Here is a 57,671-nt window from a genome sequence, read left to right on the forward strand (position 1 = left end):
TGGTTGCCCCTCCGATGAGGTATGGTTGCCTCAGTCTCCTTTCGGGTAAAGTTAGCTTCGCCAATGTTATCGGTCGGTAACTATCCAAAAAGCACTGTTTCAGTGACCTTAAAACTGTTTAACTTTTCGGTTCTAGAGCAGCAGACTAGCTACGCATCCACTGGTAGGTCTTAAACACTTGCCGATAACGTAGTCAATTAAGACTTAGGCTGGTAAGCACAGCTTCAACTTGCTTGGCTTTTGCTCCGCGTCTTTAGACCGGGGTTGCTTACCAGATACTCCTTAAAAAACAAAAAGACCGCAGCTTTCGCTCTGCGGTCCACCGGGGGGTTCCATGAGGAACTCTACTCACCTCCGGTGAACCTCCCTAAACCAAAAATAAAAGTAGTTGTTGTAGTTGAGCATAGCTGAGGACTTTCTATGAAACTTTAACGAGATGCCTATTACTGGACACGATAGCAAGCTGTTGTGCCTAAGTCAATACCCAATCTAAATAAAGTTTCCGTTTTCCACAGGTGTGGAGGCAAGATGTAGGTTGGGTTGAGGGACGTAGGCGAGGAGCCTTCTCGAAGAGTAACCCAACTCATATATATATCGCACTACACGGTGTACCCAAACACAATGGTAGAGGCGACCCGCCGCATTCAATTAACATCACCCAACCCTTCATTTGATCAGGGGAACCCCGTATTAGATAGCGGAAACTATCTGACACCGCATTTGGACAAGGGCGAGTCGATATACCTTAATTCTCACACCACCTACGATATGCAGCGACTCGCCCCTACAACCGCGAAAATCCCGATAATCCCAATAATCCCGATCAGGTGGGTGTCGTAGATTTTGTTGGGGTTGAGGACTTCCTTGCCAAAACCATTTGATAAATTTCTGGATGTAATGCTAATCTCCCATTTTAGCTGTGCCACGCCACTATCCTGTGGGTCACGCAGATTTATCCCACTCCAACTTTTTTAAGTGCTGCTTCGGCTGCAAGTTTTTCAGCATCTTGTTTACGGCGACCTTTTCCGACACCGTAAACTTTACCATTTACGCGCACTTCAGCCGTGAATTCCTTAGCATGATCTAGTCCCGACTCATCGATAATAAAATATTCGGGATTCTGGACGAACTTTTCTAATGCCCACTGCTGAAATCGACCTTTGGAGTCCACGAGAATACTATTATCTAGAGTTGTTTCAGTGGAACAGAAATCTCTAATTGCAGAACTCAACAAAGGTTCAATAAAAGTGATAACTGCCTCAATACCTGAATCGATAAAGTAAGCACCAACAACGGCTTCAAACGTATCACTGAGCAACGACGGATTTCTGCGTCCTCCTTCTTTTATGGCACCATTACCTAACCTCATTTCTTTATATAAATCTAGTTCTTTTGCAAATATTGCTAACTGTTGCTCTTCAACTAATTTAGCTCGCAGACGTGTAAGTTGAGATTCGCTCATCTTCATCGCTGGATCATAATTATAGAGAAACGCACCACTAATAAAATTTAGTACAGCATCACCGAGAAACTCTAAACGTTCGTTGTCTTCACCTGCACTAGGGTTTTCGTTAATGTATGAACGGTGGGTGAGGGCACGCTTGAGAAGAGAAGGGTCGCGGAAGGAAGGAAGTTTGGATATTTCATCTAATCTTTCTATGATGTGGGATTCATCAGCAATATCAATTAGACTCTGACTTACCCTACCTTGTTGAGCGAAAACTATGACTTTCTTCCCTTTGTTTTTTAAGACATGACCTAGACTGGTAAAGTCACCATCTCCTGATGCGATAATGAAGATATTAGCTGAGGCATTACTATAGGCTTCTTCAATACAATCAACTATTAGTTGGTTGTCTACGCTGTTCCTGGTCAAGGAGGGAACGTGAATTCTTTGAAAACCAATACCACTTAAAAATTTGGCATATTTTTTATTTTCTCGCTGCCAATTGGAATATGCTTTTTGACAAATTACATCACCTTGTTCGTTGGCAAATGCTTGCAAAAACTCGGCTCTCTCTTGGCTGACTTTAACATTTTGGCAATCCCAATAAAGTGATACTAGAGGAGATGAATTATTTATCGTACTGCTTTTTAAAGTGTTATTTTTTTTTGCCATACTGATACATTAAACTTTACGACAATGAAACATTAAACTAATTTACTAGATTAAGAATTATTTATTTTTAGTTTTTGAACCTTAAATCATTTAGTAATATGGCTGTTTTTAATAAATTGTGTGTGAACTTAAAAGTATTTGAAAAACTTGTCCAACCCAGGCTGCCATTTTACAAAGGCTTGAAACTAGCTATATACTCAAGATACCCCAAAAGCACTTCCTGAATTGGCAGTAAGTTTTTATAATTCTGCATCTCAAGGGGCATTTGCTGGATAGTTTCCCTTAAATTATGAGCCATCTGGGGATTATCTTCAAGCACTCCCAACGGATGTACATAAGTACGCACGGTAAAAAGAATGTCACCACTCCCGGTTAAGCGTCTTAATGTCTGACGTTCAATTCTCAAAAACAGCTTGTCCCCAGCGTTTTGGCAATTTATCGTTGTCTCCCAACCGGGTTGTGTTTTCTCTGGAGGGAAAAATAGTTCGGGGGACTCAACAATACTCCAGTTTAATCGCCAAACCGGATGACTAGATTTGAGGCGATTGAACACACTATCCACAGAATGCGCCAGTTTTTCAGAATATCCGGGAACCGGGGCGTGGATTTGAGTCAGGGGACACCCCAACTTTTCTCGCAGTCGCCAACGTAAAGGAAAACACAGAGAAGCGGCGACTAAGCGATACCCTTGACGCGATCGCTCCATCAATAATAAATCCTCCTGTACCAGACGCCCAGCTAAATCCAGAGGTGCTGACTCAAAGTCAGGAATATGCCAAACTTGATTTGTTGCGATCGCCTCAATAGTTTGACCATGGCGTCGATAATGGTGGGGAAAGCGTTTCAGCAGATGATCAATCAGTAAATCTAGAACCTCTTTCTGACTGGCTTCGGTTCCGGGGAGACTAGCAAATACTTCTGAATGTCGAGACTTGAGCAGAGTATCTTTTTGCAACAAATACTTGACAAACTGATCATCAATTTCAATCCAATCCTGGGGTTCAAGGGCTTTGAGACTCATTCTCATTTGCCATTTTCCTTCTGCAAAGGGTAGATATATCGGTTGGCGGCTCATGGGTTGTGAAGAAAGCCTCATGGGTTCAATAATGGGCGACCCGATCCAATTGAATGGACTAGAACTGTGATACCAAATCCGGGGAACGCTACCCCGGTTATAACCCAGTCCGCGCAGGCGGACGAAAGTTTGTATAGCAGCGATTTCAATCGCCTCCTCTTGCTCCCCCTGCTCCCCCTGCTGTTGGCGCTTAAGTTGACACCAATGCAAGCGGGTCGCCCCTACAGGTTCCTTCTGATAGTGGATGAGGCTTAGGTCACCGAGCGCAACTCATCCAACCGTGCCAGTACTTCTGTACTATGAATCGCCGGTCGAACGCCGAGAAATGTCTCCCGTAAGATGCCATCAGGATCAATGATATAGGTATGGCGTAGGGAGACAAACCCCATCCAAGAGCCATACGCCTTACTCACTGACCCATCTGTATCTGCCAAAAGGGGGAATTTCAACCCCTCTGAGTCACAAAAATCGGCATGGGAGTCTACATCATCTGCACTCACTCCCAAAATTTGGGCATTTCTCTCTATATATTCAGGCAAATCTTGCTGAAAGCGACGAGCCTCTAGAGTGCAACCTGAGGTAAAATCCTTGGGATAAAAGTATAGAACCACCCATTTCCCCCGGTAATCGGAGAGCGATACCTCCCCATCCCCACTATTAGTCGGTAGCGTAAACTCTGGTGCAGGCTCATTTAGTGGCGGTTGTTTACCGCCGAGAGCATAAGCGGCGGGAGTGACGTGTAACCAAGTTAAGCAAGCTAGACAACTTGCCAAGAGAATGTTCACCAGGGTGCGACGAGAAATCATGATCGATACAGCGTGTTTGTTTTACATAAGTTTACAATCCTAATTTAGATCTTGTCAGAATCTGTGATTGCGCTATCATGTCTAGCAAGGTAAGAGTCAGTCGGAGGTAAAGCTCCCTTTGTAAGTCAGCCGGAGAGGCATGTCTGGGTGCAGGGGGTGTCAGGAAAATTCATATAGACACGCTCCTGAACATATTTGCTGGTGTAAGCAACCCCGGTCTAAAGACACAGGGTTTCCCACAACGAAGGATTTTTATGAGGATGAGTCCGATGGATAGGGGAAGGGGAATTATGGATGTTCAAAAAAAGATTCGTGTCGATCGCGCTCTATTAAACGTATAAATTCTCTATCTTAATTATAATGAGTTTGTCTAAATAAACACAAAATGGATCGATAAATAGACAAGGTTTGACACATCTAGCTGGGGATCATTGAAAAATGTAAGACATCTAAACTAATGATGTATAACAACCAGAGCTATCATTCGCGTTACCAACCCAAATAAACAATATTATTGTTGCTAATATCCATATAGATAGTGGCTTTATTTTTTTAGATTAGCTGTTACGGCTTGTCTATTTTTCGATAGTCTGCTATGGTAGAAGTGTTCTGAAAGAAAGGACTGTTTCCGACTTTTCTAGTCTCCTTTAGCTAAACAATTCTTCAAGGAGAACGCTGTAACTTTTCAACGCTACAAACTCGCCCAAGCGCGACAAGGCTGGGTTTGATATATCTACTCCCTAAGTCAAAATCTAAAAAATTGATGAAGATAAACATCAATTAAATCTATCCAGACTATAGGGATAAGGAATGATAGTCTAGCTGACGGCTTAAACTCTCAAGTTGAGTTGAGGGCTAGATTAGCGATGAACAGGAATATAACCAGACTTCCCACAAGATAAATGTGTAAATTACTACTAAATGTGTAAATCACTACGAATTTGATTGTGAAGTATGGTTCTATAAAAAACAGCCGATCCTAAAGAAAAGATTACCTAAAGTAATTTTCCAGGCTGACTCTCGGTAAACTGAACCTGAAACCAAAAGTAGGAGGAAATACTGAATGGTTGCAGCTACTGAAACAACAACATCTCAATCGTCCAAAGAGCAAGCTCTTATTCTGTGGTTTGAAGAGGTAGGAATTGTCGATGTTCCCTTGGTGGGTGGTAAAAACGCCTCCCTGGGTGAAATGATCCGACAACTGACCGCTAAGGGCGTCAGAGTTCCCACCGGATTTGCCACGACGGCTTATGCATACCGTTACTTCGTTAAGGAAGCAGGTTTAGAAGAAAGGCTACGCGAACTGTTTTCTGACCTCGATGTCGAGGATATGAGTAACTTGCGAGTCCGGGGTAAGCAAGCGCGGTCTTTGATTCTCAACACACCATTCCCGGAAGATCTGCGAACCGCGATCGCAGAATCTTACCTGAAGCTGTGCGAACGGTATGGCGTCACCGCTGAGTTTTGCGATCGGTTTGAGCCGGAATACCAAGAAGAGTGCAAGGAGAAAAGCCAAGCTGTTGACGTAGCCGTCCGTTCATCCGCTACGGCTGAAGACTTACCTGATGCCAGCTTTGCAGGTCAGCAAGAAACTTACCTGAACGTCTACGGTGTCATGGACGTTTTAGACGCTTGCCATCGTTGCTTTGCCTCCATCTTCACTGACCGCGCCATCTCCTATCGCACCCTCAAAGGGTTTGATCACTTTGAAGTCGCCCTGTCAGTTGGGGTGCAGAAAATGGTGCGCTCTGACTTAGCCTCTTCCGGTGTCATGTTCTCCATTGACACAGAAACGGGCTTCAAGAATGCCGCCCTAGTCACCGCCGCCTATGGTTTGGGTGAAAACGTTGTTCAAGGTGCTGTCAACCCCGACGAATACTTTGTATTCAAACCGACGCTCAAGGACGGGTATCGCCCAATTCTCGAAAAGCGCTTGGGCAGCAAAGAAATCAAGATGATCTATGACATCGGTGGTTCGAAACTGACCAAGAACGTATCCGTGTCAGAGCCTGAGCAAGTCAAATACGCCATCAACGACGAAGAAATTCTCCAACTCGCTCGCTGGGGTTGTATTATTGAAGACCACTACTCCGAAGTCCGGGGTGTCTACACCCCTATGGACATTGAGTGGGCGAAAGACGGTGAAACGGGTGATTTGTACATCGTCCAAGCTCGTCCAGAAACCGTCCAATCCCAGAAGTCAAAGAGCGTCCTTAAGAGCTATCAGCTGAAAGGAACCTCCGAGGTGGCTGTTACCGGTCGCGCCGTTGGCGAAATGATTGGTCAGGGCAAAGCCAAAGTGATTCTGGATGTCCACAAGATTGATGAGTTTGAACCCGGTGAAGTCTTGGTTACCAACAAGACTGACCCCGACTGGGAACCAATCATGAAGCGGGCATCAGCCATTGTCACCAACCAAGGTGGACGGACTTGCCACGCGGCAATTATTGCTCGTGAGATGGGCATCCCAGCGATTGTCGGTTGTGGTGATGCCACAGGTGTACTTAAGAGTGGACAAGAGGTCACCGTTTCCTGTTCCGAAGGGGAAGAAGGACGGGTTTACGAAGGGCTTGTACCCTTTGAAGTCCAAGAAACCCAACTGGAAAACCTACCCACAACCCGCACCAAGATTTTGATGAACGTGGGGAACCCAGAAGAAGCCTTTGGTTTGGCGGCGATCCCCTGCGATGGCGTGGGATTAGCCCGCTTAGAGTTCATTATCGCTAATCATATTAAGGTGCACCCCTTGGCACTGCTGAACTTCGATAAGCTCGAAGATGCCACCGTCAAGCGGGAAATCTACAAAATGACCTACCTCTACGAACGCAAGGCTGACTTCTTCGTAGACAAGTTGGCGCGGGGTGTGGCGATGATTGCGGCGGCATTCTATCCCAAACCAGTTGTGTTACGGATGTCCGACTTCAAGAGTAACGAATATGCCAACCTCCTCGGCGGTCAGCAGTTTGAGCCGAAGGAAGAAAACCCGATGATTGGCTGGCGTGGTGCGTCTCGTTACTACGATGAAAACTATGCCGAAGCCTACGGCTTAGAGTGTCAAGCCATCAAGCGAGTTCGGGATGACATGGGCTTAACTAACGTAATCCCCATGATTCCCTTCTGCCGTACCCCTGAGGAAGGGCGCAAGGTGCTGACAGAAATGGAGAAATACGGCTTGAAGCGGGGCGAAAATGGACTGCAAGTCTATGTAATGTGCGAGATTCCCAGCAACGTGATCTTGGCGGATCAGTTCAGTGAAGTGTTTGATGGGTTCTCCATTGGTTCCAATGACCTAACTCAGTTAACCTTAGGTTTAGACCGTGACTCTGCCTTGGTGGCTCACATCTTTGATGAGCGCAACGACGGGGTTAAGGAAATGGTGCGGATGGTGATTGAGAAGGCGAAGAAGAATGGTCGTAAGATTGGTATCTGCGGTCAAGCGCCCAGTGACTATCCTGAGTTTGCCAAGTTCTTGGTTGAGTTGGGTATTGACTCGATGAGTTTGAACCCTGACTCCGTGATGAAGACACTGTTGATGGTGGCTGAAGTTGAAGCACAACAAGGCTAAGTCTTGAGTGTCTAGAGTCTGCGTTCCTGATGGGGCGTAGACTTGGGTAAGAGCGATCGCATGTTTTCTGTGAGGAAGTGCGATCGTTTTTTTGTCAATATATTATACTTTTTATTCATGTTAGCAACAGATCCTAGATCCCTCCTAGCCTTGAAAAGGGGGACTCAGATAGAGTGGGTGTGATCGGGCAGTGTATCGGAATTTGAATTATGTGATCGTGTGTCTGCACTACTCGTAGTACTTGACAAACTTGCCTTTTATGATTTATGTTCACTATCTAAGTATATTTGTACTATACTAAACAGTAAACAAAAAAAAGGAGATTTTACAGAATGTTTAGTAGTGGAGTTAGCAGAGATTTCAGCGTGTTTGGTAATGGAATTTACACTTATCGATTAAAAGAGGAAGGAATGGACATCGGAGAAAAGGCTGCTGAAGTGGCTAAAGAATCTTTGAGAATTCAAGGGATTTGGGAAAAAGCTTATATTGTTCCAGGCTATAACCCAAGAGTTTGGCGAATAGACCAATGCAGAACATGGATTAAGAGGGATGAGTATGGAAATCGTCAATCCCCTTATGGATGGGAGATGGATCACATAATACCAAAATCTAAGGGAGGTAGCGATCATTTATTTAATTTACGCCCTCTACAGTGGTACAACAACGCTCGTAGACAAGCAGGATACCTTACTTGCTAAATCACCAGCACAACCTTATATAGCGCTTCCCAGGCAAATGAGGTACAGATTCTAAGCTACAAGCCTTAGTTTCAGCCAGATCGATGTACCTCAGCAGACTGGAAAATCCTATAGAGTTCAAAAGTGAATGCAAGTCAAAACCCAATTCCCTACTGGATCTTTTTCCAGGTGATCGCATTTCCGGTGGGGAGTGCGATCGCTTGTTGATAAATCGCTGTCATTGATTTGCACCAAAACAGATTCAGTCTATAATTGCCAATCATTATTCCATTGCATCCAAGGATAACCTCTATCTATACAAAAAGAGGGCTTAATCTTACCGGACTTTCGCGAGATATTAGATATTATTAAACCAATAGACCAAATATAAGACAATGCCAAGCCAGATAATCTACACCCAAGCGTGTAGTAATTTTGACAAAATTTACGAAGAGGCTATTGCCAGCCGCGAAGCTGTCATTGTCACTCGTGATGGTTCTGAGAGTGTCGCGATTATTCCTATCAACGAACTAAACCGCATCATAGAAACAGCTTATTTATTTCAGTCACCAGAGAATGCAGCGCGTCTGCTTGCGGCGATACAACGTGCCAAAACGCGGACTTTTTCGCCTCGAAGTATAGACGATTTACTTGGCTGAGTTTGGACTTGGCGAAGAAGCGTAAAACGTTTCAAAGCGATCGCGGATAATTGAGACAAGGGAAATCTCGCCAGCGATTACACCCTATTAGTTAACCTGGGGCAAAATCTGTATATTTTCGTACATTAGGTGCATGATAAGCCAAGACAATCTCTTGCTTCGGCACTCCTTTTTTAACTAACTGATCAGCGATCGCGTCTTCCGTTCCATCATGTTGCACCCAAATTTTGCCATCAATAATATCAACATGGATGGCACAGCCGTAGATTCGAGTGTTGTTATTTTTCCAGCCTAAATTGACAAGCTGATAGTGATCGCATTCTCGATCGAAAACGGTTTGACTTTTGATCGGATCATTGGCAGAACGCAACTGCGCCCTTGCCCTCAGCAAATCCTGAATTAGTTGACGATACTTATCTAATTTATCCAAGGCATCTTTGGCAGGCATTGCAAACCTTAGTCAGTTAGTAGTGGCGTGGCACACCTTATTTGACGAATTACAATTATATCCAGAAACCGTAGGGGCGCATGGCGTGCGCCCGATTCAATAGTCACATCTATCCCACAATTTTAGCTGTGTCAGTCAGTAGAATTTGTTCGGCAAAGCCACAATTCACTATCTTAGCCCTCACTGGTGCGTTACGCTGTCTTTGATGGGGCGTAGACTTTTTGAAAGAGCGATCGCATGTTTTCTGTGAGGAAGTGCGATCGCTCTTTTATCACTAGGCTTACTGCACAAAGCGGAAACCTTTAGTCATTTTTCAGGAAAACCAGTCCACTGTATAGCTCAAAGGCAGAATCCCAGAGGCTTTCTTGACGGCGAAACAGGTCAATGTGAGCAGGTAAACGAGTCAGCATTTCTCGGTAATCGAGAGCAGTTTCGGCAAAGTTGGTGAAATCTGACCAAACTGGGGTTTGAGGAAGTTGACGGTTGAGAAAACCCCGTAGGTTATTCCAGTTGATTCTATTGGTTGTATGGCTTAGAGAAGATGTGGATTTTCCCTGGGTTGGGTGGCTCTTTTGCTGGAGGGATAGCTCAATTCCCTGTTGAAACTGATAATCGCGATCGCACAAACGCAGGATAGTTTTTCTTGTCGGTAAATGCAAGTCGCAAAACTGGGCGTAGTCTTGGGTTTGAGTCTTACGCTGTAATTTACCACGAGCGTCGAGATCCACGACTTGTTCAAAAATAGGCAAGCGTCCCTCCACCAGTTGACTCACTTCTGACCACTGGAAGGGGAGAGAACCCAGTTGACCTTGATCATTTTCGCAGACAACTGTAGCTTCCTCCGAACTGACTTGGGAAAAATAATGGACGCTAAACACGTTAAGGGATTGAATCTGCGCCAGAATTGCCCAAAAACAGGGAACTGACCCCTGCTGTAGGGATGACGCATAAAATTTTAATTCGCCAATGGGTCCAACTCGATACAACCGCCAGCCGCGTGTAGGGAGTTGCAGGCGTGCTGTGTAGGGATCAATTTGCATAATCTTCGCCAAAGTTTGGGCGGCGGTGGGTTTGGCTTGGGGTTCAATAGGTTCGAGGATTAAAATGCCAAATTGGGTATTTTCGGGGTCAGCCGTGGCTTGAGCTAAAGCTTGGCGACGTTTTTCCTGTTCCCTGGCTTCTAAACGCCCAAGTCCCTGACGCGCTTGAGTCATAACTTTGGGATGCGTGGTATTTTTGAGTAAGTTGCGGTAGGCGGTTTCTGCGGCGTCTAGCTTACCCGTGGCTTCATGTAAGCGTCCGATATAGAGTCGCACCCAAGGGTTATTGGGTTCTTCCTTGGCTAACTGTTTGAGTAACCGAGCCGCTGTGCGGTAGTCTTTTTGTTTAAAGGCATCAGTAACTTGGTCAAGCATAATCGTCGAGAGCAGGGGGAGCTTATCTTGACGTTTCGGTGGAACGTCTGGAAACAAGGCAAAACTCAATACTATCTAATCCTTTTTTACCGGCTATTTACCTGTTGTACCTCTAAACTAGCGGCAATTAAAGAGAGAGCCATGAGCGGGGCGGTAACAGCACGTAAAATCCGGTGTCCTAGTGAAACGGGTTGAAATCCAGCAACGATGGCTTGTTCGATTTCTGCGGGAGTCCAGCCGCCTTCGGGTCCTGTCGCAATGGCGATAACAGGAAGTTTTGACCCTTTACTGGGTTCGAGGGCGTGGTTTTGACCCTTCACTGGGTTCGAGGGAACCTGGTTTTGAACGTAGGGACGGGTTTCACTACTATCGTTTGTTGTCACCCTGATGTTACTCAACCCGCCCTCATCTTCCTTTTCTGGTTTAGAGTTGAAAACTTCTGAGTTGGGTAAGCAATTTAACAGATGAGGAACGTTACCTCGTGCGACACAAATATAACAGTGAGTGGTGGAGTGGATAGCTTGTTCAATAGCTGAGGTAAAATCCAGGGGCTCAAGAATCGTAGGTACAATCTGACGTTCTGATTGTTCCGCGGCTTCTTGGGCGATACGCCGCCAGCGTTCCAGTTTGCGGGGACTGGGGTTGAGAATCGTGCGATCGCTCTTCATGGGCATGATACAGGTTACACCGAGTTCGGTTGCACCAGAGATGATATCCTCAAATCCACTCCCCTTTGGCATCGCTACCATTAAAGTAATAGTACAGGGTAATTCGGTTTGGATAGGAATAGATTCAATAATGATAGCTTGGGTCAAGTTAGCCGCTAACTCGCTCAACCACCAGTTTCCCTGTCCATCCATCGCAATAAAGCGATCGCCTTTACTCAGTCGCAAGACTCGCACCAGGTAATGCTGTTGGCTGTCGGTGAGGAGAATGTGTTGGTTTTGTCGTTGCGTGGGTGAGATGACTAATCGTTGCAGGTTCATTGTTGAGATGAATTTTTTATTGGGTTGTGCAGTTTGGGCATATAAGGGTTGGATAGGTGAATTTTATCCGCCGAAGAGTCAAGGGGGACAATTGCTGCATCTTTATAGTCAGCGGTTGAGAACTGTTGAAGGAAATACCACATTTTACGCGATTCCCAGTTCAGAAACGATCGCGCAGTGGAAATCCCAGATGTCACCCGGTTTTCAGCTTTGTCCCAAATTGCCGCGATCGCTCACTCATAATGGATTCTTGAAACCCTCCATTTCAGAGGCTTTGGCGTTTTTGGAGACGATGCGAGGGTTAGGAGAACATTTAGGTCCGGTGTTCCTCCAACTTCCCCCCAGCTATGAACCTGCATTTTTAGAGGATTTGGCAGCCTTTCTCGAAGCTTGGCAGAAAACCGAAGCTGCGATCGCAACAGAAGTGCGTCATCCTGATTGGTTTGAACAACCCCACGCCAGTCATCTAAATGAACTATTGACCCAACTGGGAGTAGGACGAGTGTTGTTGGATAGCAGACCTGCTTATAGTCACTCAACTCATTATAAAACGCCACTAGAAGTTCGCAAGCCCAAACTACCCGTGCAACCTGTGGTGACAGCAGAATTTAGTTTTGTGCGGTTTATTAGTCATCCCGATCAAGAGGTGAATCAGCCATTTCTCGAAGAGTGGGTAAACTGGGTGAATCAGGAGTTAAAGTTAGGGCGACAGATTTATTTTTTCGTTCACTGTCCCATAGAAAACTATTCTCCAGGTAATGCGCGACAGTTTCAACAGTTATTACAGGATCATGGTGTACCCGTTCCCCCGTTACCGTGGAATGAGATTGATCACTCACCCATACAATTGAGTTTGTTTTGACAGGGAAATAAAGCGAAAGGAGGGAAAAGCCAACACTACTGGGAGTATATCACCTCTAATCCTGATGTAGGGGCGACCCGCTTGCACAAATCAACAACTGTATCCACTCAATTTTATCGGGTCGTGCCTACCTACTTAAAATGCTTAATTGGTTACAATATAGACGCTCAAAAAGAGATAGAATATCTCAGCCTAAACCAGAATTTCCCCAAAAAGCAGTGATATACGACTGCGAGATTGCCCGTTGTATCCCTAACAACGAGCCTTCACCTGACCTAGAATACTGCCAAGGCTGGAAAGATTTTCCGGGAATGGGGATATCAGTTATCTGTGCTTACTCATCCTGGCAGGATCGATATCATATTTATTTAGAAGATAATCTAGCAGAATTCCAAGCACTAATCAATCAAGCCGAAGAAATTATCGGCTTTAATTCTATCGCCTTTGATGATCAACTTTGTGCCGCTAATGGATTACACGTCAAGACGACATACGACCTATTGTGCCATGTCCGTGTCGCCGCCGGAATGCCGCCTGATTATGTTAAAGGTAAAACTCGTGGGGGTTACAGTTTAGAGCAACTAGCCAGAGTTAATCTGGGGTATGGGAAATCAGGGAAAGGAAAATTAGCACCAGAACTTTGGCAACGCGGGAAACGAGGACAAGTAATTGATTATTGTATGGGTGATGTTAGTATCCTCAAAAAGCTTTATCAGCAGAGGTCAAGACTTCTAGATCCTACCAATGGAAAAATATTAACTCTAGACTGAACCTTCCCTTGTCATTCCACTGTAGGAGCGCACCGATGTGCGCCCTAAAAAAAGGGGTCAGAAGTATGGCTCAACTTCTAACCCCCGTCAACCAGCCAATTAACAATTGAATAGTTAGCAAGACTTGCGGCGACGCGCTGCGGCTAAGGAACCACCTATCAAGGCTAAACCTGCTAGCGTACCTGGTTCAGGAACCGAAACTTCGCCATCATCACCAGGATCACTGTTAGAAATAGTGCTAACTAGTAACTTGTCAGAAGCGCCACTAAACCCTGCTCCATCGACTGCTTGGAAGCGAGCGACAGCACGGAATTCTTGACCATTAAATAAATTTGCAAACCCTTGTAAGTGTAGGATGAAATAAAATCGGGTAAATCGAATCCAAATGCTACAAATTCCGAGTCAGTCGCTCCTAGCCCAAATGAAGTAGCCAGTTGATTTGTGGTATTGAGTAACCTTAAATCAAGTTGAACACCATCTGCTACATCAACGAAATTAAAATCTACCTGAGCCGAAGCGCCTGTAGCTGGAGTATTGGTTGAAGTACTGGTGCTATCAAAGTTAATGGTTAAGGCTTGTGCGGCGTTGGCTGAAACCAAAGAGGAAGCGAGAGCAATGCTTGTGGCGAGTAAGCTGGAACCCAGTAAACGAGAGGTGAAAGTTGTCATATTCTTGTGCTTGGCTTGTAGGATTAGAAAACTTATGAGACTTTTTTAGAATGGCAGAAGAATCAGCACCCTCTTCTTATTTACTACGTTACTGAATGTTTTAGTAGGTTGTCTATAAAAAGTATCTAAGTTTACAGAAATTTCAGCAAAATGCCTTGATTTATGAAGTCCTGATAAACGGGAGGAACGAAGACATCCTATCTCTCCTCAGCTAATTCTTTCAGACTGTAAAAATACCTACACTTAACTAGACACGGCAATTCAAGCCAAGTATCAATATGTGAAACGCTATATACAGCAAATTTGGTGGTTGATGAGGTACAGTCTATCTAAGTAAGATAGATCCCCGACAACTTCTACGAAGTCGGGGATCTGTTTGTATACCTCACTTACTACCAAAAGCGCTGTAAGCATTCACAACAACGAAAAAAAGGGGTTAGAAGTATCATTTAACTTCCAACCCCAATCAGCCAACCGATTCACACTCAATATTTAGCAAGACTGGCGATAACGTGTGGCTGTGGCGGCGATAGAACCAACTATCAAAGCAAAACTTATTAGCATAGTTGGTTGGGACGCAGAACCATCATCATGATCCGGACTATGCTCAGGAATATGAGGCATTGTACTAATAAGTATTCTTCTATTTGCTTCGTTGACTTGAACAACAGCGTCAGTAGTAAGCGTATGTGTTGATGTGCTGGTGTTATCCAAGGAAATAACTGAGGCTTGTACCGCGTTAGTTGAAACAAAACAGGATATGAGTGTAAAACTGGTAGCAAGTAAGCTGTGACTTAGGAGATGTAAAGGCAGTTGTTTCATGTTCAATAGAGGGGTGATAGGATTATAAAACTCAGGGGACTCTGGTTGAATAACTAAAAAATTAGTAATCCCTTATATTTTTATAATTTACTGAATCTGTGATTGCCTTGTCTACAGGAATGGAATGATTTCACAGAATATTCAGAAAATATTATAGATTTGTAAAATCTGAATAAATATGAATTTAAATTGAATATATGTTAAAAGATGATGAATTAAAAGGTTAGGAAGAGTAAATTTATGGCGTGGCACAGCTAAAATGGTGGAATAGAGTTTAGGGTTTTGAGAGGGCACCATCCTTTCATCCGTGTCAACTTAAGCCACAACCCTTGCCAATTATTGTTTCGAGCAGTTCGACACAAACTGGGGCGTGTTGCTTGCTCCCTAAGCTATTACAGGAGAAAGAGCAATCAGCAAGAGCATTCCCCTGCTCCCAGACGTGCCATGGCACGTCTCTACAAACCTTTTAGCGCTTAAGTTGACACCAATGAAGGCTTTGCGCCCCTACGGTTTCCGGGCGTAAGCGTCATTCATCTTGCTTAGGTGTGCCACGCTACTAAAATTTGCTTTGCCTTGAATGGTGCAAGATGTGAGTGAAATTCTAGTGAACGAGTCGGTTGGGTTGACGCAGGAAGCTTAACAGAATGAAAGGCTCGCATCCCCGACTACGAACCCAGTTTAACGCCGCGCTTTCTTTAAATCCTGTAGCAAGGATTCAGCTTGCTTGACGCCATCGCGATTGTCCTGACGACGGAAGAGATCACGCGCTTTTTCCACAGAAGTAATCGCTTCAGCAATGCGCTCCCGTCCTTTTAAAGCTAATCCTAAATTGTAATGGGCTTGGGCGTCTTGGGGGGCAATTTCAATTAAGCGCCGATAGGCAACAATGGCTTCTAAGTAATTTTTCTCAGTGAGTAAAATCTCACCAATAGCGGCTTGAGCTTCCACTAAATCCGATTGCACCGCCACGGCTCGTTGAAAGGCTTTCAATGCACCGGCGAAATTTTCTTGAGCTTGGAGAATTTTGCCAATTTGCAGATAAACTTGACTACTATTGGGTTCTAATTTTGCCGCTCGGTCAAAAACCTTCAGTGCGGTGTCGATATCGCCCTGACTTAACCAAGCCATTCCCAATGTAAGCTGAATATTACTATCCAGAGGTGATAAGGTTTCGGCTTGTTGGAGTGCCTGAATTGCCTCTTGGGGACGCCCTTGCTGGAGAAAAACCCTACCCAGCAACTGGTGAGCTTGAGCATTCTTGGGTTGAAGACTGATGAGTTTGCGGTAAACTTGGATGGCTCCGTCATAATCTTTTTGACGCAGGAGGACAACCCCCAATCCCCAATAGGAATTAATATGGTTGCTTTCAAGTCTCAGTGCTTGACGATACGCCTCAGCGGCTCCCGCATTCTCTCCGGCATTGGCTAAGCTGTAGCCAAGAGCATACTGAAATTCTGCATTATTGGGTTCAAGGGCAATTGCCTGTCGATAGGCTCTCGCCGCTTCTCGGAAGTTTCCCTGACGCGCCTGGAGATAACCGATTCCGGAGAAAATCCTGGCATTGTCTTGATCTAGATTAGCCGCTTGTTGATAGGCTGCGATCGCCTGAGGATAATTTCCTGCATCCACCAAGTCTCGCGCTTGGCGGAGTAATTCACGCAGCTGCTGTTGTTCCGGCTGTAGCTGGCTCACTAGCTGGGGTTGACTCGCTTGAGCTACAGGCGTTATGGTTATCGTCACGCCGGTGAGGAATAGGCTACTCACCAGAAATAGAGTCGGCTTGGACACAGCTAATCTTCTCGTCGCTATTGAGTGTAATGGTTTTGGTTTACGCCAACCAGAGCTAGACATCAGGACATCCTCAAGGGGCATAGGTAAGGGTTGCGGTGCCAGTTTTAAGAGCAGAAGTTTTGAACAAAGAGGATTGTAACAGAGAAAACCCCTCACTTTAACCCAATTAAGCTCGCGAGTAACGTCCAATCAGTTCCCCATTTGCCAGAATATGACCACTCATCGCGGCTTGAAGCTGCGCTTTGGTTACACCTGCATCTAATCCCAATGTGCGATTGAGGGCGTAGAGTTTAAAAAAGTAGCGATGGATACCACTGGGAGGACATGGACCGCCATACCCTAAATTACCAAAATCATTTTTACCTTGAGTACCGCCTTTAGCTAGTGGCTCTTGCGCCGGAATTCCTGGAGACAACTGGCGAGTTTCCGGGGGGATATCATAGACAACCCAATGCACAAAGGTTTGCCCAGGAGCATCCGGGTCATCGACAATTAAAGCAAGGCTCTGGGTTCCTATGGGGGGTGCATCCCAGTGGAGTTCGGGAGAAATCTCCTCTCCATCACAGGTGTACTGGGAAGGAATCATCTCGTTGGCGCTAAAGGCTTGACTTTCCAGGTTCATCATATCTGTATCTGATCAGGTTTGCGATTCTGTGGATGTGGAATTGTTTTTTGCCGAACTGCATTTGATGATATTACCTTAGTCGTACTGAAGCAAAAGGTTGAGGATTAGCGTGCTTCAGTAGCTGTCTTGACTCTCTCTCGGCAAGACACAATGGAGGATAGTGGGAATTTTTTCCCCAAATTGTAGGTAACAACTTCAGTGAACAAGATGAATACAACAGCCGTCAATCCTTTTTTAGCGGGGAATTTTGCCCCAGTGCAGGACGAAATCACGGCGGATGAACTAACCGTCATTGGTGAACTTCCTGCGGATTTATCCGGGATGTTTGTTCGTAATGGTCCGAATCCTCAGTTTCCCCCTATCGGTCAATATCATTGGTTTGATGGCGATGGGATGTTACATGGGGTACACATTAGTAATGGTAAAGCATCTTACCGCGATCGCTATGTCCGGACTCCAGGGTTTGAGAAAGAGCGAGAAGCGGGTCATGCTATCTGGACAGGGTTAATGGAACCGCCTAAGGACGAGGACTCCCCTCCCTCGGTTAAAAATGTTGCGAATACCTCTGTTATCTGGCACGCGGGTCATTTTCTGGCGATGTGGGAAGGTGGGGAACCCTACGCGATTAAGCTTCCGGAGTTAGAGACGATTGGCGCTTATACCTACGAGGACAAGTTAGCGTCTCCATTTACGGCGCATCCCAAAATTGATCCAGTCACTGGCGAAATGATGTTTTTTGGCTACTCACCCATGCAGCCACCCTTCTTAATATACAGCATTGTGTCGGCATCAGGTGAATTGTTGCGTACTGTGCCAATTGACTTGCCAGAACCGGTAATGATGCATGATTTTGCCATTACCCAAGATTACACTTTGTTTATGGATCTGCCGATGGTGTTTAACCCCCAGGGAGAACCAATGCTTCAGTTTAAACCTGAACGTCCCAGTCGGTTTGGTATTGTTCCCCGTCATGGTGATAATAGCAGTATCCGTTGGTTTGAGAGTCTGCCCTGCTTTGTTTTCCATACCCTGAATGCCTATCAGGAAGGGGATGAGGTGGTGCTGATTGCCTGTCGCATGAATTCGACGACGGTGTTAACCTCTGAAGAGGCTACGCCTGAAGCTGGGACTGATAAAGCTCGGCTGTATCAGTGGCGGTTTAATCTTCGCACAGGCAAAGTGCAAGAAAAGCCATTGGATGAGCGCATCTCAGATTTCCCCCGCATCAATGAACAGCGAATCGGACGCAAAATTCGCTATGGTTACACGGCAAAGATGGCAGATAATCCGATGCCGTTGTTTGAGGGCGTGATTAAATACGACTTTAGTAATGGCACGTCTCAAGTTTACCACTATGGGGCAAAACGTTATGGCGGTGAGGCGGTATTTGCACCGCGTCCGAATGGGACGGCTGAAGATGATGGCTGGCTAATCACGTTTGTCCATGATCACAATTCAGACACCTCTGAACTGGTGGTGTTGAATGCTCAAGACTTGACGGCTGAACCGATAGCGCGGATTGTGATGCCTCAACGTGTTCCTTATGGGTTTCATGGGACTTGGGTGACTCAAGAACAGTTATAGCGTTTCTCAAAAGCCATTCGTGTTCCCTCCCCTTGACAAGGGGAGGGTTAGGGAGGGGTCAAATTCAATTCATTACAAGAATTACAATGATTTATTAGGAATACAACTATTTGTTTCTGGGACAAACGCTACGGCTTTCGCCAATCTCTAGATCAACACAACCTGCATACTCCATCGCTGGTGGTGAACCTTGGGTAATTTTAATAGATTCAGCTATAAATCGAGTGTGATTTGATAGATTTTTTAGCTTTTTTAGCTCTATGTTTTCTGCATCGATTTGTCCGAAGCTAGGAGGGTATTTAACTATAAAACTGGTGTAGCTAATCAGGGTGGTCAATACTAAAAGAGTATACTGAGCTACCTTTGATTTCGTTGGCATTCTAGAATTAATCGTTAACTTTTTCAGAATATCTGGACGCTTTTCAACTCAACTTGTTCCATGGGATATCCGCGTCCAAAAATTCAGCGCCTGTATTATGGCATAAGGAAAATGATGATCTGTGCATATTTCCAGACTGTAGAGACGTGCCATGGCGCGTCTGGATTATAGCACGACAGATAATATAACTCTGGGATGAGGTGGAACAGAAGTAAAATCCTTACACTAGACTCAATCGTTTTACCAAGCTAAAGAGATAGGTATGGATTTGCAAAACCTTCAAGAGAAAGGGAAAAATGTAGTGGATCAAGTCACTCATACACTAGAAGAAAAAGGACAACAGGTCAAAGAGAAGGTCGCCAATGTTACTCAAGATAAAGCGGCAGAGTTGTCTGAGGATGCGATTACTGCGGCGGTTGATCGGGCTATCAATGTGATGCAAATTGCTAGCAAACGGGTTATTGCAAAAGATATTCCTACGGAAAATGTATCCTTAGAAGTTAGTGTGAATGTGATCGGGTTAGGTAAACTGAAAATGAAAGCAGATGTCCCGAAAGCTGGAGAATTCCAAAACCTTGATGTGGATGTTACAGAAAAAGGGTAAGCAGGGAGTTAAGCTGAAATCTGTTCTAATTTATATTTAGTAGGTTTCCCTGCACTCGCCAAGAACTCAAGTTCTTGGCTTATAGCTTAAGTCGGTTTAAACCGACTGAAACTTTTATCAAAAAAATGTTTTGAAAGGAATAATTGATATTATTCATCTTCAGGAGGCAGAGGTTCAGGTATTACTGTAAATTCCAAGGTTTCACTATTCCGTTGCACTTCTAAAGGCAAAGGGTTATCCACGCCATTTGCCTCAACTAACTTCTGAACGGTTTCCGCCTCGGTCACGGATTGATTATTAATTTTTTGGATAACATCACCCGCTTTTAATCCCGCCTCATCAGCCGGAGAATTCGGTATAACCCGAACAATCAGAATCCCTTCCTCTGGCTGAACTTGCATCGTATTGTTGGGATTCGTATTGATTTTTTGCTTAATTTCTGGCGTCAGCGCTACCATTTGAATACCGAGGTAAGGATGCTCAACTTTTCCCTTAGTAATCAGTTGTTGGGAAATTTCTTTGGCGATATCAATGGGTATGGCAAAACCAATTCCTTGGGCTCCTTGGATAATGGCAGTATTAACTCCAATTACTTCACCCCGCGCATTGAGTAATGGTCCGCCAGAGTTACCGGGGTTGATGGCGGCGTCGGTTTGAATGAAGCCAATCCGCTTATCGGGAACACCAACCTCGCTACTGGAACGGTCAATCCCACTAATTACCCCGACGGTTACTGTTTCTTGTAACCCCAAAGGATTTCCGATCGCGATCGCCCATTGTCCGGTTTGCAACCCTTGAGAATTACCTAGTTCCACCGTTGGCAAGTCGTCGGCGGATACTTTGACTACGGCAATATCGGTCACAGGATCTTCGCCCAAGACTTCACCTTCAAATGTGCGACCATCGGGAAAGGATACTGTTACGGTGTCGGCTTTATTAACAACATGAGCATTAGTGATAATTTCTCCATCATCACTAATCACGAAACCCGAACCAATACCGCGCACAATACGTTCTTGAGGCTGAGGAACTGAACTCCCAAAAAAACGCCGGAAGAAGGGATCATTAAAGGCATTGGGAATCTGGGTTTCTACGGTTTTTTCTGTATGAATTCGCACCACTGCTGGTTCAACTTTGTTCACCACTCTCACCACAAAGTTGGTATCTTTAGGGGTTGGCTCTAGGGCGCGATCGCGGATATCATTGTCATCTTCAATGACTTGAGCCGTGGTTTGTTGCTCAGAAGAGACTGTGGATGGGTTAGAGCAGCCTGCGACACCCAAAATGGTAATCCCTGTGCCAATCATGGATAGCACGCCGTAAAAACTGGCTGTTCGCTTTCCCGGTTGCTGAGTTCCATCAGCAAAACGAGTGGGGTTGCGATCGCAGGATTTTGATTTCATGCCACTTTATTCTCCTTTGCCAATGAGCAGTATAGTACTGATTTAAGACTTAGCCTTTCGCGCCGGAATTGTCATCTATCTGAAGAGTACCATTCTCAAGCATTTATGGTGTTAACGTATCTAAACCCGCCCCCTCTCCACCCCAATCGTGCCAAACAATCATGCCTACTCAGGGCATCCTACCAACATCATAAATCTGTTCTCGTCTGGGATGCGATCGGGGCGGGTGGGAGCGAATTAAATGGTGAGTTGCATCAGTTAGGGGTTAAACCCGCCCCGGAGAGAAGGCGCTATAGACTTAGATTCTATTGATTTGCAAAGGAAAATTAGTTAACTTTTTGCTATTGCAATAAAGTTAAAGGCTTGAAACGGATACTGCAAAGCATTATTGAATCGCTCATAGTCAAGGGGCGGGTTGTCTTTCAGAAAATCTTTTAACAGAAAGACTGAATAGGATTGGTGTTGGGTTAAAAACTCGAATATTTGGGTGGACGTGAAACCAGAGCGAGATAATCCTCCCCTGGTACACTCGAAGAATAGAGCAGGACGATAACGTTTTAGTGTATCTACCGCTCCACGTAGCACTGCTAATTCATAACCTTCCACATCAATTTTAATGAAATCCACACGGTATTCAGGACTAAGAATGTTGTCTAATCGTTCACATTGAATATTGATTTCCAACAATGTTTCGTTGTTCTTAGGATTAGGCTTACCAAGTCCACTGAAACCTGAACGACTAGTATTGACATAAAATTTTGTTTCACCCGAAGTATCACTAAGGGCTATGTCTCTAATCTTAATTTCGGGGAATTTCTGTTTCAGCCAACGTGCTTTATAGGGTGTTGGCTCAAAGGCTATGTGATTTCCCTTGGGTGCTAGCCTTAGAATATCACTGAGCATTGAGCCTAGATGACAGCCGATATCTAAACAGTTGGCAGAATCAAAGAGGAGGCGCTGCATTGCCTGCTCAATCCTCAATGGTTCCATGTAAATTTCACCAAGTTCAGGATGCTGGCTACGCCGCCTGAATTTCAGAAGTTCTTGTAGCTTCTGAGCAGGTTTTTCAAAAGGTGTACGAATAAGCAAGTGTTTGATGTATTCCATGGCAAAATTTAACCTTAGATTAATGTTTTTAAACCTTGTTTTTCTGGGATTTGTATCGACGCAACCCTTTATCCAATTCCATCGCCCAAATCACAATTGTACTCATGGCGAGACTAATGCCTAAATCAGAAAGTGATAACCCTGTCGTATTAAAAATATCCTGTAAGAAGGGAACATACACCACCGCAAGTTGTAATAGAAAGGTTAAAACAACCGCGCCTAATAATGGCTTATTCGAGAGTAAATTCAAAGTAAATATGGATTCTCGCTCAGATCTCATGCTTTGAGCTAAACCGATGCGGGAAAATGCCAATATACTAAATACCATCGTCTGCCAAGCCGCTTGACCCGTAAACCAATAGTGATAATCGACAACCAATAAGACAAGTCCCAGAAGTAACCCAATCCAAACAATATCTCGACCCACTCCCCGACTAAAGACACTCTCTTTCGGATTATGAGGCGGACGGGACATGATATTCGGCTCCGCCGGTTCGACGCCTAATGCCAAGGCTAACAATCCATCAGCCAATAAATTAATCCAGAGAATTTGTAAAGGAAGCAATGGTAAAGGCATCCCTAAAAATGGTGCTAATATAATCACCCACAGTTCACCACAATTCCCGGTTAATGTATATTTAATAAACTTACGGACGTTATCGTAAATCACTCGTCCTTCTTGAGTCGCTGCCACAATCGTGGCAAAGTTATCATCGAGCAGCACCATATCTGCCGCTTCTTTCGCCACATCTGTACCCGTTAACCCCATTGCTACGCCAATCTCGGCTTTTTTTAAAGCGGGTGCATCGTTGATGCCATCCCCTGTCATTGCCACAATATGTCCCCGGTTTTGCAGCGCCTGAACAATATCTAATTTGTTCTGGGGCGAAACTCTGGCATAAACAGACACCTCATCAACCCTTTCGCTTAAGTCTGAGAGTGACAGTTTTGCCATATCCTGACCCGTTAACATTAAACCGTTGCTAGAAATACCCACTTCTGAGGCAATATAGCGAGCGGTTAAGGGATGATCTCCGGTAATCATCATGGGGCGAATTCCGGCTTTCTGACAAGTCAGAACCGCCTGTTTGACTTCCGGGCGCGGCGGATCGATCATACCAATCATGCCGATAAAAATCAGGTCTTTCTCTAAAACATCTTCGTGTCGTTCTAGGGGAAGTGTGGCGAGGAGGTGAGATTCTATGGGACGAACCGCGATACCGAGAACACGGATTCCATTTTCCGCCAGTTGGTTATTGGCATGAGAAATTTTTTCATACCAACTATCGTTTAATCGGGTAATCTGATCATCAAACCAAACCTGAGTGGAAATATCTAAGAGACTATCAACGGCACCTTTGGTAAAGGCAATATAGGACGCCTGATTAAACAGTAATTCCCAAGGCTTAAGCCAACTTAGCTCATCAAGACGTTTGTCTGTGGCAGTTGGGAGTTCGTGAACCGTAGTCATGCGTTTGCGTTCAGCGTCAAAGGGAACCTCGGTTATCCGTTCAAAAGCATAGTCTATATCCGTTTTCCATAAACCAAAACGGGTGGCGGCGACAATCAGAGCGGTTTCTGTGGGATCACCGAGAACTTGGATGGGGTTGGATTGCTCCAGATGAAACTCTGCAATCGCATCATTACACAGAGTCGCCGCCGTGAGTAGTAAGGCGGTAGTGGGTTCCTCTTTTAACAGCTTAGACTGTTCATCCTTCTGTGAGGGCATCATTAACTCATCAAGTTCTGGCATCGCCAACTCAATTTGATGCCCAATCAGGTTCAGATGAGTAACCGTCATCCGATTCTGGGTGAGGGTACCGGTTTTGTCCGAACAAATCGTTGTTACCGAACCCAAGGTTTCTACGGCGGGTAATTTACGAATCAAGGCTCGCTGTGTCAGCATCCGTTGAGCGCCCAATGCTAAGGCGATGGTGACGACGGCGGGTAATCCTTCGGGAATCGCGGCAACGGCTAAACTGACTGCCATGAGGAACATTAAGCGAACCGATTCGCCCTGGAGTAGCCCCAAACCAAAAATAACCAGGACTAAGATTAAAATCGCGATCGCTAATATCCATCCTAATTGGTCTAACCGTTGCTGGAGGGGGGTTGCTTCCCGTTCTATCCCCTGAATCGCTTTGGCAATCTGACCGAGTTCTGTCTTCATGCCTGTTTCTGTCACCACGGCTAATGCCCGCCCATAGCTAATCACTGTACCCATGTACGCCATATTCTGTCGCTCTGCCAAAGGCAGATTAGCTGTGGTAATCTTCTGGGCAATTTTATCAATGGGTTCAGATTCCCCGGTGAGTGAAGCTTCTGAGGTGCGAAGATTGCTGCTTTCGAGCAACCGACAGTCAGCCGGGACTAAGTTTCCAGATTCTAGGATAACGATATCCCCCGGCACCAGTTCACGGGCGGACAGTTGTTCGAGGATGCCATCGCGACGCACTTTCACCGTCGGAACCGCCAGCTTTTTCAGTGCTGCGATCGCGCGTTCGGCTTGGTATTCTTGGCGAAAGCCGAGGATGGCATTAAATACCACAATTGCGAAGATCGCGATCGCATCCTTATATTCACCCAACAGAGCCGAAATCACAGCCGCCACAATCAGCACCACCACCACCGTTGCACTAAACTGCTCCCACAAGATTTTCCAGGGGCTTTCCAGGGGGCGATCGTTTAACTCATTGAGTCCGTAGATGTCCTGACGTTGACGAGCCTCTTTGTGACTTAACCCGATGGTGGCATCGGTATTAAGCTGTTTGAGAACATCGACAAGATTGAGAGTATACCAGGTAGTCATTGGTCATTGGTGATGGTTGATTGTTGATGGTTTATGGCTCAAGGCAATGGCATAAGACCGAAGACATAAGCCATAAGCCATAAGCCAAAACGATTAATCTTCTAAATCTTCATTACTCGCCACGCTACCGCCACTAACGGTTACCAAGTCAATTTGTTGACGGTAGTAATCCACGCTCTTGACTTGAACTTCTACATGATCGCCCAATCGATAAGCTGTGCGGTTTTTCCGACCGACTAAACAAGCATGACGAGAGCGATATTCATACCAGTCATCTTTCAGGGAACTGACATGAACCAATCCTTCCACCAACAAATCTTCAATTTCGACAAAGAATCCATAGGATTGCACTCCTGTAATTAAACCACTGAATACATGACCGGTGCGTTCTTTCATCTGCTCGGCTTTTTTCAAGCCCTCTAAATCAATTTCCGCATCTTCGGTTAGCTTTTCCCGGTCATTGAGATGGGGAACCAGGGTGCTTAATTGACTTTCCAACTCTTGTTGAATGTCAGGGGGTAAAACATTCCAGTTAATATTGCCATGGGCGCTACTATGGTGAAGATTGACCCGATCTTTAGACCGAGTGGTACGGCGATCGCGTCCTTCTAAGAAGGTGTACTCTAAGACCCGTTGGACAAATAAATCCCCATAGCGCCATACGGGAGAGACAGCGTGGCAATAGCTGGTATCATCAGCTAAACCAAAGTGCAATCCAGGTTTAGAACTATAACCAATCGGTTTTAAGGTTCCCTGAAGTAAGTGATTCAGGACTTTAGCCGCCGTTGATTTCGCCAACATTTGGGTCAAGCGCTGATAATCTTGGGACGTCACATCTTCCTCCAAGGATTGCTCGACATCGAGTCCTAGATTACTCCCTAACTTGAGCAAATCTTCCAGCCGTTCTAAATCGGGAGTCGGATGGACACAGTAAATTCCTGGCAAGGATAAGGCGTGCAAATGGGATGCTACCACTTTATTTGCCAGTACCATCAGTTCTGTCAGGAGCGATCGCAACGGCATAGACGCCGAAACCATTATCGCACCGTGTCGTCCTTCATCTTTGCTGTGGGGAAGGGGTCGAGCAATGGCTTCTTTTGGCAATGTTCCATTCAATTCAAAGGCGCCTCGTTGCTGTCGCACGGCTCTGAGTGCTGGAGACAAGCTAAAGAAGAGTTCCTTGAGCTTTTCTACAATCGGTGCGAGTTCGGGTTTGCTTTGTTCATGTCCTCCTAATAAAGCCTGTGCTTGTTCATAACTGAGCTGGTGATCTACTTGGATAACACTGGGTTGAATTTCAAATTCTACGAGTTGTCCGGATTCAGTTAAAGTTAACAGCATTGAAAGGGTTAAGCGATCTTCACCGGGTACGAGGGACACCTGAGACAGGAGTTTTTCCGGGAGTATGGGTAGAACCGTATCTCCCAAATACACAGCAGTTCCTCGCTTTCGCGCCTCTCTATCGAGGGGTGAGTCTAGGGGTATCCAATGGGCTACATCTGCAATATGGATGCCTACCTGCCAATTTCCGGTCTTGGTTTTTTCTAGAGTAAAGGCATTTTCGACAATGGCGCTATCTAGGGAGTCTGATTTGTCTTCTATCGTCATCGTCAGCCGATTCCGCAAATCCAGGCGATTTTTCAAATCGGTCTTGCGGAGTGAGTCGGGTAACCCTTCGACAGCCTTTAACACTGAATTGGGAAATTGGCGGCGCAGATCGTGTTTACAACAAACTATATCCGTATCGGCGGCGTCTTCGGCATCACTTCCCAAAACGCGAGCCACTTTGCCCAGGGGTGGGTTTTGTCCCAGGGGATAGCGCAGAACTTGCACATGAACTAGATGATCAACCGCCTCCTCCAGAGGGGCGATGTTGGGTCGCAGATCTAGTTCAAATAGTAGGCGATCATCCAGGGGGACAGCGTGATAAGTGCCATCTTCAGCCTGTCTGACTCGTGCAAGTACCGAGGGATTCACTCGCTCGAGAATCAACCGTACCTGTCCTTCTGGAGAACGGCGACGACTTCCTTCTTTGGTAACTTTGACCAAAACGCGATCGCCATTCCAAGCGCTACTCAGATGATTCTTTTGAATGTAAATATCATCGGCGCCCTCAACATCTTGAATGGCAAAGCAAAATCCTTTACTCGAACAGCGCAGTTTGGCTTCGACCACATCCTCTTCATAGACTCGTCGATACCGACCCCGTTCTTTTTCCAAAATGCCAACTTTCTCCAGCACATCCAGAGCAATCTGGAGTTTTTGCATATTTTCGTCGTCCTGACACCCCAGTTTCTTTTCCAAAACTTTTGGGGCGACTGACTTGTCATCGGTAAAATTGGAGAGTAATGTAGCGATTGAAAATTCCATCCAACAATCCTTTTTTTTCTTTGATTCGGCGTTTACTTGAATTTGCCTAATGGCAATACGCTACCCGTAGCGTTAGTGTGGGGGAGTTTACTCCAAACGTGGAGGGTCAATGGGTAACGGTGCTTTCCAGTTGCTCCCATTGACCTATATCCGTGTTCTCTGACTGAAACTGACGCTCAAATCACTCATAAAAGAAGGGCTGAGAGAATCCCGTGGATTTGATGCCAGAATGCTTACCGATCAAGATCGCTATGGCAACGGTAATGGCATCTCTTGCCAGAAGAGCTATTTTCCTTTTCGAGAACGATCGCGCCTCATCTGACGGAGCAGTCATAGAAATAGAATAGGATCTGTCAGAATACAACCGTCTCTTCAGGGACGCGATCGCGAGCGGATAGGGCTTGAGCTATCCAGTTCAGGTTTACGGACACACGTTAACCCACGACCTGTTTCGGATAATTGCCGCTGTTCGCTCGCTGGCGTCGCGTTGCGGCAAGAGTCCGTGAGTTACAGCTCACTTGGGACAGTATGTCATTATTGTAGATTCTCGTACCCCTACCTTGGAAGTCAAGCATCAAAAGTTATGCCTTTAAACGTCGGTTGTTATGCCGAAGTTCAACAGGTGGAAAATAATTGGTAAATTTGTACTAAATGCCCGTTCACCAAAGGGTGGCTTATACTTGCCCATTCTTGTTCCGGGTCGTTTCAAAAGCCACAGGACTGTCCTGAGTCATTTATGTAACTTTATGTTACATGTTTGGATCGACACGCCCTCACCGTACCAACAATACTGTCGTTGTCTATCCGGACAGTCCGAAATATATCGTGTCAATGTACCGCGTTGAGTAAAGTTTAATGGAGTATATGTTGAATAAATTCCGAGTTTGTTATCCTCAAGGGAACCTGATTAGTGAGCTTTTAGCCATCGATCACGGTCAGTATATCGTGCGTGTCAGCGTGGAAATCGATGGCGTAACCCGGTCAACCGGTCTAGCTGCTGCTAAAACGGTAGAATTAGCAGAAGACCAAGCAAGACTTCGAGCAATAACCGTTTTAGCGATTGATCACGAGAGTACTACAGACGCCGAAACGTCCCCACCCCTTAGCCATCCCCAAACGTCAGTAGCGGCGGCTGAAGTTCCCTCATCCCCTGAGTCAATTCCCAACTCGCCTCCCGCTTTTTCCTCAGAAAGTCTGGAATCAACACCTGAGGTTGAAGACACTCCAAGCCCTAGTCCAATAGATACCCACCCCATATCGGAAAAATCCACTCAAACCCCTGAACCGAAGGAAACCCTCCCAGAGACGGTTGAGCCACCCCCCTTGACTGAGACAAAATCCAGCCCAACCCCTGAACCGACAGTAAAGCTTCCTGAGACAGTTGAGCCGCTTTCCTTAACGGAGGAAGTATCAGCACCACAGACACCCATGTTTAAGGAAGAGACACCCACCCCAGTGGGAGTCACTCAGTCTTTGTTTGAGCCAGAATTAACACCACCCCCATCTGATGCACCTGCACAAAAGGAAGCTGAACCCGATAGTCACAATCAACCCAAATCCGAAACACCCATTGACTTTTCCGAAATTATTGCCCGAACCAATGTGGAACTCAAACGGCTGGGTTGGACAAATCAACAGGGACGGGATTACCTCATCGAAACCTATGGTAAGCGATCGCGTCAGTTGTTAACCGATGAAGAGTTACTCGACTTCTTGCATCATCTCGAATTAGAACCGACACCCGAATAATCGGGTATGAGTTTTGAATGTTGTGTAGGGGCGGGTTTCACTACTATCCTTTCTTATTTCAAAAGGGATGTAACTCGCGCCCGCCCCGACTAAGTTTTGAGTGAACTTAGAACTCAAAACTCTTGCCAATTCAAATTGGCTAGCCCACCTTAGCTGGAGTCTTGGTTGCAGAAGGACGCCGATCAATCACTTGATCGATTAAGCGGTACTCCTTGGCTTCCTCGGCTGACATAAAGAAGTCCCGTTCTGTATCTTCAGAAATTCGGTCAAGGGGTTGACCCGTATGTTCAGCCAAAAGGTGGTTGAGCCGTTGTTTGTGATACAGGATTTCTTTTGCCTGAATTTCAATATCACTCGCCTGTCCTTGAGCGCCGCCTAAGGGCTGGTGAATCATAATTCTGGAATGGGGTAAGCTCATCCGCTTACCCTGCGCCCCAGCACTCAGGAGAAACGCACCCATACTCGCCGCCAAACCCACACAGATGGTGCAGACATCGGGACGGATTTGATTCATGGTATCGTAAATCCCCATTCCTGCGGTTACAGAACCACCAGGGGAGTTGATATAGAGGTAAATGTCTTTTTCGGGGTCATCGGCTTCTAAGAACAACAGTTGAGCCACAATTAAGTTAGCTAAATCTGAATCAACCTGTTGTCCGAGAAAAACGATACGTTCCCGCAGCAGACGAGAGTAGATGTCAAAGGCGCGTTCACCGCGACCCGATTGTTCGATAACTGTAGGAATCATGCAAATTACGCTAATCTTAAGCTGATATTCTTCTAGATTGTAGCGAGTTGGCTCAGGATGAGGGATGAGGGATGGGGGAGCAGAGGGAGCTGGGGGAGCAGAGGGAGCAGAGGGAGCTGGGGGAGCAGGGGGAGCAGGGGGAGCAAACAAATGACTAATAACGAATGACGATTAAAGTACAATATCTCGTCCTTGGTCTGTAAAACGAACGTCTTTAATATTGAGTCTGGGGTTTTCTAACAAGGTTTTGCGGATACTACCAAATAATGCCAATTGTTCGCACATTGAGAGGGAGATAAATTGACGTTGGGAATCCGGAGATAAGCGCAAATCGATAGTAGCAATACCGTTATTGAGGTTAACGCGATAACCAGTTAAATCCAAGTCACCCGAACTAACTTGGGCGATAACGTTTCCCACGGACGCTGTTACTGGGGTTTCTGCTGCAACAGCAACGGGTTCAGGGATAAGGGTTTCACATTGGCTGTCAGTTCGATAAATATTAAGAGTTATGGTTTTGACAGCATCAGCAGGTTGGGGAGTCGAGGCTGGATTCACTTCAGGGATGACAGAGGAATCGGGTTGAGCGATAAGGGAGGCGGTTGAGTCAGGATTTGCCGTAGTCAGAGATGATGACTCAGAGGAATTTTCGACAAGATTACTAGGAGTTCCCTTACCATTTGCGGCTAGCCAACCCCAGCTACTGAAACCAGCAATAATAATTCCTGCGATCGCGGGGATAAAATACGGTTGAATACGATTCATAGTCGAGAGCTGATTGCCTCAGGTAGATGTTCCTCACTTAGGATTCGAGGTGACTGGCTACTCATCCGGATCAAAATCGTTCAACGGCTGGATTGCTCTAAAATAATAAAGACGTGACCGAGGCGGACAACATGGAAGGCAAACGATTAATTCGCACCCTGCGACTCAAAAAATTACTATCCTATGGTAGTGAAGGTGAAGAAATTGAACTGCAGCCTCTAAATTTGCTTATTGGTCCTAATACCTCTGGTAAATCTAATTTAATTGAAGCCATTGGACTCCTCAGAGCTATACCTAAAAATTTGATGACGGCAATTCGTCAAGGTGGTACTATCAGCGAGTGGCTTTGGCAGGGGGAACAGGAAAACCCCATAGCTGAAATTGAGGCAACTATAGATTATCCAAATATCCCTTTGCGCTATAGATTGAATTTCACTGAGGTGCATCAAAACCTAGAGATTGTAGATGAGTGTATAGAGAATCAATACAAAACTAGCCCAGATGATGAAGATGTAGATTTTTTCTATCGTTATCAACAGGGGAATCCCTTAATTAACTTTAAAGATCAGGGAATCAAACCCATGACGACAAAAAATACCCTTGTGAATAATCAGTCGATTATAGCTCAAATCAGATCCCCTCAACAAAATCCTGAAATTACCTATTTATATAATCAGTTTAAAGATATTTGTATATATAATGAATGGCATATTGGTTCTACGTCAAAATTAAGAAAGCCTCAAACTACATCTCTACCTGAACATCCTCTCCTAGAAGATGGAAGTAATATGGGTTTGGTTTTTAATTATTTACAATATCAGTTAGGAAGCAGGACGATTATTGATTACATCAAAAAAATTTATGAAGATGTTGAAGAAATTATTGTCAGAATATCTGGTGGTACAGTTCAATTATTTATCCGTGAAGAGGGTATAATTCAACCCCTGCCTGTTAATCGGCTTTCCGATGGCACAATCCGTTATTTGTTCTTATTAGCTATACTCCTTGATCCAAATCCCCCACCACTCATCTGTATTGAAGAACCCGAAATTGGTTTGCATCCGGATATTTTACCCACCATTGCTGAATTACTGATTGAAGCATCTGGGCGAACACAATTAATTGTTACCACTCATTCCGATGCTTTAGTTTCCGCACTTCCGCCTGAATCTGTACTGGTATGTGAGCGAGATGAAAAAGGCACTCACCTGCAACGTCTCGATCCAGAAAATCTTAAAGAATGGCTGGAAGAATTTTCTCTAGGTCATCTCTGGCGTATGGGTGAAATTGGGGGAACTCGATGGTAAAAGAGATCCACATCTATATTGAAGGTGATCCTCAACTACGTCAGGGATTTCGTCATTTCTTTCAGCCTCTCTATAAGGTGGCAAAACGTCAAAAGGTTACAATGAAAACACTTAAACTGTGTGGTTCCAGAGGAGATACCTACAAAGCGTTTAGAATTGCACTTAAAAAACATCCAGATGCTTTTATTGTCCTGCTGGTTGATGCAGAAGGAGCTGTTGATGAGCAACAAAAACCATGGGAATACCTGAAGAATAGGGTTGAAGATAAATGGGATTCCTTGGGGAATGATAATACCCACTGCTATCTTATGGTTCAGACAATGGAATCCTGGTTTGTTGCTGATATTGAAGCTTTAAAGGATTACTATGGTAAGGGATTTCAAGAAAGTGCTATTCCAAAAACTTCCCAGGTCGAGAACATCGATAAAAATATACTCGAATCATTTCTAAAAGTAGCTACTCGTAAGACTATAAAAAAAGAGTATCACAAAACTCGTCATGCGGCACAAATTCTAGAACGGTTAGATGTGGCAAAAGTCCGTCAAGCTGCACCGAGTTGCGATCGCCTTTTCACGACGCTCACCCAAATCATGGAACCAGCGACAGATTGAGGACTCGCGGTGGTACACTTAATCTGATAGACCCACCCTTGGCTTGCTTGGAATTGAGATAGAATAAGCTGGGGAGATGATTTTTCAGCTTATGGCAAAAATCGGGAAAAAGGAGTATTAGAGATGGGGATTGAAAATAGAAGATGGAAAGGATTGTTTGCGCCAACTGAGGTGGTTGAACTGAAACAGATGTGTTTAACACCCGGACAGATATTTCAACCTGGAAGATATAAGGCAGAAGATTTACCTGATATCGCTTTTGAAATGGGTTTGGTTGAGGGTATTTCTAAGGCGGAAGAACAAAAAGATAAAACTGGAGATATTGATAAATAAAGAAATTGGTGAGCATAGAAATTATATTTTTTTAACGCAGAGGAGCGCAGAGGTTAACGCAGAGGGCGCAGAGGGAGTTGGCGGATTTGGCAAAGAAATTTTGGGGAAGAAATAAGGGGGAGACAATATGAGAACTAACCCTTATGTTTGGTTAGAAGATTCTCTTGTCACTATCCACAAAGCTAACTGGTATCGTTCAGTCCAAACGCTGCAAAGTCGTCCGGGTGCGGTGGTAAAATTGGCAGGGCGAGAGGTGATTAATTTTGCGAGTAATGATTATCTGGGATTGGCGGGGGATGATCGCTTAATTGAAGCGGCGATTAGGGCGACAAAGGACTATGGTACAGGGAGTACGGGTTCTCGGTTACTCAGTGGACATCGGGAATTGCATCGAGAATTGGAATGTGCGATCGCATCCCTCAAACAAACTGAAGACGCACTGGTGTTTAGTTCTGGCTACCTGGCGAATTTGGGTGCGATCGCGGCTTTAATCGGAAAGCGTGATTTGATTCTGGCAGATCAGTATAATCACTCTAGCCTAAAAAATGGGGCAATTTTAAGTGGTGCAACGGTTATCGACTACGCCCATGCTGATATAGAAGACTTACAGCGTCAACTGGTTCACCATCGGCAAAATTACCGCCGTTGTCTCATCGCCACCGATAGCGTTTTTAGTATGGATGGGGATCTGTGTCCTTTGCCTGAAATTGTATCACTTGCTGATCAATTTAGCTGCATGGTATTGGTAGATGAAGCCCACGCTACTGGTGTTTTAGGGACTACAGGTGCAGGCTGTGTAGAACATTTTAGCTGTACTGGACAACCCTTGATTCAAATGGGAACCCTGAGTAAAGCGTTAGGAAGTTTAGGGGGATATATCGCAGGTTCAGCGACTTTAATTGATTTCTTGAGAAATCGCGCCTCTAGCTGGATTTATACCACTGGATTATCTCCGGCTGATACCGCCGCCGCTTTAACCGCGATTGAAATTATCCAAAAAGAACCCCAACGTCGCGCTAAACTCTGGCAGAATGTAGAAATGCTCCAATCTCTAATTACCCAAACATTACCCCATCTCAAATTATTGCCGTCTGAATCTCCTATTCTCTGCCTTCAATTTCCCAGCGCTAAAGACGTTCTCACCACGGCACAACAGCTAAAAACAGCAGGTATTTTTGTCCCAGCAATTCGTCCTCCCACCGTTCCCACCAGTCGGATTCGCATTTGTGTAATGGCAACTCATGAACCAAGCCACCTCCAACAATTAGTGAAAGAATTTCTCAGTATTGTTCCCTCCCCTTGGCAAGGGGAGGGTTAGGGAGGGGTCAGATCAAGGTATCACTTTCTGTTTGAGCTTAACTTGACATAGATGCAGATCCTTGCGCCAAATTTAACTGTAAAATCTCTTTCACTCCGTAAAACTAATAACAAGTATATTCCCTAACCCTCTCCTTACAGGAGAGGGTTAGGGAGAGGTCAGATCCCTGGTTAATTGACCAACAGCTCCCTTCCAGTCGCCGGAGTCCCCAGGGGGTTACTCGCTCCTTGAAGAATGACTAACTATGGGGTTAGCCACATACTTAAAGTCGGGTGCAGAATTCCACGGCTTATCACCTTGTTGAGGAGTTCCGTCTGACTCAGTTGATAAGTTATAGTACAGATCAACAGTGCTATCGGGTTCGATGTTGCCAAACATTGGATCAGTGAGCTTACCCATAGAATTTAATGCATTCATAAACATCTTTGTATGGGAAATTTCGCGGGTGAGTAGGTGTACAAGCGTCTCTTTTGTTCCCGGATCAGGCGCTATTTTGATTAGTGCTTCGTAGGTTTGACGAGCGCCAGCTTCCGCGCCAATATTTGCCCGTAAGTCACGGACAATATCGCCACCTTCATTAATATAAGCAGCTGTCCAAGCCGACCCTTGACTATCTAAGAAATGAGGACCCATTCCCCGTACTGCAAATAGCGTACTTTTGTAAGCGTCAGTCTGATCAACATTCTTGGTGTGGGATTCAATCAGTTTGCCAATCATCTCTAAATGGCTAAATTCCTCAACTGCGATATCTTGAAGCATATTCCGGATGGAAGGATCTTCACAGTGAAAAGATTGCACCCAATACTGTAAAGCCGCAGTGAGTTCACCCGTAGCTCCACCGAATTGTTCTAACAAGAGTTGGGCAAATTGAGGATGTTCTGTCTCAATATTAACTGGCTGAATGGTCTCTTTCTTGTGAAAAAACATAAATTCCTTTTGAGTATAGCTATAGAGGAAAAACCTGCCTGCACAGTTATTCAAAAACTAACTGCGCTTAAATATCAGAATAATGTATAACTCTTAATCGCACCTTGAACTAAAGATAGAAACTTATTGGTAAATGATCTTAAATATAAGTTTAAGAAAATATACCTTGAGAGATAGAGATTCTCAATCCAACTCGAATTAGTAGGGTGGGTTGAGAGACTCTGGAGACGGGGGAACCCGAAGAGAGGAAGACAGAATAACTTACGCCTTACTGAATTTCTTCCTTTATCGCCTTGAATTGTAGTACTTTAATTTGTAGGGAGAAAGAACTACTCCCGACAGTCCGGCTTATCTCCCTTGTCCGCCACTCCCCGACTTAAATTATGAGCCTGCGCCAGAAAACCCTACTCCTCATCGGTCTCACCCTTGCGGGTTTAATCGGTGTCCTCTACGCCAGTCTATCGCTGATTTTAATCCGCAGTTTCGCGCAAATTGAGGAACAACATGCATATCGTAATGTGCGACGGGTACAGGAGGCGGTATTCGAGGAATTGGACAGTTTAGCTGTTTTAGCGGCTGATTATGGTGAGTGGGATGATACTTATGGGTTTATTGAAAGTACCAATCGAAGTTATATTCAGGAGAATCTATCAGATACAAATCTGACTAATATCAACCTAAACCTGGTTTTATTCTTTAACCGTCAAGATAAGCTCGTTTTTGGTAAACATTTTAAGTTAGACCAGCAGCAAGAAACCCCTATTCCCACTCCCTTAATCCAACAACTGAATTCCGATATTGTCCTACTACAGCACCCGGATACTACGAGTAGCATTACAGGTTTAATTCTCTTACCCCAGGGACCACTAATGATTGCCTCTAACCCGATTCTCACCAACGAGGAAGCAGGTATAATACGTGGGTCTTTGATTATGGGTCGCTACCTCAACGACCAGCGAGTTGAGGCATTAGCTAAACTCACCCAACTCAATCTTAAGGTCTACCGACTCGATAATACTCAATTGCCTGCTCAATTACAAACTGTGCGGTCTACCCTATCTCAGCAGGAGTCCAAACCCAATCAAACTCCCATCTTGATCCAGATTATAAGCCCAGAAGCGATCGCAGGTTATACCCTACTCCGCGATATCTCTGGTCAGCCCGCTTTACTCGTCCAAATCGACATCCCGCGAGAAATCTATCAACAAGGTCGCGTTAGCCTACGTTATCTTATTCTATCCCTCTTAGGCTTAGGGATTCTCTTTAGCGTAGGCACTCTTTTTCTCTTGGAAAAAATGGTACTGTCTCGCCTAGCTAGACTGAGTAAAAATGTACAGCAAGTTGGCACGAGTAATGACCTCTCGCTGCGAGTTAGCGCCAAGGGGAATGATGAATTAACCCACCTAGCACAAAGGATTAACTCTATGTTAGATGCCTTAGAGTCTTCTGCCAAAAACCTGATTACTGAACGAGAAAAGGCAGAAAATCTACTCCTGAATATCTTGCCAGCATCTATTGCTAAACGCCTGCAAAAAGACTCAGATACCATTGCCGATAGTTTTGAAGAAGCCACAGTTCTCTTCTCTGATATTGTGGACTTTACTCGCCTATCGGGAGAAATCTCACCCACCGAACTGGTCAATCTGCTCAATGAAATTTTCTCGCGATTTGACCGTTTAGTGGAACTCCATGGCTTAGAAAAAATTAAAACGATTGGGGATTCCTATATGGTTGTCGGCGGATTACCCTTACCGCGTCGAGATCATGCTGAAGCCGTTGCCGAATTTGCCCTGGATATGCAAGGGGAAATTGATGCGGTTAATGCTCAACAAGGGCAAGCTTTCAGGATGCGTATTGGCATTCACAGTGGTCCGGTAGTCGCTGGGGTGATTGGGTTGAAAAAGTTTATTTATGATTTGTGGGGCGATACAGTTAATATCGCCAGTCGCATGGAATCCCATGGTCTTCCTGGTTATATTCAGGTTTCCGATGCCACGTATGAACACTTAAAAGATAAATACGTTTTTCAAGAACGTGGTTCAATTCATGTTAAAGGTAAGGGAGAAATGACCACATACTTTCTCAAAGAGCGTAAACAGAATGAATCGGATAAGTAGGTTGGGTCGAAGAATGAAAACTAACTGTAGGGGCGGGTTTAGCCATTTAATTGGAATACCTACGGATAACCTTTCAACAAAACCCGCCCTTCATCAACATTAAAGATGCCTAATAACCAATGACAAATGACATAAACGAATGACAAATGACAAAATCAATCAGCCATCAATAACCAAAACCCGGTATACGTCATTCCCGAATCATCCGGTTGCACCAATAAAAAATTCAACCCCTGACTCTGTTGCTTACGCTGTTCATACAACCTCGCCGCCGCAGCAACCTCTTCATCTTCAAATGTTGCCATCACCCAGCGTTCTACTAACCCCGCCTCTAAAATTAACCCATCCGGCGCACCTGGGACATAATTAAGTGTTACAGGTAGCACCTTTTGCAGCCAACGTGCCAATGGCATGGACTGGCGTCCCCCATCAATCACAACTCCAGGAATAGCTACCGTTGAAGGTAAACCTAAATGGAAAGGTAAGAGTTCATTTGGCATCTGTAAAATCGGAATCGGGCGTTGGGCAAACCCCTCCTCAATATCCCCTGCGGGAATAGTAGCAAATCGCCAGCGATCGCCCCAGAGATTTTCGGGTAAGGGTACAGGTGGCGGTTTTTCCAAGCCAAGGGGGTTGTACGCTTCACCCGTGTAATTCTCTTGCTGTTGATACTGCAAGGCTATTTCTTGTAATCGTTGCTTGAGGGCTGGAGTGCGCCGTGTCGCTTCTACCTTAATCCCCAATCGTTCTCCAATCTCCTGGAACAAATTGAACGACTGGGGGCGAAAGACTTGAATAGCATCCGGTAACCCTGTTTTAGCCGCCGCGACTTGCACCTGAGACACCAACCAATCAGGGGTTACCTCTGGCTGAGGACAGAATGATTGATAGATAACGTTGCCTATAGTATCGCCAATCAATAATTCCCACAAGACTTGTCCAGTTTCATTTCGCAGGGGACGCCGATGAAAATCCGCTTGCCAAACATTCATTGATAAATACGATGTCTTTTAATATCCTTATGATAAAAGATTAAGCCACAATAAGTGATGGAATGGGAGGCTGCTTTCCCTTTTTCCCAATCCCAACCGTTAACTTTAATTTAGTCCGACTACTTAGTATTTGGGCTGAAACCTATGATTTACAAAAGTTAATACTTACCTAAATTCCCTAAAAAAAGAGGGTTGACTGCCCTCTTCTGTACCAAATGGTATTCAATTATCAAAAGGTAATCAGTTTGGCATATCTATCTTAGATAAGTCCGGGTCCTCTACCACGCTCATCTTTTTCCATCGTCAACTCGCCTTCGCGTTCTTCATCGAGTTGTTGAAGTTCTTGGCGACGTTTAGCCGTCTCTTGTTCTTCTTTTTCGCGCAAGTCACCCGGTTCGTTGACATACATTTCGGGTTCTATGGCAAAGTTATTTACCAAGCCTTCGTTGTCTACTGTATAACCTTCAGTGGTGTCGATACTATCAGGATTGCTTTGCTTATCTTGCGTAATTTTTGCCTTATAGTTATCTCCTTCCCGTTCTTTACGGGCGGCTGTTTCCGCCGGAACGATGTTTCTGTCGTAGTTATCGGATTTAATTTGCTCTTTTGTCTTGGCTTGGCGATCTGAAGGATTTGTCTGAGCCATAATAAGTCCTCGAAAATCATCAATATGTATTCCACTTCTCAATTTACAGAAGAATTAATTAACGTACATCCCTCTGGCGAATTAAATTAAATCCACTGTTGAGGCGTTTAGAACAAATGCATCCATCTAGGGGCTTAAACTGTAACCAGTACCGCTTTTTTATAGAGACTAGAGATCACACAGATCACACAGATGGGGGACACAAGGGAGATGGGGGCGGGCGCGAGTAACATCAGGGTGACAACAAATCTTAATAGTGAAACCCGCCCCGACAAACCAGATTCCACTCTTCAGCGCGTTGGATCTTCACAATCACCTCTTCCCCGATCACCACAAAAGTGGGGCGAATTGGTGATAAAAGTTACAATAGTCCAGAGAGTCGCTTAAAAAAAAGGGTTGACTTATTGAGCAAAATGTGTGTAAGTAAAAACAACGGTTTATCCTCTCTGGCATCCCCTTTTTGATTTATTACTTATTACTTATTACTTCATCGTAGTTATGTCATCATCTCGAAAGCCGCCTTATATGAGAGACTTTGCTCAGTTTGAGCAACATGTAGCAACTATTTTTCAAAACGAGGGGTGGACAGTCACCACTCCCGACCCCAAGCCGCCGGAGTATGATTTAGTGGTTAGCAAAGAGGGTCAAGTTGGTGCGGTTCATCTGAAATGGTTGATTAGTAATGTCCAAAAACCCCAAATCCTCAGATTTTTAGGGTTTTTAGAATCGAAAGCAGGTCAAAACTTTAACTGTGGCTTTTTTATCACCACCAAAGGCTATGGTGCGCCCGCGAATGCTTTAATTCGCTCCTGGGGTTCAGATGCTAAAATTCAATGTGGAATTACGGCGGATAACCAAATTCTCTGGGTTAATGAGGATGAATTACCACCGCCAGAACCACCGAAACCCGGTAAAATTTATGTTGGGGTTTTTACCTGTAAAGGTGGCGTTGGCAAAACGACAGTAGCGGCTCATTTAGCTGGCGCGTTTGCTTTGGAAGGATTTAATGTAGCGCTCGTCGATTTAGACCCGGAACAAAACCTGCAAAAGCTATTAGGAGATGGGGTGGATGTCCCCCGCCCTAGAGGTGTTGGGGCGAGTACCTATATTGCTGTCTATGATTGGCGGGAGTGGCATGAAGATGCAGCACGGGATTGTAAAGTAGTCGTTTGTGATTGCTCACCTGCCTTAGAACGTAACCCTAAAGAGCTGGTGAGTCAATTTGACTATTGTATTATTCCGACTACATTAAATCCCTTGGGACTGAACAAACATGGTCAAGTGATTAAAGATACGGTAAAAGAAATCCGAGAACTCAATCAACAAGCTCACTTATTTGTGCTGGTCAATAATTTTAAATATCCGGGGTCTAAGAGGCGATTGAGGTTGCTCAGAGATACGTTTTTGAATACGTATAATGAGGTTAAAGCATTCGACAATAAGTTTCATTGTATTGATCCCAAATATGCTTGTATTCGATCGAGTGATCAACTGTATTATTGGGGAATTCATTTACTGGAAAATCCTGAAGAAGCTCGCAGTGAGTTAGCGTTTAAACTCGTGGGCGGAATTTGTTATCCCCGCGATGATTTTATTAATCTAGCCGATTATATTGAACGGGAAGCGGGGTTAGGCATTCTCAGGACTTAGGGTGACATGGGTGAGCTATAAGCTGGGTAATCTTATCAAGCTTTTAGTACAGATTGTAGATTTTGTCAATCAATCCAAGGAGTTGAATTGATCTGTGATTTCCTCTGTTAACGCAAAGAAAGACTACAGAGAGTAGCCGAGCGATCGCATAACCTGGTAAATCTGTACTCAACCCTATTAGGGGTTTAGCTGTAAGCTTTTAAAATTGTGATGACTACTAACGCTAAATACGTCCTCGCCCTTGATCTCGGTACCACGGGGAACCGAGCGATTCTATTTGACAAACAGGGTGCGATCGCGGGACAAGTTTATCAGGAATTCACCCAACACTATCCCAAACCCGGTTGGTTAGAACATGACCCCCAAGAAATTTGGCGGGATACTCGCGCCTGTATAGAGCAAGTTTTAAAGGATAAGGGGGTGTCAGCCTCAGAGATTGCGGCGATTGGTTTAACCGTACAGCGCGAAACCTGTTTACTCTGGGATAAAACCACCGGTGAACCGTTGTATAATGCGATCGTCTGGCAGGATCGGCGCACAGCTAACCGATGTCGGGAGTTAAGCCAACAAGGTCATGATGTAGATATTCAAGAACGCACCGGATTAGTGCTGGATGCCTATTTCTCGGCAACAAAGTTAGAATGGCTGCTCAACTGGGTGCGCCAAGAAAAACCGGATACGAATTTTGATAACGTATTAGCTGGCACTATTGATACCTGGATTCTCTGGAATCTCACCGGGGGAAAAGTCCACGCTACCGATCACAGTAATGCTAGCCGCACCATGCTGATGAATCTCGCCAATCAGGATTGGGATCACAGCCTCCTAGATTTATTTAGCATTCCCCCTCAGATTTTGCCCCAAATTCAGCCCAGTATGGGACTCTTTGGCAAGACTGAACCGAGTTTGTTAGGGGCACAAATTCCGATTATGGCGATTTTTGGCGACCAACAAGCCGCCTTATTTGCCCACGGTTGCGATCGCCCAGGTATGCTCAAATGTACTTATGGTACAGGCTGCTTCTTGATTTCCCATACTGGCACAGAACTGACGCGATCGGGCAACCGACTTCTCTCCACCGTCGCCTGGACAAACGCGGCAAATGGCAGTGGCGCAGATGTCGCTTATGCCCTAGAAGGTGCGATGTTTACCACAGGGGCTTGTATTCAGTGGCTGCGAGATGGTCTACAACTGATTAATTCTGCTGCCGAAACGGAACCCCTAGCGCGTCAAGTCGAAGATACAAATGGAATCTATTTTGTTCCCGCTCTCAGTGGTTTGGGTGCCCCCCACTGGGATATGAGTGCCAGAGGTGCATTCCTGGGCATTACAGGCGGTGTTAAGCGGGAACATATAGTTCGGGCGGTATTGGAATCCATCGCCTATCAAGTCAGAGAAGTTGTCGATGCGATGAACAAAGACGGCGACACCCCGATCAAACTCCTGAAAGTAGACGGTGGTGCGTCTCAGAATGACTTCTTAATGCAGTTTCAAGCCGATGTCCTCAACATTCCCCTGGAACGTCCCGCCGTTCTCGATGCTACGGCGCAAGGTGCTGCATTTGGTGCAGGTTTGGCAGTTGGTTTCTGGGATGATTACCATAAGCTAGTTGCCCAAACCCCCATCGAACGGACTTTTGAGCCGGGAGATGGCAAAAAAGCCGCCCAGGATAATTTTATCTGTTGGCAAAAAGCCGTTGAACGTGCCAAGAATTGGGTGGAGTGACATCCTCCCACAGGGGAATCTCTGATTCTCTGTGGGCTTCTACCTTCCCCGCCCTCACAGGATACTGCTGGCGAATTTAACATTCTGCCCTAGGATGACCGAACTACGTTAGAGCCGAATCATGATTTTATTGGCTTTGACGCTATGCCAGTAACATTCGCCAGCAAAGTCCTTACAGTAGGCGGGGTCGTTCATGTCTAAGTACAAATCATCGAACTTAATTATAAATATAACTAATACTGATTAATCAAGGATTGAATCCGTCAATAGCTTCCATAGGAAACCGGGCAAACCGTTGTCAACACGGCTATTGACTGGGGCTATCAGCAGCACATATCGGGAAATTAATCGGTTAGTGTACCTATAAGAATAACTAATTTAATATTCAATTAACACTTTCATTCCTAATCCCGTTTAATCTTGTTAACTTTTTTTCGTAGTATCAGAAGTAACGCAGAAAAGTCGCCAATCGGCGTGTGCTAGTTGGGTCAGTATACTACAGCACAATTGATTCTGCTGTTTCAAACTAAGAGAGAGGAACACAAATGGCAACTTACAAGGTCACTTTAAAGAACGAAACTGAAGGCTTGAATAGTACCATAGAAGTACCCGATGACGAGTACATTCTCGACGTGGCAGAAGAGCAGGGTATTGATTTACCCTATTCCTGCCGTGCTGGTGCCTGTTCTACCTGTGCTGGTAAACTCGTTAGTGGCGAAATCGATCAGTCTGACCAGTCTTTCTTAGATGACGATCAGATTGAAGCTGGATATATTTTGACCTGTGTAGCTTATCCTAAATCTGACTGCACCATCACCACTCACCAAGAAGAAGAACTGTACTAATTCCGTCCAAATTTCTCAGGCGCTAACTCACGCGCCTAATCCGTCAATAAGTCTGCTAACTATCTTAGTAGGGAAAGCAGGAACACCGTTTTTTGTGTTCCTGCTTTAAGTGTATAGAGGAAGACGTCGCTCTCCCATACCTGACGTGAGAATAACCTGAGAATAAAAACTCATTTCTTCGCCCAAAGCAAGACTATGGTTAAGCTGTTGAGAGACCAAAATAGCTCTAACCATCCACCAATGAATGCTCAAAAATAACCTACCCTTCCAGTTGTAACTGTGTTTCTGTTCTGGGATGAGGTATTCCCTGAGGAATTGGTAACTCTAAACTTCTCGGTGACTTATTTCTTAACTGCTGGAGTTGTTTTCGACTCGCTTTGTCTTTGTTGATAAAACGATTATTGAGAGTTTGGATGTCCTGGAATTCACTTTCGGCGGAAGTAAATAACCACTTACCATCTGAGTCAAACTCAAACATCGAGGTTAAATGACATTGAGTAGGATGACTGTATCGCATGCATCCGCCCTCAGAAGACTTAGCATCGAAAAAAGGGCATTGAATTTGGGAACACGCATTCATAGTAGGCTGTGACATAGGTGAATTTTTCTTCAACCTCAACAGGCACGGAAATTAAGGCATTTCATTCTTACCTTAGCATTATTAGACTACTTTAAGGTTGTTTGGGTTCCTAAACCCTTAATTCTCTGACTATAGATATCCCCGGGCAACTCAATCGATTAAATGCTTATTCCATAAAGCTTTCATGTAAATCCCCATGGAGGGGTAGGCTTTCTGATGGCTTGTAATGTTTTGTATTCATGGAATATTCACAGAGTTTCACGTTTGTCTTTACTCATACTTTAAACAACTGCTCGCAACCAATTATTCTTTTAATCAATTAAATTAAAACGCCTCAATTATTCTCTCAATCTATCAAATTACTTGGGAGATTTTGATGCCGAAATAAAAATATTACTCATTATCTTTTGAAAACATAAATACCTGAAATAATGTAACAAAAACGACAAAATATTTTCCATTATAGTCAAGGGCGGGTTGTGTTGAGCAGTTATCGGTGAAAATCTTCTGTGAGTGGCTCGTACCCGCCCCTAAAATGAATGTCACACTCTTTAAGGTCTCAACTAAAGAAGTCTACTCTATTCTTTGAGAACGCTGACGCTCCTAGGCTACGGCTCGCTTGGCTAACGTCGCGATCGCTTGCCTCGTCACACGAACGGGCTAAAAGCTCGCGTCCCGTTGCAACTGAGATCTTTGCCTTTTTGTATTAAGCTAAAAAACTGGATAAACTAGGTACATCTACCCAATTTCTATGTTGATCAGATTGATGGGTTAAATCCATTAGTAATTGCGAATAGACTCCTTCTCGCAGCGAAGGAATAATGGGTTCACCTGTATCAATGCTTTGTACCCACTGATCCACAACCCGAATGAAGGGCGCTAAACGTCCATCAGGGTAAACTTGGGGAAATGCTAGTCGTTTGGGAATGTCCACTTGTGTCAGCGATTCACCAGCCGGTGCTGCCCAAAGATGAAATCCATGGACATAATCGTCTTGATTAGAACTGCCCAAAATCAACGTCCCGCGATCGCCATAGACTTCGACAAAATGCCCCCGTCCATTATAGGTAACAGAACTGAGGCAAAGTTGGCAGGGTGTACCATCGGCTAATTCCAGCATCAGCAGACAAGTATCATCGGCGTCCACAGGTTTCAGCTTCCCCCCTTCACTCGGATCAGGGCGTTCTGGAATTGCCGTACTCCTGAAGGCGCACAACCGACGCACCGAGCCAAAAAGCCAATTAATGTAATCAAAAGCGTGAGAACCCACAGCGCCTAATGCACCTCCGCCCTTCTCTTTTTGGGCGTACCAGTTCCAAACCCGCTGCGCGTCGGCTCGACTGGAGACTAACCAGTCAATTTTAATCAGACGCTTTTGACCAACATAGCCAGATTCTAAGTATTCTGCCAAGAGTTGCCATGCTGGAACAAAGCGAAATTCAAAATCTGGCATCGCCACAACCCCTTGCTTATTGGCAAGGTGATAGAGATCTCGCGTCTCGGTGGCACAGAGGGTCATCGGTTTTTCCAATAACAGATGTTTTCTGGCTTGCAACACCTGCTGCGCCATTTGGTAGTGGAGAAAGGGTGGGGTCGAAATGCTCACGGCTTGAACCTCTGGCATCGCGAGTATATCCTCTAGGCGTGAGCACCCTTGGGGAATGTTGTGAGATTCAGCCACCGCCCTGGCTTTATCCAGGTTAGGATTATAAACCGCTACCACCTTTGTGCGGGGGTAAATTTGAAAACCTGGGATATGAATTTTCTGTCCAAATCCAGTCCCGATTACAGCAACTCCAATTTGATTTGTCATTTGTTATTCGTCATTCGTCATTCGTTATTTGTCATTAGACAGGCAACAGGGAACAGGCGAGAGTCAATTTCGAGGCATAGCTTATACCTCATCATTCATGAGTTAGTTTTCTTTGTTCAACCCAGGCAATCACGTCTTTGCCTAAGCAAGTGCCATTAAGTTGGTCAATCTCGCGGATACCTGTGGGACTGGTAACGTTGACCTCGGTGAGATAGCCACCAATCACATCAATCCCTACAAAATACAAGCCATCTTGTTGTAACTTTGGCTTGAGTAAAGCGCAAATTTTTTGCTCTTGGGGTGTAATTTCTGTCGCCGCCACTCGACCCCCAACCGCCATGTTGCCACGAAATTCGCTACCCGTGGGAATGCGATTGACTGCCCCAAGGGGGTCACCATTGAGGAGGATGATCCGCTTATCTCCCTCTTTGGCAGCCGGAAGATAGGTTTGCACCATGACGGGTTCATGCCCCCATTTGGTGCTAATTTCGACTAGGGAATTCAAGTTGCGATCGCCTGCTTCTAGAAACAGAATCCCTTCCCCTGCTTTACCACCTAAGGGTTTAAGCACGGCTGCTCCTTTTTTTGCGACGAATTTCTGGATGGTCAACTTATCCTGGCTAACAATGGTTTCAGGAATCACCTCTTTAAATTGCAGAGCGTACATTTTCTCGTTTGCCCGTCGCAAACCCGTCGGTGTATTAATGAGCTGAGTCTTTTTGGGGTTGATGTAGTCAAGAATGTACGTCGCATAGAGGTAGGGAATGGTTACGGGGGGGTCAGTCCGCATAAACACGGCATCCATCTCCTCCAAAGGAAAGGAGACAGTATCCGAGATCGCGTACCAGCGTTCGCTGACTACCCAACGCCCCTCAACGAGTTCGGCTGGGGTTAGCTGCACCTTCTCTAGATTTGCCCAAGCTTGATTATTGACAACCGTTAGCTTTTGAGCCTGAGTAACCCAAACTTCATGACCCAAGGCTTGGGCAGCTTCCATGAGTGCCACACTCGTATCATGACTGGGATTGAGCTTTGAGATCGGGTCAATGATAAACGCAAATTTCACGCGGGGAATCCTACCTCAGTTGTTAAGTTGCGGCTAATCGTAACATCTTGTTGATTGGGGAAGTGCGAGAGTTTTGACCCTTCGCTTCGCGTATGGCATGGTTTATGGGGGCGGGTTTAGCCACTTTCGTCTTGCTGGTGATGATCACTTTTATTCCAAACCTACCCTGAGTATTCCAGACGTAGTATGCTACCTCTGGAACACTTCTTCCCCATCTCCCCTATCAATCAATGACTCGCCCCTGCTCCATTTTGCAGTAAGGTATCTAGTTCACCTTGCATTTCTAACTCATAAAGGTCGTCGCAACCACCAATATGCTGGTCATTGATAAAAATTTGTGGCAGAGAACGGCGTCCATTTGCCCGTTGTGCCATCTGCTCTCGTGCCCGTTCATCGCCATCGATACAATATTCGTCAAAGTTAACACCCTTTTCCTTGAGCAGTGCTTTAGCCCTTATACAGAAAGGGCAGCGGCTCCAAGTATAGATTTCGACCTTGGGTTCCATGATCTTTTCTCAACGTCAGCAACATTTCTTGAATTTTAGCTTTCTTCGCCGGAAACCCCACGCTCACCCGCCCCACCGATTCACCCGTTACAATTGATGGATAAGGTAAGCTATTTTTATCTTGCCCCTGTAGACCTTTGGGGATGACCGACCCATACCAATCAATCTTAAATAATTCATTCAACGCTCAACGTGAGCTAAAAAGTGATCAAAATCACATATTGGTGTTGCCGCAAATGCCAGACAGAGTTTAGCCAAACTTGTTAGGCTGTGGAAAACAGTAGGTATAACCAGAGGTAAAGCGTCTCCAAGCTGATGCTAATCTGTGAGGAACTAGCATCAGATGTAGTAGCTAGACCCCTTAACCCTAGAAGTAACTGGATCGCTTTGTGCAACTACCTCAAAAAAAACCATTACTGCTTTGCGAGCCTCGAATGATGAGCGGTGTGAGCAACTCGAAAACGTCAGGCAAGGATTTATCGCGAGTGCGAATAAATTCTCTGGCGGTCAATTCCGCAGGCGTTGAATGTTACTTGACGCCCCTAAGCTCATCCATCCACAATCAAAACAACTGGTTCAAACCAGCTTGAACAAAAAACTCCTAAACCACCATGACTATTCTATTTCAATCCCCAAGGGAGTTTTTTGGGGTTACCTACCGCTCAAGGATGGGTTGATGATTACTCCAGGTCGGTGGAGATGTTAAGACTGTGAGAATTGGATGAAAAAGACTCCTCATCAACCTGAGCAAACGTTACATACAGACTGCCTGAAAAAGCCTGCAAGGAAAAATTATGTCTAGTCAGCACAACGGATTCACAATTCACTTTTGGGGCGTTAGAGGAAGTATTGCCTGTCCGGGTCCAGAAACAGTTCGCTATGGCGGGAATACTCCTTGTGTGGAAATGCGAGTGGGTAGGGAACGGTTAATTTTTGATGGGGGTACGGGCTTGCGGGTGTTGGGACAGTCCATGTTGTCACAACTACCAGTAGAGGCTCATCTGTTTTTTACTCACTCCCACTGGGATCACATTCAAGGTTTTCCGTTCTTTGTTCCCGCGTTTATCAAAAGCAATCGTTTCTGTATCTATGGAGCCATCGCACCGAATGGTTCCACGATTAAGCAACGCCTCACTGACCAAATGCTCCACCCCAATTTTCCCGTCCCTTTACAAGTCATGCAAGCTGATTTGCAGTTCTATGACTTGGAGGTTGGCGAAACCGTTGAGCTTGGAGAGATTACCGTCGAAAATACCCTGCTCAACCATCCCGGTGAAGCTGTGGGATATCGGGTGAATTGGCGGGGACATGCAGCCGCCTACATTACCGATACCGAACACCGAGGTAGTGGTTTAGATCAAAATATCTTAAAACTGATTCAGAATGCGGATGTGCTGATTTACGACGCCACCTACACGGATACCGAATATTATTCTCCGGCAACCAGCAAAGTGGGTTGGGGACATTCGACTTGGCAAGAAGGCATCAAGTTAGCCAAAGCCGCTAACGTGAAAACTTTGGTCATTTTTCACCACGATCCCTTACACAACGATGATTTCTTGGATCGAATTGGCGAAGAAGCCATTCAACACTTTCGCAATACCGTCATGGCTCGTGAAGGTTTATCCATTTCTCTGGTGGAGTCGGCTATTTCCGAGCCAGTACCCCTGCAACAAGAGGCAAAAGCTTCTGTTTAATAACATTTCCTACCTTATCTCTCCTACCAGATACCCGACTTCTTGAATACGACGTCGGGTATTTAATCTAACTTGAACCTAAAGAATTAGTCAAGATCTAGCCACGACTCATTGAATGTGTAAAAATGTAAAGCGTGTGGGTTACTTCTTCTCTTGCCACTGCTTTAACACCAACTGCTGTTGCCCTAGGAAACTTTGACGGCATTCACCGAGGGCATCAACAGGTTATTCAGCCTATTTTGCAGTACTCTAGCCTTTTACCCCATGAGTCTGAACCGATAAATCCCCAGGAGAGGGTTGATCGGGAAGGAGAGCATATTTATCCGACTTTGGCAACCTTTTATCCCCATCCCCGTGAATTTTTTTCCGGTCAACCGTGGAAGCTATTGACTCCAAAACCTGAAAAAGTAGACCAGTTAAAGCGCTTGGGCATTGAACAACTGGTGCTGCTGCCATTTGACCGTGAATTGGCGGCATTAAGTCCAGAAAAATTCGTGGACAAGATTTTAATTGAGCAATTGCGAGCCACCCATGTCAGCGTCGGAGAAGACTTTCGCTTCGGATATCGCCGGACTGGAACAGCGAAGGACTTGCAGGCGATCGCAGCCACTTATGGGGTTCAGGTTAGTATTGTTACCATCCAAACCTGTCAAGGTGAACGGATCAGCAGTTCCTTAATTCGCCAATCCCTTGAGGCAGGAGATATCCTCAAAGCTAATCGCTTATTGGGTCGTCCTTACAGCATTAAGGGTCAAGTTGTCAAAGGGCAGCAACTAGGCAGAACCCTGGGATTTCCCACCGCCAATCTGGAATGGTTCCCCGACAAGTTTTTACCCCGCAACGGGGTTTACTGTGTGCGCGTCAGTAGTACCTCATTCCCTGACCAATGGGGGGTGATGAATATTGGAGAACGTCCTACCGTCAAAGGAACCTGCTTGACAGTTGAGATTCACCTGCTAAATTGGTCTGGTGATTTATACGGACAGACCATAACAGTGAGCCTAGAGCAGTTTTTGCGACCTGAACAAACGTTTGCCTCCCTAGATGACCTCAGGAAGCAAATTCAGGCTGACTGTGCGGCGACGATAACTTTTTTTGAAACCCAGCAATAGGGAATGGGGGAGCGGTAATGAGAGAACGGATTGAGCAACTTAAAGAAAATCTGGCTCGGACAATTGTGGGTAAAGCTGATACCATTCGTTTAGTCTTGGTTGCTTTGCTCTGTGGCGGTCACGTTTTGTTAGAGGATGTGCCTGGAGTCGGTAAAACTCTGCTGGCAAAATCCTTAGCACGTTCTATTGATGGGCGATTCCAGCGAATTCAATGTACCCCTGACCTTTTACCTGCGGATATAACTGGGACAAATATCTGGAATCCCAGTAGCCGTGAATTTGAATTTCTCGCAGGTCCAGTTTTTACCAATATTCTACTGACAGATGAAATTAACCGGGCAACCCCGCGCACACAGTCAGCCTTACTGGAGGTGATGGAAGAACGGCAGGTTACTGTGGATGGGGTATCTCGCAACGTTCCCCAACCTTTTTTTGTGATTGCCACTCAAAATCCGATTGAGTATCATGGCACGTTTCCCTTGCCAGAGGCGCAAATGGATCGGTTTACCCTATCCTTATCCTTGGGTTATCCGACGCCTGAGGAAGAACTGCAAATGCTGCAACTGCATCAGGGGGGGATGGTGCTTTCGGATCTTAAACCCTGTATTTCAACCGAGGACGTTTTGGAGTTACAGCGTCTTTGTCAGCAGGTGCAAGTTGAACGGGAGTTACAGCAGTACATTCTCAACTTGGTACGGGCATCTCGTGAAGCGGAAGACGTGGTGTTGGGAGTTAGTCCACGGGGGACTTTGGCATTACAACGGGCGGCACAAGCTTTTGCATTTTTGGAGGGGCGAAATTATGCGATTCCCGATGATGTGAAGATGCTGGCACCTCATGTTCTGTCCCATCGTCTCATGGCAGTAGGGGGGCGACAGGCAAAGCCGATTGTTGAACAGTTATTGCGTTCGGTGGCAATTCCTTAAGAGGATATGGGTAGAGACGTTCCGACAGAACGTCTCTACAAAGTTAATAGATAGTCATTGACTTCTCCCCCGGTTAAAACGCGGGGGATTCTAAGAGGATACTACGGGACGAACTAAAGCCGCGTCCCTTCGTTTTGCTCGTCTTCTTAGAGTTCCAGAGAAAAACCCTGGATGGCGCAGTCAAAAACGCCCTACTGACCTTGGCTAGGTCAAGACCTAACTGTATCTCTACTTATGGTTATATTATATCACTTAAGAATGTTATTGCGGGATAAATCCCGCTGTCTTTACGACTTGCTCGGTTTCATCCCTCGGATAAATCACGAGGGAGCCTGCACCATCGCTTATGACGTAATTTTCTAAACCTATGTTTCCGATGAAATACCCTGTTCCTCAAAGTGATCCACCCAAATCGCCGAGGGAAACCTTGCCGACGATGTATGATTTGCCTAGTGAAAATCCGGAGGAACCTGGTTTGCCTGATGAGTTCCATGATTGGCAGGCACAATTGTTGAGCCTAACGTTCTGTCCGCCCTATTATCCGGCGGCGGAGGTGTTTTGTGCCAGTGACATGAACCTTTACTATGATGTACGTCATGCTCTGTGGTACAAACGACCTGATTGGTTTGGTGTGGTGGGTGTACCCCGATTGTATGATCAAGTCGATATGCGCCTGTCTTACGTCGTTTGGCAAGAGGGTGTCAATCCGTTTGTCGTGGTGGAGTTACTGTCTCCTGGGACAGAAAAAGAAGATTTAGGGGAATTAGAAGCGGACGGGTTGCCAGATGAGCCAAGTTCGCTGGAGGGTAATGGACAAGCGATTGAGTCTCAGTCTACTCAGACTCAATCTAAGGACAAACCGCCGCGAAAATGGCAGGTTTATGAACAGATTTTACGGATTCCTTACTATATCGTTTTTAGCCGTTATACTAATCAGCTCCGCGTCTTTAAACTAGAGGGGGCGTGTTACCAAGAATTAGAGTTACCCGAATCGCGAGTATGGATGAAGGAGTTAGGGCTAGGTTTGGGATTATGGCAGGGTGAGTTCCAAGGCATTGAACGGTTGTGGTTACGTTGGTATGATGCTGAAGGAAACTGGATTCTGACTGAGGCAGAACAAGAGCGACAGCGAGCTGAGGAGGCAGAATCTAAGTTAGAATCATTGCTTCGGCGACTGCGGGAATCCGGAATTGACCCTGATACATTTTTGGAAGGTGAGCAATAACAAATGACAAATGACGAATGACGAATGACAAAATATAATCTGCGATCGCAAGTCATTTTATTTGGGCTGGTACTGGTTTGGAGTATCCTCATCGGTGGCGGTATGGCAGGGGTTTTAAAGGCAGCAGAACCACCTAAACCCCCGAATTCAGAAACACTGGTGGCAATTAACACCATTGACCCCATTCCAGAGCGCTATCAGACGGGGTTAAAACTCTACCTAGAAAACTGTGGTAGTTGTCATGTTGCTTTACCGCCAGAAGTCCTGCCAACCCAAACCTGGCAAACGCTGCTATTGGAACCCGAACAGCATTATGGGCAAAAGTTAGAGCAGATTCCGCGCCCGTTTATCTTTATTGTCTGGAATTATTTACGCACCTTTTCTCGTCCTTTAGGGGAAGATGAGCAAACGCCCTATCGTGTAACTGAATCACGGTATTTTAAAGCACTTCATCCTCGTGTTGATTTACCTCCGACGTTGACGGCGGCTGGGTGCATCAGTTGTCATCCCGGAGCAAGAGATTATGACTATCGGCGTTTAACCCCAGAATGGGACGATTCACCGTAGGAATGAGGGATGAGGAAAGAGTTGTTGTATTTTACATGGATGCTTGTTCAGGGAAAACCGTGTCCAAGCTATGTAAAAATACCTCTCAGATTTCTACTCTTTGTTGTTAAGTTATATCTCTACCCCTAGTTCGCGTATAAATTCATTTATCTTACTTTCAGTTTCAGCAAGTTCAGCATCTAATTTAAGAAGCTTCTTACCCAGATGTTTAATCTCAGCATCAAAATTAATCACAACTTCTAAGGGTAGCACATAGCGGCTGATATTGAGAGTGTAGTCATTGGCAGCTATTTCGTCAACGGAAACAACTTGGGAGTACTCTTCTTCATCTCGAAAGTCTCGGTATACGGTAACGATATGGTCAAGCTCTTGGTCGCTTAAATTATTTTTATGTCTATCCTTTTGAAATTCATTTTTGGCATCAACAAATAATATTTTGCCTTTACGGTTTGCTGATTTATTTCGGTTGAAAATCAAAATGGAACAAGGAATACTAGTGCTATAAAATAAGTTGGGGGCAAGACCAATAACCGCTTCGATCAAGTCATCTTCAATAATTCCTCTGCGGATTGAGCCTTCAGAGCCTCCACGGGATAGTACCCCAGGCGCTACTACTATCCCTGCCCGACCCGTGCTGTTCAGCGTGAACAGGATATGCTGAATGAAAGCAAAATCACCACTGCTTTTGGGGGGAATTCCATAATAAAAACGTTCGTCAAAAAATTTAGCATTTTCATAGCCCCAGTTTTTAATATTGAACGGAGGATTAGCAATTACTCGATCAAATTGCATCAACTTCCCATGCTGTATCAGTTGAGGCTCGTTGATAACATCTCCTAGGCGGATATCAAACTCAAAAATGTCGTGCAACAGTAGATTGATTTTGGCAATGACCCAGGTTTCATAATTTGCCTCTTGCCCGTAGAGAAATAGGTTATTAGGATTATCTTTCTGCTGCTTTAGTTGACTTACACATTCGACTAGCAAACCCGCCGTGCCACACACTGGATCACAAATGCTCATTTTTTCTTGTGGTTCAAGCAAGCGGACTAATAATTTTTTTACCTGACTTGGAGTATAAAACTCTCCACCTCTGTTTCCTGCATCAGCAGCATATTTTTCTATCAGATGTTCACAAACTTCACCTAATGCTCCTTTTTTAAGGTTACTGTTACGAAAGTTTATTTTTGAAAGATGATGAATTAAGCCAACCAAATAGTAGGATGCATCCCTAGAATTTCTGGCGGTATTTTTCTTAAAAGCATCTTCAAAGTCAACACTAGTAAAAACTCCTTCAAGTTTTGAGTTGTAACCTTCAATTTTGCGAGCAACTTCATTAAGTTTATTGCCAATATCATATCCATTTAGATGCTGTAAGTAAGACCAGCGTGAATTCTTAGGAACGAAAAAGCGATGTATACTCGGTTCGTTCCAAGCTAAGTCATGATCAGCCGTTTCTCGTTCAATTCTCTCAGCCTCTTCTTCAAATACATCAGACAACCGCTTAAGGAGTAATAGTCTAAACAAATACTTCTTGTAGTCACGAACGTCAAAAGCGCTGCGTAGGAGATGAGTAGCACCCTCAATTGCGCGTTCTAAATCTTCCATTTCAATCATGACTGTCTTCCTAAAATTTTAGAGAGGATAAATTCCGTTTGCTTTTGCCGAGTCTCTATTTTTTCTAAGGTTATTCGATTGGCGCGTTCGGTGGATAGAAAAAGTTGAGCTAGTTTATCCTGAGTTGCCAAGTCAGGTAGCGGAATTTTGAGCTTGCGTAGTTGAGTGAGCTTGATCAATTGCGTACCAGTAGATGATGCGTAATATTTTTCAAGTGATTGTGCAAGCCATTCTGAACGCATCACCACTGCTAAGTACACAGGATTAACTTTCTCCTGCCTAAGACGCAAGACAGCTAGGTTTTGACCTGCTACACTACCTTGTAATTGCTCTGTAACTACTGAAGCCTTTAACGGCGTACCTCGTATCGCAATGACCACATCACCAGTATTGAGCTTATGTTTATACAGGTTAGGTACGCTAAGCTGTTCTACGCTGAGGTCTTCCGTAACGTATAGCTGCTCAAGATTGCGTAAATTAACAATTCGTTCAGGTGAACCTTTCTCATCTCGGTAGCGGCTGAGCGCAATCCCTTGGAATATCTCTGCCAGACTATTGAGAAGTACATACGTATTACTTGTCCCTAAGTGTGTCCTAATAGGTTGTCATTGAGATGGTTCAGCCGACGCTTAAGACATGGATAGAAGATTGTGCTTCCGATGATCCGTCACGGCAAGCAGAAGCTTTGATTGAGCTAGTGGATGCTCAAGCTTATGTGGCTGCACCGCAAATCGTAACGTTACTCACTGCTGCTGATCCGGCGATTCGCTCTACGGCGGCTTACGCTTTGGGTTATCTGGGAATACAGGAACCAGAAACAATTGGTTCTACCTTAGTAAACTTACTTTACGATCCAGAAGTAATTGTTAGATCTGAAGTGGTTGAGGCACTGGGAGGGCTTCGTTATAAACCTGCGATCGCACGTATTCAGCATACTTTACGAAATGATCCTGAGCCACTGGTTCGGGCTTCAGCGGCTGAAGCATTGGGAGATATAGGGGATGAACAAGCTTTAACAGCCCTAGAAGATGCCCTAAAGGATGCTGATGAGGCTGTGCGAGCTTATGCGGCTAACTCCATCGGACTTTTAGGTACAGCGCAACTTTTACCTAAACTTGAAGTATATCTGAAATCTGAACCTTCTGTGGGAGTACAAGCCGAATTACTCGGAGCGATGTATCGGCTGGGCGCGGTAGAAGCCTTAAGTCAGCTCTTAAATTTGTTGGATAAAGCTGATGAAGATTTGGCAACCTGTATTCTGAATCTTTTAACGGATTTAACGGAACGCAAAATCCCCTCAACGCTGATAGAGAACGCCTCTGAGATTCGCCAGTCATTATCCGCGATCGCACAACGTTTTCCCCTGCTGCGTTATCAAGCTGAAGAAATTGGCGAACAGTTAGCAACTGGAGTTTAGACGATAAAACATTGACTCAAGGGATGTTAAATAGGTAACTAGCCACTCAAATTACTGCTGGTTTTACTAAAATCGGACGCTGGATGCTTGACTTCGTAAGCATTCAACTTATTATTCAGTTCTCGGATGCGGCGGGAGAGTAAGCGGATAATATTAATGGCAATTCCTGGGGTCTCATCAATGGCGTCATACAATTGCAGTTGAGTCAGCATCAGACATTCGCAAGTTTCCAGCGTCGTCACTGAGGCGGAACGCGGTTCAGCATCAAAGAGTGACATCTCGCCAAAACAAGCACCTTGCCTCAGATAAGCCAAGTCGCGATCGCCAATGTGAACCCGCACGGAACCGGACACCACAATATAAAGCGATCGCCCTTCTTCCCCTTGGGTAACAATCGTATGGTCACTCGGAAATGATAACTCATCCATAACCGAAGCAACGCGCACCAGAAAATCGTCCCGCAATTCCTGAAAAATGGGGACGCCCCTGACAAAAAGTAAACGCTCAACGCTGGTTAACATGGGATTAGCGGGTAGCTGCTGAGGATTGGTGCTAAGTATAGCTGAACCAAGCTCTAGTTTACTTTATCCCACATTGACGGATAATAAAGGATTTAAGGGAACTGAACACACCAATCTGCAAGATATCCCTGAAAATTAAGCCAATAACCCCTTAATAAACCCTTTCCTAACGACTGCTCCATCAGCTCACTAGACCAAATTCGTTACTCATCTGTTGAGCTACCGCCGCCACTAACCGATCGGAATCATGTTTGAGCATCGGTAGTAATTCGATACAAGAACGGGGCGATGCAGCTTTCAAATAAGTTAAAACCGCTTCCCGGACAAAACCCGTGGGATGACGCAGACAGACTAACGTCGCTTCCGGTGTCAAACTCACATGAGCCGCCCGAGCCAAATGGAAACAACAAGCCAGTGTCCAATCTGAGAGAAAATGACGAAAATCAATCAATTGTCGCACGCGATCGCTGGGATTCATCGGTTGATAAGAAACTAGCTCCTGCACACATTCCAGCTTTTCGCCAAAGGAACGGCGATCAAACAGAGCTAAAAAGGCTTGCTTTTGGGGAATATCTATGGTATTATCCAGTATCTCCAGTCCCATAGCAATATTGGAGCGGGACTCCGATTCCAGATTAAAAGATGCCGCTTGAATCGCACCGACTGGATAAAGAAACTTCATCAGCAAAAAACAATTCTCCAGCAGATCCTTTTGCTGATCGTTTAACGCCCGCCGCAGCAAATCTGCCTCCTGTCCACTGATCAGTTCTGGCTTCAAATCCACCAGTGCGGCGTAAATCTGACCCAAAAACAGCAGTTCTTGCTCAATTAACGTCTCAATACCACTACGTCCCAACCGATCAAGTACCGCATCGATTCCTTGCTCATTGGGAATTTTCAGTAAGCTGCGGAGGATATTACGGCGGCTGATCCCCCAACTCGTCATTAACTGTTGCACCAAATGATTCAGGGCATCGGATGTGCCAATTTCAGCCAAAGCACTCCAAGCTTGTACCCGAACTAAATCAGGTTTATGGATATCTTCTGCCAACTCCAGCAGCAACGGAATCGCTTCATCACCCAGACGCACCAACGCCATGCGAGCAGCTTCACGAGTCGATTTGTAATACAGCCCCCGTACTAGCGACGGATAGAACTCGTCCAAATGGGTTGCCGCAATCACCTCTAATAAAGCGCAACGGACGCGCAACGACTCATCTTTTAATAGATAGGGAATATAAACTCTCAAGGCTTGCAAATACTCTGCCTCTCCCAACGCTCGCGTTCCCATCACCCGTTCTCGTTCCCGTTTTGACATCACCATTCGCCGCAGGATATCTGTCGCTT

At 45.2% G+C, this 57,671-nt stretch carries 51 protein-coding genes (1 of these 51 running past the window's edge); 22 read left to right on the top strand and 29 right to left on the bottom strand.

Annotation, left to right across the window (positions count from 1 at the left end; all coding sequences use genetic code 11):
* Positions 1-761: 761 nt before the first annotated feature.
* The 4 genes from RID09_RS17410 to RID09_RS17425 form a co-directional block, all read right to left on the bottom strand.
* Entirely contained in the window at positions 762-926 is a 165-nt protein-coding gene (locus tag RID09_RS17410) for a hypothetical protein (RefSeq protein ID WP_446337192.1), read from the bottom strand.
* Positions 927-952: 26 nt separating this feature from the next.
* Positions 953-2,119: a ribonuclease III gene (gene rnc / locus RID09_RS17415; protein WP_446337193.1), complete on the bottom strand. Its 1,167-nt coding sequence runs from the start codon at positions 2,117-2,119 to the stop codon at positions 953-955.
* 169 nt (positions 2,120-2,288) lie between these two features.
* Positions 2,289-3,215: a heme-dependent oxidative N-demethylase family protein gene (locus RID09_RS17420; protein WP_446337194.1), complete on the bottom strand. Its 927-nt coding sequence runs from the start codon at positions 3,213-3,215 to the stop codon at positions 2,289-2,291.
* A gap of 230 nt (positions 3,216-3,445) precedes the next feature.
* On the bottom strand, positions 3,446-4,000 hold the full coding sequence (locus RID09_RS17425) for a peroxiredoxin (RefSeq protein ID WP_446337195.1): 555 nt from the start codon (positions 3,998-4,000) through the stop codon (positions 3,446-3,448).
* 1,063 nt (positions 4,001-5,063) lie between these two features.
* On the opposite strand from RID09_RS17425, the gene ppsA reads away from it, so the two are divergent.
* From ppsA to RID09_RS17440, 3 genes are all read left to right on the top strand, one after another.
* Positions 5,064-7,565 carry a phosphoenolpyruvate synthase gene (ppsA, locus tag RID09_RS17430; RefSeq protein WP_446337196.1) on the top strand — a complete coding sequence of 834 codons (2,502 nt, stop codon included), beginning with the start codon at positions 5,064-5,066 and terminating at the stop codon, positions 7,563-7,565.
* Between the two features lie 332 nt (positions 7,566-7,897).
* Positions 7,898-8,263, top strand: coding sequence for an HNH endonuclease signature motif containing protein (locus tag RID09_RS17435; protein ID WP_446337197.1), 366 nt, complete (start codon positions 7,898-7,900; stop codon positions 8,261-8,263).
* 374 nt (positions 8,264-8,637) lie between these two features.
* Positions 8,638-8,901: a type II toxin-antitoxin system Phd/YefM family antitoxin gene (locus RID09_RS17440; protein WP_446337198.1), complete on the top strand. Its 264-nt coding sequence runs from the start codon at positions 8,638-8,640 to the stop codon at positions 8,899-8,901.
* 91 nt (positions 8,902-8,992) lie between these two features.
* Here RID09_RS17440 and RID09_RS17445 read toward each other — a convergent pair whose 3' ends face one another.
* The 3 genes from RID09_RS17445 to RID09_RS17455 all read right to left on the bottom strand — a co-directional run bounded on the left by RID09_RS17445 (position 8,993) and on the right by RID09_RS17455 (position 11,750).
* Positions 8,993-9,331, bottom strand: coding sequence for an element excision factor XisI family protein (locus tag RID09_RS17445; RefSeq protein WP_446337252.1), 339 nt, complete (start codon positions 9,329-9,331; stop codon positions 8,993-8,995).
* A gap of 320 nt (positions 9,332-9,651) precedes the next feature.
* The gene (locus RID09_RS17450) at positions 9,652-10,764 is read right to left on the bottom strand and encodes a tetratricopeptide repeat protein (RefSeq protein ID WP_446337253.1); all 1,113 of its coding nucleotides are present in this window, start codon (positions 10,762-10,764) and stop codon (positions 9,652-9,654) included.
* An 86-nt stretch (positions 10,765-10,850) separates the two neighbouring features.
* Positions 10,851-11,750 (bottom strand): RsmE family RNA methyltransferase, encoded by a 900-nt coding sequence (locus RID09_RS17455; RefSeq protein WP_446337199.1) that lies wholly within the window; start codon positions 11,748-11,750, stop codon positions 10,851-10,853.
* A gap of 7 nt (positions 11,751-11,757) precedes the next feature.
* On the opposite strand from RID09_RS17455, the gene RID09_RS17460 reads away from it, so the two are divergent.
* Positions 11,758-12,612 (top strand): DUF72 domain-containing protein, encoded by an 855-nt coding sequence (locus RID09_RS17460; protein ID WP_446337200.1) that lies wholly within the window; start codon positions 11,758-11,760, stop codon positions 12,610-12,612.
* Between the two features lie 218 nt (positions 12,613-12,830).
* Positions 12,831-13,382, top strand: a complete 552-nt coding sequence (locus RID09_RS17465) for a hypothetical protein (RefSeq protein WP_446337201.1) — start codon at positions 12,831-12,833, stop codon at positions 13,380-13,382.
* 114 nt (positions 13,383-13,496) lie between these two features.
* Here RID09_RS17465 and RID09_RS17470 read toward each other — a convergent pair whose 3' ends face one another.
* From RID09_RS17470 to RID09_RS17485, 4 genes are all read right to left on the bottom strand, one after another.
* Positions 13,497-13,739 (bottom strand): PEP-CTERM sorting domain-containing protein, encoded by a 243-nt coding sequence (locus RID09_RS17470; RefSeq protein ID WP_446337254.1) that lies wholly within the window; start codon positions 13,737-13,739, stop codon positions 13,497-13,499.
* The gene (locus RID09_RS17475; RefSeq protein ID WP_446337202.1) at positions 13,625-14,050 is read right to left on the bottom strand and encodes a hypothetical protein; all 426 of its coding nucleotides are present in this window, start codon (positions 14,048-14,050) and stop codon (positions 13,625-13,627) included. The genes RID09_RS17470 and RID09_RS17475 overlap by 115 nt, the downstream gene beginning before the upstream one ends.
* 1,500 nt (positions 14,051-15,550) lie before the next feature.
* A complete protein-coding gene (locus RID09_RS17480; protein WP_446337203.1) occupies positions 15,551-16,660 on the bottom strand; it encodes a tetratricopeptide repeat protein in 1,110 nt (369 codons plus the stop codon).
* A gap of 169 nt (positions 16,661-16,829) precedes the next feature.
* The gene (locus RID09_RS17485) at positions 16,830-17,288 is read right to left on the bottom strand and encodes a YbhB/YbcL family Raf kinase inhibitor-like protein (protein ID WP_446337204.1); all 459 of its coding nucleotides are present in this window, start codon (positions 17,286-17,288) and stop codon (positions 16,830-16,832) included.
* Positions 17,289-17,495: 207 nt separating this feature from the next.
* Between RID09_RS17485 and RID09_RS17490 the strand changes: the two genes are divergently transcribed.
* A complete protein-coding gene (locus RID09_RS17490) occupies positions 17,496-18,872 on the top strand; it encodes a carotenoid oxygenase family protein (protein WP_446337205.1) in 1,377 nt (458 codons plus the stop codon).
* 106 nt (positions 18,873-18,978) lie between these two features.
* On the opposite strand, the gene RID09_RS17495 is transcribed toward RID09_RS17490, so the two are convergent.
* On the bottom strand, positions 18,979-19,251 hold the full coding sequence (locus tag RID09_RS17495; RefSeq protein WP_446337206.1) for a hypothetical protein: 273 nt from the start codon (positions 19,249-19,251) through the stop codon (positions 18,979-18,981).
* A gap of 262 nt (positions 19,252-19,513) precedes the next feature.
* Between RID09_RS17495 and RID09_RS17500 the strand changes: the two genes are divergently transcribed.
* Complete coding sequence (locus tag RID09_RS17500) at positions 19,514-19,855, top strand: hypothetical protein (RefSeq protein WP_446337207.1); 342 nt, start codon at positions 19,514-19,516, stop codon at positions 19,853-19,855.
* Between the two features lie 149 nt (positions 19,856-20,004).
* Here RID09_RS17500 and RID09_RS17505 read toward each other — a convergent pair whose 3' ends face one another.
* The 4 genes from RID09_RS17505 to RID09_RS17520 all read right to left on the bottom strand — a co-directional run bounded on the left by RID09_RS17505 (position 20,005) and on the right by RID09_RS17520 (position 27,544).
* Positions 20,005-21,258 (bottom strand): HhoA/HhoB/HtrA family serine endopeptidase, encoded by a 1,254-nt coding sequence (locus tag RID09_RS17505; protein WP_446337208.1) that lies wholly within the window; start codon positions 21,256-21,258, stop codon positions 20,005-20,007.
* A gap of 330 nt (positions 21,259-21,588) precedes the next feature.
* Entirely contained in the window at positions 21,589-22,365 is a 777-nt protein-coding gene (locus tag RID09_RS17510) for an FkbM family methyltransferase (RefSeq protein ID WP_446337209.1), read from the bottom strand.
* Between the two features lie 28 nt (positions 22,366-22,393).
* Positions 22,394-25,174 carry a cation-translocating P-type ATPase gene (locus tag RID09_RS17515; RefSeq protein WP_446337210.1) on the bottom strand — a complete coding sequence of 927 codons (2,781 nt, stop codon included), beginning with the start codon at positions 25,172-25,174 and terminating at the stop codon, positions 22,394-22,396.
* Between the two features lie 93 nt (positions 25,175-25,267).
* Positions 25,268-27,544: a ribonuclease R family protein gene (locus RID09_RS17520; RefSeq protein ID WP_446337211.1), complete on the bottom strand. Its 2,277-nt coding sequence runs from the start codon at positions 27,542-27,544 to the stop codon at positions 25,268-25,270.
* An 855-nt stretch (positions 27,545-28,399) separates the two neighbouring features.
* Here RID09_RS17520 and RID09_RS17525 point away from each other — a divergent pair.
* Positions 28,400-29,293, top strand: coding sequence for a hypothetical protein (locus tag RID09_RS17525; RefSeq protein ID WP_446337212.1), 894 nt, complete (start codon positions 28,400-28,402; stop codon positions 29,291-29,293).
* Between the two features lie 139 nt (positions 29,294-29,432).
* On the opposite strand, the gene clpP is transcribed toward RID09_RS17525, so the two are convergent.
* Positions 29,433-30,041, bottom strand: coding sequence for an ATP-dependent Clp endopeptidase proteolytic subunit ClpP (gene clpP / locus RID09_RS17530; RefSeq protein ID WP_446337213.1), 609 nt, complete (start codon positions 30,039-30,041; stop codon positions 29,433-29,435).
* A gap of 171 nt (positions 30,042-30,212) precedes the next feature.
* A complete protein-coding gene (locus RID09_RS17535; RefSeq protein WP_446337214.1) occupies positions 30,213-30,806 on the bottom strand; it encodes a sporulation/spore germination protein in 594 nt (197 codons plus the stop codon).
* Positions 30,807-30,937: 131 nt separating this feature from the next.
* Here RID09_RS17535 and RID09_RS17540 point away from each other — a divergent pair, with 131 nt between their 5' ends.
* The 4 genes from RID09_RS17540 (at position 30,938) to bioF (ending at position 34,375) form a co-directional block, all read left to right on the top strand.
* Positions 30,938-32,113, top strand: coding sequence for an AAA family ATPase (locus RID09_RS17540; RefSeq protein ID WP_446337215.1), 1,176 nt, complete (start codon positions 30,938-30,940; stop codon positions 32,111-32,113).
* Positions 32,107-32,724, top strand: coding sequence for a DUF4276 family protein (locus tag RID09_RS17545; protein ID WP_446337216.1), 618 nt, complete (start codon positions 32,107-32,109; stop codon positions 32,722-32,724). Before RID09_RS17540 ends, RID09_RS17545 begins: the two co-directional genes overlap by 7 nt.
* A 123-nt stretch (positions 32,725-32,847) precedes the next feature.
* A complete protein-coding gene (locus RID09_RS17550; RefSeq protein ID WP_446337217.1) occupies positions 32,848-33,057 on the top strand; it encodes a hypothetical protein in 210 nt (69 codons plus the stop codon).
* 127 nt (positions 33,058-33,184) lie between these two features.
* Positions 33,185-34,375, top strand: coding sequence for an 8-amino-7-oxononanoate synthase (gene bioF, locus RID09_RS17555; RefSeq protein ID WP_446337218.1), 1,191 nt, complete (start codon positions 33,185-33,187; stop codon positions 34,373-34,375).
* Between the two features lie 216 nt (positions 34,376-34,591).
* On the opposite strand, the gene RID09_RS17560 is transcribed toward bioF, so the two are convergent.
* The gene (locus RID09_RS17560) at positions 34,592-35,302 is read right to left on the bottom strand and encodes a manganese catalase family protein (protein ID WP_446337219.1); all 711 of its coding nucleotides are present in this window, start codon (positions 35,300-35,302) and stop codon (positions 34,592-34,594) included.
* Between the two features lie 383 nt (positions 35,303-35,685).
* On the opposite strand from RID09_RS17560, the gene RID09_RS17565 reads away from it, so the two are divergent.
* The gene (locus tag RID09_RS17565; RefSeq protein ID WP_446337220.1) at positions 35,686-37,419 is read left to right on the top strand and encodes an adenylate/guanylate cyclase domain-containing protein; all 1,734 of its coding nucleotides are present in this window, start codon (positions 35,686-35,688) and stop codon (positions 37,417-37,419) included.
* A gap of 155 nt (positions 37,420-37,574) precedes the next feature.
* Here RID09_RS17565 and RID09_RS17570 read toward each other — a convergent pair whose 3' ends face one another.
* Positions 37,575-38,411 carry a Tab2 family RNA-binding protein gene (locus RID09_RS17570; RefSeq protein ID WP_446337221.1) on the bottom strand — a complete coding sequence of 279 codons (837 nt, stop codon included), beginning with the start codon at positions 38,409-38,411 and terminating at the stop codon, positions 37,575-37,577.
* 259 nt (positions 38,412-38,670) lie between these two features.
* Positions 38,671-39,057 carry a hypothetical protein gene (locus RID09_RS17575; protein WP_446337222.1) on the bottom strand — a complete coding sequence of 129 codons (387 nt, stop codon included), beginning with the start codon at positions 39,055-39,057 and terminating at the stop codon, positions 38,671-38,673.
* Positions 39,058-39,555: 498 nt separating this feature from the next.
* Between RID09_RS17575 and RID09_RS17580 the strand changes: the two genes are divergently transcribed.
* The 3 genes from RID09_RS17580 to RID09_RS17590 all read left to right on the top strand — a co-directional run bounded on the left by RID09_RS17580 (position 39,556) and on the right by RID09_RS17590 (position 43,277).
* Entirely contained in the window at positions 39,556-40,707 is a 1,152-nt protein-coding gene (locus RID09_RS17580; protein ID WP_446337223.1) for a nucleotide-binding protein, read from the top strand.
* A gap of 210 nt (positions 40,708-40,917) precedes the next feature.
* A complete protein-coding gene (gene glpK, locus RID09_RS17585) occupies positions 40,918-42,432 on the top strand; it encodes a glycerol kinase GlpK (protein WP_446337224.1) in 1,515 nt (504 codons plus the stop codon).
* A 545-nt stretch (positions 42,433-42,977) separates the two neighbouring features.
* Positions 42,978-43,277 carry a ferredoxin gene (locus tag RID09_RS17590; protein ID WP_446337225.1) on the top strand — a complete coding sequence of 100 codons (300 nt, stop codon included), beginning with the start codon at positions 42,978-42,980 and terminating at the stop codon, positions 43,275-43,277.
* Positions 43,278-43,536: 259 nt separating this feature from the next.
* Here the strand turns inward: RID09_RS17590 and RID09_RS17595 are convergent, their stop codons facing one another.
* The 4 genes from RID09_RS17595 to grxC form a co-directional block, all read right to left on the bottom strand.
* Positions 43,537-43,794 carry a hypothetical protein gene (locus tag RID09_RS17595; RefSeq protein WP_446337226.1) on the bottom strand — a complete coding sequence of 86 codons (258 nt, stop codon included), beginning with the start codon at positions 43,792-43,794 and terminating at the stop codon, positions 43,537-43,539.
* 769 nt (positions 43,795-44,563) lie between these two features.
* On the bottom strand, positions 44,564-45,670 hold the full coding sequence (locus RID09_RS17600; RefSeq protein ID WP_446337227.1) for a Gfo/Idh/MocA family protein: 1,107 nt from the start codon (positions 45,668-45,670) through the stop codon (positions 44,564-44,566).
* A 91-nt stretch (positions 45,671-45,761) separates the two neighbouring features.
* Complete coding sequence (gshB, locus tag RID09_RS17605; RefSeq protein ID WP_446337228.1) at positions 45,762-46,736, bottom strand: glutathione synthase; 975 nt, start codon at positions 46,734-46,736, stop codon at positions 45,762-45,764.
* Between the two features lie 227 nt (positions 46,737-46,963).
* Positions 46,964-47,242, bottom strand: a complete 279-nt coding sequence (gene grxC, locus RID09_RS17610) for a glutaredoxin 3 (protein ID WP_446337229.1) — start codon at positions 47,240-47,242, stop codon at positions 46,964-46,966.
* Positions 47,243-48,036: 794 nt separating this feature from the next.
* Here grxC and RID09_RS17615 point away from each other — a divergent pair.
* From RID09_RS17615 to RID09_RS17635, 5 genes are all read left to right on the top strand, one after another.
* Positions 48,037-48,939 carry an MBL fold metallo-hydrolase gene (locus tag RID09_RS17615; protein WP_446337230.1) on the top strand — a complete coding sequence of 301 codons (903 nt, stop codon included), beginning with the start codon at positions 48,037-48,039 and terminating at the stop codon, positions 48,937-48,939.
* A 134-nt stretch (positions 48,940-49,073) separates the two neighbouring features.
* Positions 49,074-50,051 carry a bifunctional riboflavin kinase/FAD synthetase gene (locus RID09_RS17620; RefSeq protein ID WP_446337231.1) on the top strand — a complete coding sequence of 326 codons (978 nt, stop codon included), beginning with the start codon at positions 49,074-49,076 and terminating at the stop codon, positions 50,049-50,051.
* 17 nt (positions 50,052-50,068) lie between these two features.
* Positions 50,069-50,977: an AAA family ATPase gene (locus RID09_RS17625; protein ID WP_446337232.1), complete on the top strand. Its 909-nt coding sequence runs from the start codon at positions 50,069-50,071 to the stop codon at positions 50,975-50,977.
* 367 nt (positions 50,978-51,344) lie between these two features.
* Positions 51,345-52,202: a Uma2 family endonuclease gene (locus RID09_RS17630; RefSeq protein WP_446337233.1), complete on the top strand. Its 858-nt coding sequence runs from the start codon at positions 51,345-51,347 to the stop codon at positions 52,200-52,202.
* Positions 52,203-52,226: 24 nt separating this feature from the next.
* The gene (locus RID09_RS17635) at positions 52,227-52,769 is read left to right on the top strand and encodes a cytochrome C (RefSeq protein ID WP_446337234.1); all 543 of its coding nucleotides are present in this window, start codon (positions 52,227-52,229) and stop codon (positions 52,767-52,769) included.
* Between the two features lie 111 nt (positions 52,770-52,880).
* Here RID09_RS17635 and RID09_RS17640 read toward each other — a convergent pair whose 3' ends face one another.
* A complete protein-coding gene (locus RID09_RS17640) occupies positions 52,881-54,386 on the bottom strand; it encodes an N-6 DNA methylase (protein ID WP_446337235.1) in 1,506 nt (501 codons plus the stop codon).
* Entirely contained in the window at positions 54,383-54,985 is a 603-nt protein-coding gene (locus RID09_RS17645) for a restriction endonuclease subunit S (protein ID WP_446337255.1), read from the bottom strand. Before RID09_RS17645 ends, RID09_RS17640 begins: the two co-directional genes overlap by 4 nt.
* 14 nt (positions 54,986-54,999) lie before the next feature.
* On the opposite strand from RID09_RS17645, the gene RID09_RS17650 reads away from it, so the two are divergent.
* On the top strand, positions 55,000-55,803 hold the full coding sequence (locus tag RID09_RS17650) for a HEAT repeat domain-containing protein (protein WP_446337236.1): 804 nt from the start codon (positions 55,000-55,002) through the stop codon (positions 55,801-55,803).
* A gap of 38 nt (positions 55,804-55,841) precedes the next feature.
* Here the strand turns inward: RID09_RS17650 and RID09_RS17655 are convergent, their stop codons facing one another.
* Positions 55,842-56,324 carry a Crp/Fnr family transcriptional regulator gene (locus tag RID09_RS17655; RefSeq protein WP_446337237.1) on the bottom strand — a complete coding sequence of 161 codons (483 nt, stop codon included), beginning with the start codon at positions 56,322-56,324 and terminating at the stop codon, positions 55,842-55,844.
* A gap of 181 nt (positions 56,325-56,505) precedes the next feature.
* A protein-coding gene (locus RID09_RS17660; RefSeq protein ID WP_446337238.1) for a HEAT repeat domain-containing protein crosses the window boundary here: on the bottom strand, positions 56,506-57,671 show its final stretch. Its footprint extends 1,849 nt past the window's final position; the window shows 1,166 of its 3,015 coding nt (coding positions 1,850-3,015); its start codon lies beyond the right edge, outside the window; it ends in the stop codon at positions 56,506-56,508.

The organism is Coleofasciculus sp. G1-WW12-02 (assembly GCF_040219735.1).
Taxonomy (GTDB): Bacteria; Cyanobacteriota; Cyanobacteriia; order Cyanobacteriales; family Coleofasciculaceae; genus Coleofasciculus.

Coding starts and splice junctions, on each gene's coding strand:
- RID09_RS17550 (WP_446337217.1), top strand. CDS start 32,848: ATGGGGATTGAAAATAGAAGATGGAAAGGATTGTTTGCGCCAACTGAG.
- clpP (WP_446337213.1), bottom strand. CDS start 30,041: ATGATTCCTACAGTTATCGAACAATCGGGTCGCGGTGAACGCGCCTTT.
- ppsA (WP_446337196.1), top strand. CDS start 5,064: ATGGTTGCAGCTACTGAAACAACAACATCTCAATCGTCCAAAGAGCAA.
- rnc (WP_446337193.1), bottom strand. CDS start 2,119: ATGGCAAAAAAAAATAACACTTTAAAAAGCAGTACGATAAATAATTCA.
- RID09_RS17650 (WP_446337236.1), top strand. CDS start 55,000: ATGGTTCAGCCGACGCTTAAGACATGGATAGAAGATTGTGCTTCCGAT.
- RID09_RS17635 (WP_446337234.1), top strand. CDS start 52,227: ATGACAAAATATAATCTGCGATCGCAAGTCATTTTATTTGGGCTGGTA.
- RID09_RS17625 (WP_446337232.1), top strand. CDS start 50,069: ATGAGAGAACGGATTGAGCAACTTAAAGAAAATCTGGCTCGGACAATT.
- RID09_RS17600 (WP_446337227.1), bottom strand. CDS start 45,670: ATGACAAATCAAATTGGAGTTGCTGTAATCGGGACTGGATTTGGACAG.
- RID09_RS17590 (WP_446337225.1), top strand. CDS start 42,978: ATGGCAACTTACAAGGTCACTTTAAAGAACGAAACTGAAGGCTTGAAT.
- RID09_RS17500 (WP_446337207.1), top strand. CDS start 19,514: ATGGATTTGCAAAACCTTCAAGAGAAAGGGAAAAATGTAGTGGATCAA.
- RID09_RS17540 (WP_446337215.1), top strand. CDS start 30,938: ATGGAAGGCAAACGATTAATTCGCACCCTGCGACTCAAAAAATTACTA.
- RID09_RS17495 (WP_446337206.1), bottom strand. CDS start 19,251: ATGCCAACGAAATCAAAGGTAGCTCAGTATACTCTTTTAGTATTGACC.
- RID09_RS17505 (WP_446337208.1), bottom strand. CDS start 21,258: ATGAAATCAAAATCCTGCGATCGCAACCCCACTCGTTTTGCTGATGGA.
- RID09_RS17515 (WP_446337210.1), bottom strand. CDS start 25,174: ATGACTACCTGGTATACTCTCAATCTTGTCGATGTTCTCAAACAGCTT.
- RID09_RS17525 (WP_446337212.1), top strand. CDS start 28,400: ATGGAGTATATGTTGAATAAATTCCGAGTTTGTTATCCTCAAGGGAAC.
- RID09_RS17565 (WP_446337220.1), top strand. CDS start 35,686: ATGAGCCTGCGCCAGAAAACCCTACTCCTCATCGGTCTCACCCTTGCG.
- RID09_RS17460 (WP_446337200.1), top strand. CDS start 11,758: ATGAATTTTTTATTGGGTTGTGCAGTTTGGGCATATAAGGGTTGGATA.
- RID09_RS17475 (WP_446337202.1), bottom strand. CDS start 14,050: ATGACAACTTTCACCTCTCGTTTACTGGGTTCCAGCTTACTCGCCACA.
- RID09_RS17655 (WP_446337237.1), bottom strand. CDS start 56,324: ATGTTAACCAGCGTTGAGCGTTTACTTTTTGTCAGGGGCGTCCCCATT.
- RID09_RS17570 (WP_446337221.1), bottom strand. CDS start 38,411: ATGAATGTTTGGCAAGCGGATTTTCATCGGCGTCCCCTGCGAAATGAA.
- RID09_RS17615 (WP_446337230.1), top strand. CDS start 48,037: ATGTCTAGTCAGCACAACGGATTCACAATTCACTTTTGGGGCGTTAGA.
- RID09_RS17455 (WP_446337199.1), bottom strand. CDS start 11,750: ATGAACCTGCAACGATTAGTCATCTCACCCACGCAACGACAAAACCAA.
- RID09_RS17440 (WP_446337198.1), top strand. CDS start 8,638: ATGCCAAGCCAGATAATCTACACCCAAGCGTGTAGTAATTTTGACAAA.
- RID09_RS17560 (WP_446337219.1), bottom strand. CDS start 35,302: ATGTTTTTTCACAAGAAAGAGACCATTCAGCCAGTTAATATTGAGACA.
- RID09_RS17520 (WP_446337211.1), bottom strand. CDS start 27,544: ATGGAATTTTCAATCGCTACATTACTCTCCAATTTTACCGATGACAAG.
- RID09_RS17535 (WP_446337214.1), bottom strand. CDS start 30,806: ATGAATCGTATTCAACCGTATTTTATCCCCGCGATCGCAGGAATTATT.
- RID09_RS17450 (WP_446337253.1), bottom strand. CDS start 10,764: ATGCTTGACCAAGTTACTGATGCCTTTAAACAAAAAGACTACCGCACA.
- RID09_RS17490 (WP_446337205.1), top strand. CDS start 17,496: ATGAATACAACAGCCGTCAATCCTTTTTTAGCGGGGAATTTTGCCCCA.
- grxC (WP_446337229.1), bottom strand. CDS start 47,242: ATGGAACCCAAGGTCGAAATCTATACTTGGAGCCGCTGCCCTTTCTGT.
- RID09_RS17435 (WP_446337197.1), top strand. CDS start 7,898: ATGTTTAGTAGTGGAGTTAGCAGAGATTTCAGCGTGTTTGGTAATGGA.
- RID09_RS17580 (WP_446337223.1), top strand. CDS start 39,556: ATGTCATCATCTCGAAAGCCGCCTTATATGAGAGACTTTGCTCAGTTT.
- RID09_RS17485 (WP_446337204.1), bottom strand. CDS start 17,288: ATGATGAACCTGGAAAGTCAAGCCTTTAGCGCCAACGAGATGATTCCT.
- RID09_RS17575 (WP_446337222.1), bottom strand. CDS start 39,057: ATGGCTCAGACAAATCCTTCAGATCGCCAAGCCAAGACAAAAGAGCAA.
- RID09_RS17425 (WP_446337195.1), bottom strand. CDS start 4,000: ATGATTTCTCGTCGCACCCTGGTGAACATTCTCTTGGCAAGTTGTCTA.
- RID09_RS17510 (WP_446337209.1), bottom strand. CDS start 22,365: ATGGAATACATCAAACACTTGCTTATTCGTACACCTTTTGAAAAACCT.
- bioF (WP_446337218.1), top strand. CDS start 33,185: ATGAGAACTAACCCTTATGTTTGGTTAGAAGATTCTCTTGTCACTATC.
- RID09_RS17545 (WP_446337216.1), top strand. CDS start 32,107: ATGGTAAAAGAGATCCACATCTATATTGAAGGTGATCCTCAACTACGT.
- glpK (WP_446337224.1), top strand. CDS start 40,918: ATGACTACTAACGCTAAATACGTCCTCGCCCTTGATCTCGGTACCACG.
- RID09_RS17420 (WP_446337194.1), bottom strand. CDS start 3,215: ATGAGGCTTTCTTCACAACCCATGAGCCGCCAACCGATATATCTACCC.
- RID09_RS17640 (WP_446337235.1), bottom strand. CDS start 54,386: ATGATTGAAATGGAAGATTTAGAACGCGCAATTGAGGGTGCTACTCAT.
- RID09_RS17595 (WP_446337226.1), bottom strand. CDS start 43,794: ATGCGATACAGTCATCCTACTCAATGTCATTTAACCTCGATGTTTGAG.
- RID09_RS17630 (WP_446337233.1), top strand. CDS start 51,345: ATGTTTCCGATGAAATACCCTGTTCCTCAAAGTGATCCACCCAAATCG.